Raw genomic sequence first — 57,671 nt, 5'->3', positions numbered from 1 at the left:
AAGATATATTGTGTCGCTTTATTCTGAAATTCGACACGTTGCTGAAGAGAGCCAATATAATGACCAAGATGTAAAGGTCCAGTGATCCGATCCCCTGTTAAAACTATCGATTTATTTTCAGTGAGATATTTGTTCATTGCATTTCCTTAGTTGGGATAAATACCGCCAGAGAAATGCCATAAACAACATCACCGCGCTCTGGCGGCAATAGTGTTATTTATATAAATCAAAGATAAATAGGACTAGGTGCCGCTTAAATAAAGCGCCACCAATTTTGAATTGATCTTAATGAGCGAGGTCTTGTATTCACAATCTTTCCTTATTAACTTATTTAGTTGTATAGCAGTTTTATCTATAAGTCAATCAAGGAAAATTATCCTAAGATCATCATTATCCCAACAAGTGGAGATAAGAAAAAACCCGTTACCTCTTACGAGATAACGGGTTCTTATATGGTGCCGGCTACCGGAGTCGAACTGGTGACCTACTGATTACAAGTCAGTTGCTCTACCAACTGAGCTAAGCCGGCGAATTCTGGCGGAAGGATAGAGATTCGAACTCTAGGATGGTTTCCCATCGGCGGTTTTCAAGACCGCTGCCTTCAGCCACTCGGCCATCCTTCCATGGCGCGCAATTATGCCTATCTCTGAGCTTGCTGTCTAGTCCTGATGATAAAAAAAATGTTTTTTTTATTTGTTTGCTTAAACTTCAGTCGAATTTTGCCTAAAAAACGATAACTTATTAATTTAGTGGTTAAATTTTGTGAGTTTTTGCTTTGTGATGATGGTGCTTTACAGATAAAAGCGATGAATAAAGGCGAGAAAAAGATAAGAAAAAACCCGCTATCTCTTACGAGATAACGGGCTCTTATATGGTGCCGGCTACCGGAGTCGAACTGGTGACCTACTGATTACAAGTCAGTTGCTCTACCAACTGAGCTAAGCCGGCGAATTCTGGCGGAAGGATAGAGATTCGAACTCTAGGATGGTTTCCCATCGGCGGTTTTCAAGACCGCTGCCTTCAGCCACTCGGCCATCCTTCCATAGCGCGAAATTATGCCTATCTCTGAGCTTGCTGTCTAGCATTCAGCGTAAAAAAAATGACTTTTTTTGTTTATTTGCTCAAACTTCACCCGAATATCCCTTTTAAAGTAATAACCTGTTAATATAATGACTTAATACTGATGGTTGTTTAGCCAATTTTTTCTTTTTTATTGACTTCATTTCTTAAAGGCTCGCAAACTGAATGCGTACACTGACCCAATTAAAGCCAAATACATTAACTCGCTTATATGCTCTGTTTCTTCTGTTTATGGCCATATCCCTTTTTCTATATGCTTATAGCTATTTTGATACTTGGCTAGAAAGTAAAAAAAATGCCATTAACAACACGACTAATAAGTTTGCATCTCAAGTTGAAGATTACCGCTATCACGCTAACCAACTATTCCAGTTATCAAACAAAATTAATGATCCAACCCTCTTTCTGCCTTTAAAAATCAATCCGGTCAAACTACGCTCTGATGTTTATTGGCTTGAAGGACGCGATCAGACCGTTGACGCAATTGTTTTTGGTAAATCGAATGAACAAACCTTTCAGTTAGCCGGTTATTTTGCAAACGCGTTAGAAATTATTTGGGGGGTACGTAATAACTATAGCTCTCTCTATTATCTTAATGGTAAAGGCAATGATCTTATCCTTATTACTACCCACTCAATACTAAAACCAGAATTGCGCTATAAAGAAAGCTATTTAACACTAACGGCTGAAAACAAACGTTCTGAGCTATTAATGCAATCAACGGCATTAGATGAAAAAGAGAGCCTTTCTCCCATTAGGAAAATGCCGACAGAAAATATTTATTACTATACCTACCGCACCATGTTTAATGTGCCAGGGCAACTGACCAGTGTTATTGCCTTTGATTTACCCATAAATAATTTTCTACCTGCTGAGCTATCACCTCAATATTTAAGATTATTACCCACAGGACAGCAGAGTGTTTATGATAAAAACAATATTGAGGTATCAACGGATGGGACTTCACTCATCTTCTCACAGCCCATCGCAGGAATACCCTACTCGTTATCTTATGAGTATCCACTAAAATCGATTTTCAATGAGATTGTGTATAAAAATATCTGGTTACTTATCAGCCTACTCATTTTTATCTCGATTTCAGTGTTTGGCCATATCTATATTCGTAATAAATATGTATTCCCTTATATTTCGATGACGCGTAACCTTCGCATCAAAGAAGAGATGACTAACGATATCATTTCTAATCTTCCGATTGGTCTATTGGTGTATAATTTTTCATCAAACCACAAAATTATTAGTAATAGCCACGCAGAGAAACTATTACCTCATATCGATTTATCTAAGATCCGCCAGATGGCGATTGAACATAATGGTTTAATCCAAACGGCCATTGATAACGAAATTTATGAGATCCGCACCAGTAGCAACAGCAATATCGATAATACTGCTCTATTCATTTTTCTGAATAAAGACAACGAAGCATTAATCAATAAGAAATTGCAGCTAGCACAACAAGAATATGAAAAAAACACGATTGCACGCCGCAAGATCTTATCCAATATGTCATTGGAACTCATACGACCAATTAAAGATATTAATGAGATGGTATATCAATTTAAAGATCTACTTCCTAACGATACTCACCAACAATTACTGAGTCTGCTATTAGAAAAAACGAATTATATTTCTGAGTGGATAGAAAACATTACGCTAATTAATAAGTTAGAAAATCAAGAATGGAAAATACATCAAGATGAATTTGAACTTTCAACGCTAGTTGAATCTATTCTAATAACCGCATCACCATTTATGATAAGAAAGGGATTAACACTTTATTTCCATAATAATATTAAACCTAGTTTACTTTTATTTAATGATGGCCCAGCATTAAGTAAGATTATTTTATCATTGATTAATTATGCCATTAGTACGACTAATTATGGAAAAATAACCGTCAATCTAAATTTAGAAAAAAATAATGATAAAGAAGAAATAGTAATTGATATTATTGATAGTGGCAATGGGTTAACAGCTCAAGATCTGGCTAATATTAAATATCCATTTTTAGGTCAAGCTATGGGTGATAAATATTATTCCAACTCGGGTATTATTTTTTATTTATGTCATTTGTTGTGTAACAAAATACAAGGCACTTTGACCATTACAAGCCAAGAAAGTATTGGCTCTCATTTCCGTATCGTACTTCCATACCAGCATATAGATACAGAAGAGCGCTCTTTTGACATATTATTAGAGGGTATAACTGCAAAACTCGCCATAAAAAACCCTGAAATAGAAAAAATAATCTGCCAACAGCTTGATAAATATGGCGCTACATACTTTGATAAAAATAAAGAGAATCTTTACTCAGAATACGATATCATACTTAGAGACACTCCGGATAATAATCCTGAATCAGCAACAGTATTATTAGTTAGCTCTATTACCGGATTTGAAAAAATAGCAAGAAATTTAATAAAGTGTAACTATAACTTCGGTGATCCATTAATTGAGGCTATTACTTATTTGATTGAAGAAAATGAACAACTTTCTCTCGAAACAACTCAAACGAGTATTCGTAATGAGAATAATAACCTTGATCATCACGAAGTAATTCTTAATAATTATAGGAAGAAGTTGAATGATAGTGATTATAAGGAACTATTTATCAATACTGTTCCCATTGATGTTGAAAAACTACACTTAGAAGCAACTAATAAAGACTTTCATTCTCTAGCTCAGACAGCTCATCGTCTGAAAGGGGTTTTTGCTATGTTAGATTTAGAATATCTCAGAGAGAACTGCGAATATTTAGAAGATGACATAAAAAATCATAATGAATTAGAGATAAAAGAACGTATCAATCAACTGGATAAATGGATCCGACAGTTGCTGTAGCAAGGTAACAATTAAACATGAATAACCTTAATATTATTATTGCCGATGATCATCCAATTGTTTTATTCGGCATTCGTAAATCTTTAGAACAAATTGAATGGGTTAATGTTGTTGGTGAATTTGAAGATTCCACTTCACTTATCAATAACTTATCTAAATTAAATGCAGATGCTCTTATCACCGACCTATCTATGCCTGGTGATAAATATGGTGATGGTATTACGTTGATAAAGTACATCAAAAGACATTATCCTAATTTGTCTATTATTGTACTCACTATGAACAATAACCCAGCTATCTTAAGTGCTGTTCTTGACCTTGAAATCGAAGGTATTGTATTAAAACAAGGTGCGCCTGCTGATCTACCTAAAGCACTTGCAGCATTGCAAAAAGGCAAGAAATTTATGCCTGAAAGCGTGGCTAAACTGTTAGAAAAAGTGAATGCCAATGGTTATGGTGATAAACGCTTATCTCCCAAAGAAAGTGAAGTGTTGCGCTTATTTGCCGAAGGTTTCCTTGTCACTGAGATTGCTAAAAAACTCAATCGTAGTATCAAGACTATCAGTAGTCAGAAAAAATCAGCCATGATGAAGCTCGGTGTCGACAATGATATCGCTCTGCTTAACTACCTATCATCAGTCACTATTGATAAGGAAATTAACGGAGAAAGCTAACCCGTTAACTTTTCTTCTCTATGCTGTATAGATAAAATCAGGAAGCTCATACCCATTGTGGGAGCTTCTCTGCTTTTTTATTACTTTTTATCCGCCATCACATCGTTGGCAACAAAAAAATGTTTTCCTCTCTTCCCCTATCATCCTGAGCCGGCAACCTAGCAACAATATTTATCACTGTAATATCGAAATTTTTCAATCAAATCTACCATGAAAAAACATCGCTTTTCCGAGATTAACCGTTGGATTATGCCACATAGGTGAGTAATACGTCTTTTAATACAGTAAGAGAGACTGGCTTGGAAACACAATCATTCATTCCCGCATCAATACAACGTTGTTTTTCTTCGGCAATCGCATTTGCTGTAACACCAATAATAGGAATAGTGCGACTCAATTCACGCACTGTTGTCGCTAATTGATAACCATTCATATTTGGCATATTGACATCGGTTAAAATAATATCGACATGATTTTCTTGCATAAAGGCTAAAGCATCACAGCCATCTTCTGCCGTTGCGGTATTAAAACCAATTTTTTTCAGTTGATCGGTCAACAATAAACGATTGATAGGGTGATCATCAACAATGAGTACTGTCAATAATTGTAGATCGTGATCCGTCATTAACGCATTATTCTCTGAGTCATCAGACTCTAATTTTGTTTGTGGTAATTGTAGGATAATCTTAATTAATTCATTTAATTTATATACTACATAACCAATTATTCTCAGAGATTTTCTTTGCAGGCTCAAAATAGTGTTCATAAATACGGATAAATTGGCAAGAGTTATCTAAACATTCATCATGATCGGTGATAATAAAATCATTCTCAGAGACCTGAGTCACTTCCGTGAATAATTGACAATGTAAGCCCACATAACTTAAATATCGTTCAACAAAGCTTTCTAGATAAAGATTTTTAATACTGATAAAGCAGCGAATAGTACTCTCTTTATAGAGATTATATTTGGTTTGTCCATCACTCGAATTTAGTGCCCCATATAAAGGGATCCGCACAGTAAAACGACTACCTACATTTTCTTGAGAAACAACACTGATATCACCATCCATCAAGTTAATCAGTTTTTCACAAATCGCTAATCCTAATCCTGTACCTTCTGAAGCACTTTCTGTATTTTGCGAGACCTGAAAGAAGGGTTCAAAAAGCTGATGAAGCATTTTTTCATTTATCCCTCTGCCGGTATCATGAATATCGAAATAGAGATAATATTCATCTCGATACAGGTGCAAAGTAATACATCCTGTCGTAGTAAATTTAATACTATTATTTAGTAGATTAGAGATAACTTGTTGGACACGAACCGGATCGTTATTAACGATTTTAGGTACATCCGGCTCAATAAAGCAGTAAATAGCTAAATCTTTTTTAGCAATTAACGGCAAATAGTTAGAGATAACAAAAGAGACAACTTGGCGACAATTGAATGGCTTAACGTCAATTTTTAATTGTTTCGATTCTATCTTCGAGAAATCGAGGATATCGCTGATAATTTTGAGTAGCAGCGATGAAGAGTTATCCATTGTTTTTAATAATCTGGCAGTCTCTTCATTTTGCGTCAATGATTGTAATAATTCTAAGTTACCAATAATGCCATACAGTGGTGTACGCAATTCATGGCTGACTGTCGCTAAGAACATTGATTTAGCTTGGTTTGCTTGTTCTGCGGCCGTTGCCATATTTTGTAGAGAGCGTTCCATTTTAACACGAGCGCTGATATCTACTAATACGCAAATCGCCACATCTTCATTCTGATAACGTGAATTCACAAAACTAATTTGCAAATGATTATGATTATTAGTGACCACATCCACTATATTGCTACTTTTTTCAGCAATAATAGAGAGAATATTTTGTTTATCACTATGGCTTAATAAGCGAAAATAATTATGGGCGAGCTCATTACTTAAAATAATCATGCCATCGCGTATTCTTAAGATACTTATTCCTACTGGGGCTGACGCGACTATTTTATGATTAAACTGCTCATGCTCCTCTAAGCGTGAAGCATTATTTTCTGCAGGTGAAAATATTTTTCGCTCAAAAATCCAAACGAAAATAAAGATAACAATCGCCGAAATGATATTTAAAATAATGGCATTAAAAATAGTAAACTTAAATTCATTTAAAATTTGTTTTAATGGTAGTGAATAAACCACACTAAAAGAAGAAGGAAGTAGCTTACGTTTTGCAACTAAATCACTAAAATCATCATCAAAGCCAAAGTAAGGAGCACTAACATCCGGTACATCCCTTACACTGCGATAATTATTCTCTTCAGGATAACTTAAGACTGGATTATTTTTATTGTTTAAAAGATGAATAGAGATAACGCGATCTTTCGTAGGTGAAAAATACTCCAATCGGATCGCCCTTTCGATACCAATGAGTGCAATAAATTTCCCTGACGCATAAACTGGCGACATGACATAGAGGATACCGCTATCCCCCTTGGCATCAGGTACTATCCAGTATTGATTACTCTCTTTCCCTTGAGCTCGTTGATTAATGTAATTACGTGTATTTTCATAAACCATTTTTTTCAACAGTTCAGTATCAATAGGTGATGCACGCAATGGGAAATTAATCATACACATACTATGAGAGCCAACCATAAATACTTGGTTGATACCTTGTAAAGCAGGGGTATTATCTTTCCAGTAATACAGAATACTATTAAATGATCGAAAATAATTGTTTGTTTGCCCTTTGAATAATTCACAATCGGCACTTTCACTTAATTTATGAAGTGAAAAAGGCCCTTCATAAAAAAAAGAATTATTCATCTTAGGGTTTAAATTGAGTTGCTCTTGATGCCGCTCTGCTAAATATTGCAAATCGCGGATAGTACTCGAGGTTTGGCGAAAGAAGCCCAATAAATCGGTATAGTTATTACTATATTCTTGTCGGATATCTGATTTAGTATCATTAAAGATGTTGATGAGATAAAACATGGTTAATAATGCGCCCATTGCCCACAACATGATACCCAGTGCACGAAAAAGGTAGCGGGAAATTTTTAATGACGTTTTAAATGACGAAAGATATCGCAAATAACCACCCTAATCGGTAATACAGATAATCAACTTTCTCATTCTAACAGAAGTTACTCTAGGTCTGAATGAGATGATCTTTATCATCAGGATAATTTTTTCTGATGACTGATAAAATTTATTGGCTAATAAATGCTTATAATATAAAAAAGCAGGCATTCCGCCTGCTTTTTTTGCTTTAAGTTACTGAAAAATAGCTATTATTCTTCTTCACTATCCGCATCATCTGTTGGTTCAGACTCTGGAACATCAGAGATATTGTCGCTGATCATTTCATCAACTTCATCATCATCTAATGCATCATCTTCATCTTCAACACGTTGTAAGCCAACGACTAGCTCGTCTTCTGTAGTACGGATCAAGGTAACACCTTGTGTATTACGTCCCACAATGCTGACTTCTGATACTCGGGTACGCACTAACGTTCCGGCATTGGTGATCATCATAATCTGGTCAGTTTCTTCAACTTGAATAGCGCCTACCACTTTACCATTACGCTCACTCACTTTAATCGAGATAACGCCTTGTGTTGCACGGTTTTTGGTTGGGTATTCACTTTGAACGGTACGTTTACCATAACCGTTTTCAGTCACTGTTAAGATATCACCTTCGCCACGAGGAATGATCAGTGAAACCACTTTATCATCATCAACCAGTTTCATACCACGAACACCTGTCGCAGTACGACCCATTGGGCGAACACACTCTTCTGCGAAACGAACCACTTTACCATCTGCTGAGAACAGCATGGCTTCATTACTACCGTCGGTTAAATCAACACCGATAAGCTCATCGCCATCATTTAAATTAACCGCGATAATACCGGCACTACGAGGACGACTGAAGTCTTGTAATGGTGTCTTTTTAACCGTACCGCTCGCCGTTGCCATAAAGACAAATTTACCTTCTTCATACTCTCTTACTGGAAGAATAGCGGTGATCCGCTCATCTTGTTCTAGAGGTAATAAATTGATAATTGGGCGACCACGAGCACCGCGGCTCGCTTCTGGTAACTGATAAACTTTCATCCAGTACAGGCGACCACGACTTGAGAAACACAAAATAGTATCGTGTGTATTAGCCACCAGTAGGCGATCGATAAAGTCTTCTTCTTTGATCCTTGCGGCTGACTTACCTTTTCCTCCACGACGTTGCGCTTCATAATCAGTCAATGGCTGATATTTAACGTAACCTTGGTGAGATAGTGTCACAACCACATTTTCTTCATTAATCAGATCTTCGATATTAATATCAGCGGTATTTTCCGTGATTTCAGTACGACGAGGATCGTTATATTGTGTTTTAATTGCTGTTAGCTCTTCACGAATAACGTCCATTAAACGTTCAGGGCTTCTCAAAATATGCAATAACTCAGCAATTTGTAGCAGTAACTCACGATATTCATCTAGCAGTTTTTCATGCTCAAGTCCGGTCAGTTTCTGCAAACGCAGATCTAAAATGGCTTGTGCTTGTTGTTCTGTTAGATAGTATTTACCGTCATGCACACCAAATTGTGGCTCTAACCACTCAGGGCGAGCAACATTGCTATCACCAGCACGCTCTAACATCGCAGACACGCTACCGAGATCCCAAGGTTGGGCAATTAATGCCGCTTTCGCTTCTGCTGGGGTTGGTGCTTGACGAATTAATTCAATAACAGGATCGATATTGGCCAAAGCGACCGCAAGTGCTTCTAAGATATGAGCACGATCACGCGCTTTACGTAATTCAAAAATGGTACGACGAGTCACCACTTCACGACGATGGCGAATAAAGGCTGCGATAATTTCTTTTAGGTTCAATAATTTTGGTTGGCCTTGATGAAGCGCAACCATATTAATACCAAAAGAGACTTGCATTTGAGTTTGTGAAAAGAGGTGATTTAATACTACTTCACCGACTGCATCACGTTTGATCTCAACAACAATACGCATACCGTCTTTATCAGACTCGTCACGTAATCCGCTGATACCTTCAATACGTTTATCTTTTACAAGCTCCGCAATTTTTTCAATTAAACGGGCTTTATTCACCTGATAAGGAATTTCTGTCACGATAATGGTTTCGCGACCCGTTTTCTCATCAGTTTCAATATCAGCCTGAGCACGGATATAAATCTTTCCACGCCCTGTACGATAAGCATCTAATATTCCTCTGCGACCATTAATAATCGCAGCAGTCGGAAAATCAGGCCCGGTAATATATTCCATTAATTCTTCTATGGTGATGTCTTCATTATCAACATAGGCAAGACAACCGTCGATAACTTCACCGAGGTTATGCGGAGGGATATTCGTTGCCATCCCAACGGCAATACCTGAAGAGCCATTAACTAACAAGTTTGGAATACGGGTTGGCATAACAGCCGGTATATTTTCTGTTCCATCATAGTTAGGAACAAAGTCGACCGTCTCTTTTTCCAAATCCGCCAGCAGTTCATGGGCGATCTTCGCCATACGAACTTCGGTATAACGCATAGCCGCCGCGGAGTCACCATCAACTGACCCGAAGTTACCCTGACCGTCAACCAACATGTAGCGCATAGAAAAAGGCTGTGCTAAACGAACAATCGTTTCATAGACAGCACTGTCACCGTGCGGGTGATATTTACCGATTACATCCCCAACAACACGGGCTGATTTTTTATAAGGTTTATTCCAATCGTTTCCCAGTACATTCATCGCAAATAGCACTCGGCGGTGTACTGGCTTCAGTCCGTCTCGAACATCGGGTAATGCGCGTCCTACAATAACGGACATCGCATAATCCAAATATGAGCTTTTCAGCTCTTCTTCGATATTAACTGGTGTGATTTCTCTGGCAATGTCGCTCATGGAGCCACTGTCCCTCATACTACGGATTCAAAGGTGTAGAACTATACCACAAATCGCCAATTTTAGGAAAACTGAAACAATGAAATTAATCACTCTTTCGCGATTCTCTTCGATTTAGCTTCGATTTCGCTCTCTAACATTGGTAGAATCATCGGTAATATGAAAATAGGAGTAATACTTTCTGATGAATGATAAAACAACCTCTTTGCATGCTAACGTAGATCAGCATGAAATCGACAAATTTGAGAGTGTCGCATCAAGATGGTGGGATCTTGAAGGTGAATTTAAACCCCTACATCGCATCAATCCACTAAGACTTAATTATATCCAAGAACGTGCTGATGGCTTATTTGGTAAAAAAGTACTCGATGTTGGGTGTGGTGGCGGTATTTTATCTGAAAGTATGGCCCGTGTTGGTGCAGAAGTCACCGGACTCGATATGGGTAAAGAGCCATTAGAGGTCGCACGTCTCCACTCACTGGAAACCGGTATCCCTGTCACCTATATACAAGATACCGTTGAAAACCATGCCGCAGAATATCCACAACGCTATGATGTGGTCACTTGTATGGAAATGTTAGAACACGTTCCAGACCCTTCCTCCATTGTAAGATCATGTGCCAAACTGGTGAAACCAGGTGGACATGTATTCTTTTCTACCATCAACCGTAATAAAAAAGCGTGGTTTATGCTGGTGGTAGGCGCGGAGTATATTCTGAATATGGTTCCTAAAGGCACCCATGATGCGAATAAATTTATTCGTCCTTCAGAATTATTAAGCTGGGTCGATGAAACCAATTTACGTAGCAAAAATATGATTGGGTTACATTACAATCCTATTACAGACAAATTCCGATTAGCGCCAAATGTTGATGTTAATTACATGGTGCACACTCAAGCGACCGATAATTCGGATTTGTGAAATAGAGAGATTGATTTGGTTTAATAAAACATCAAACGATCACATTTTTAAAAATTGACTTTGCCTCTTTTTAGCGTCGTTTTAAGTTTCTGACTGCCTGTATTTATGCAGGGTACAGGCAGTTGTTAAAAAAATTATCCCCTATTTATCCACAGAAACATTCGGATTTGTACACTTGATCAATCCCTCAATTACCATTATCTTGTTATCACCATTTGAACAAACCCCTATATATTGTGTTTCCTTAAATTTCACACCACAAGACTCCTTGGCAATGTTTGTCATCGGGAGCGCTTTTTTGCGGTATAAAATTTCAGGTTGCCCATTTATAGGTCATTAAAGCCAGAAAGGTGCATCGCTCATGAATCACAGCCTGCTCGTCACAAAACGTGATGGTCATAAAGAACGCATTGACTTAGACAAAATTCACCGTGTTATTACTTGGGCCGCTGAAGGTCTAGAAAATGTCTCTGTTTCTCAAGTTGAGTTACGTTCTCAGATTCAGTTTTATGATGGTATCAAAACTGCCGATATCCATGAAACACTGGTTAAAGCTGCTGCAGACTTAATATCTGGTGAAACACCTGATTATCAGTATCTTGCTGCTCGTCTTGCTGTCTTTAATTTACGTAAAAAAGCCTATGGTCAATTTGAGCCACCGGCATTGTATGATCACGTTAAACATTTAGTTGAACTCGGTAAATATGACCGTCATCTTCTCGAAGATTACACCAAAGAAGAGTTCGAACAGATGGATAAGTTTATTGTTCATCAACGTGATATGAATTTCTCTTATGCAGCAGTGAAACAGCTAGAAGGTAAATATTTTGTTCAAAACCGTATTACTGGTGATATTTACGAAAGTGCACAATTTCTCTATGTGTTAGTTGCCGCTTGCCTATTTTCGCGTTATCCAAAAGAGACGCGTATGGATTATATTGAGCGCTTTTATAACGCGGTATCCACATTTAAAATTTCACTCCCAACACCTATTATGGCGGGTGTAAGAACTCCGACACGTCAATTTAGCTCCTGTGTTCTAATTGAGTGTGATGATAGCCTTGATTCTATCAATGCGACCTCAAGTGCTATTGTTAAATATGTATCTCAACGTGCAGGCATTGGGATTAATGCCGGTCGTATTCGTGCATTAGGTAGTGCTATTCGTAATGGTGAAGCATTTCACACGGGTTGTATCCCATTCTATAAGCACTTCCAAACGGCGGTAAAATCTTGTTCACAAGGTGGGGTACGTGGTGGTGCAGCAACGCTATTTTATCCTTTATGGCATTTAGAAGTTGAAAGCCTACTGGTATTAAAAAATAACCGTGGTGTTGAAGATAACCGTGTACGCCATCTCGATTATGGTGTGCAGTTAAACAAATTAATGTATGAACGTTTAATCAAAGGTCAGGATATTACATTATTTAGCCCGTCTGATGTGCCGGGTCTCTATGATGCATTCTTTGCTGATCAAGACGAATTTGAACGTTTATATGTACAATATGAGAAAGATAAGAGTATCCGCCAAAAACAAGTTAAAGCGGTTGAATTATTCTCACTCATGATGCAAGAGCGTGCCTCTACAGGTCGTATCTATATTCAAAACGTTGACCACTGTAATACACACAGTCCGTTTGATCCGGCGATTGCACCTATCCGTCAATCAAACTTATGTTTAGAAATAGCACTACCAACCAAACCATTAAATGATATTAAAGATCCAAATGGTGAAATTGCCCTGTGTACACTTTCGGCCTTTAATCTTGGAGCGATTGAAAATCTAGACGATTTAGAAGAGCTAGCACGTTTAGCCGTTCGCGCGTTAGATGCTTTGTTAGATTACCAAGATTATCCAATTTTAGCAGCTAAACAAGGTGCTATGGGTCGTCGTACACTGGGTATTGGTGTGATCAACTTTGCTTATTATCTGGCTAAACACGGTGTTCGCTACTCAGATGGTAGTGCAAACAACTTAACACACCGTGCCTTTGAAGCTATTCAATACTATTTATTAAAAGCATCAAATGAATTAGCAAAAGAGCAAGGGGCATGCCCATGGTTTAATGAAACCACCTATGCAGAAGGTATCTTACCTATTGATACTTATAAAAAATCATTAGATGTACTGACTAATGAACCTCTGCATTATGACTGGGAAAGCTTACGCAAAGAGATCAAACAATACGGTTTACGTAACTCAACGCTCTCTGCATTGATGCCATCAGAAACATCATCACAAATATCAAATGCAACCAATGGTATCGAACCACCTCGTGGTTATATCAGTATTAAAGCTTCTAAAGATGGCATCTTACGTCAAGTGGTTCCAGAGTATGAGCGCCTAAAAGGGGCTTATGAATTACTGTGGCAAATGCCAAGTATCGAAGGTTATTTGCAGTTAGTCGGTATTATGCAAAAGTTTGTCGACCAAGCGATTTCTGCCAACACTAACTACGATCCTACTCGTTTCCCTAGTGGTAAGGTTCCTATGAACCAGCTGCTAAAAGATTTGCTGCTCGCCTATAAATATGGTGTAAAAACACTCTATTATCACAATACCCGTGATGGTGCAGAAGATGTACAAGGTGATCTGGAAGAAGTCGTTGAAACGGCAGATTCAGATTGTGAAGGCGGCGCGTGTAAAATTTAATTGAGGAAGCTATGTCTTATACCACTTTTTCACAAGTTAGAAATGATCAGCTTCAGGAGCCCATGTTTTTTGGGCAACCTGTTAACGTAGCGCGTTATGATCAGCAAAAGTACCCTATTTTTGAAAAACTAATTGAAAAGCAACTCTCTTTCTTCTGGCGTCCAGAAGAAGTTGATGTTTCTCGTGATCGTATTGACTACAATGCGCTTCCCGATCACGAAAAACACATTTTTATTAGTAATTTAAAATATCAAACTCTGCTTGATTCGATCCAAGGTAGAAGCCCTAACGTGGCATTTTTACCTTTAATTTCGATTCCAGAATTAGAAACTTGGGTAGAAACATGGTCGTTCTCTGAAACCATCCATTCACGCTCTTATACCCATATTATTCGTAATATCGTCAACGATCCGTCGGTCGTTTTTGATGATATTGTTGAAAATGAAGAGATTTTAAAACGTGCTCGTGATATCTCATCTTATTATGATGAGTTAATCAATTTAACTAACCTTTACCATATGTTTGGTGAAGGTACGCATCAAATAAAGGGTAAAACTGTTGAAGTTACTTTACGTAAGCTCAAAAAACAGCTTTACCTATGCTTAATGAGTGTTAATGCTTTAGAAGCGATTCGTTTCTATGTCAGCTTTGCCTGTTCATTTGCCTTTGCTGAGCGCGAACTGATGGAAGGTAACGCTAAAATCATTAAATTGATTGCCCGTGATGAAGCATTACACTTAACAGGCACACAGCATATGCTCAATTTACTGCGTTCAGGTCAAGATGATCCTGAAATGGCCGAAATTGCCGCAGAATGCGAACAAGAATGTTATGACCTATTTGTTGAAGCAGCAGAGCAAGAAAAAGAGTGGGCAGAATACCTATTCTCAGAAGGCTCTATGATCGGTTTAAATAAAGAGATCCTTTGCCAATATGTTGAATATATTACTAATATTCGTATGCAGGCAGTAGGACTTAAATTGCCGTTTAAAGCACGTTCAAACCCTATTCCATGGATTAATGCTTGGTTAGTATCTGATAATGTGCAAGTTGCACCACAAGAAGTTGAAGTAAGCTCATATCTAGTAGGTCAAATCGACTCACAAGTAGATACTGATGATTTAAGTAACTTCGAACTGTAAAACAGAGAACTAGCGCTATACATTATGGCATCTCATAAAGTGACCCTGCACCAGCAGGGTCTATCAACCGCATTAGAATTTAGCTCTGAAACGCACCCTTCCTTATTGGATACGTTAGAGCGCAGCAAAATTCAAATCGAATATCAATGCCGAGAAGGTTATTGTGGCTCTTGCCGATTACGCTTAGTAAAAGGCAAAGTATGTTATCGCAATGAGCCATTGGCATTTATTCAAGCTGATGAAATTTTACCTTGTAGCTGTCACCCTGTGAGTGATATCGAAATCGAGATCTGCACAAAGTAAAACCATTGACTATAATGATCACTGTTTTCTTATATTGTTCTTTTTCTAACACAAATGCGTATTTTTAACTAAAGTTAAATAACAGAGTTATAAAAAGGATCGTTACTATGAAACTAAAAACTATTTTACCGATTTGTGCCGCCTCTTTCTCTTTACTGCTATTAGCAGGTTGTTCATCGCCACAAAAAATTGAAACCGTCGATGGGCAAACTATTTTGACCACAGATAAACCTCAAGAAGATGAGTCTACCGGATTAATTATTTATAAAGATGCTGAAACCGGTGCAATCAAACAAATTAATCGTGATCAAATAAGAAGAATGGTTGAGCTTGATGATTAATTAATCTTTTTTTGTCATTCAACAACCAAAGACATGTTAAATAGCGCCAACATTTTGTTGGCGTTTTTTTATATCCCCTTTATTTTGTAAACAAAACATTACACCAATCGTAATTAAAATTTGACAGAAATTTACCATTCTTATACCCTACTTTTAACTAGGTAAAATAGTTTGGAAAAACGAGGACTTTGTGAAAAATCGCACTATAGGCAGTGTATTTATTGTTGCAGGAACAACAATTGGTGCAGGAATGTTGGCAATGCCACTTGCTGCTGTGGGTATTGGCTTTAGTACCATGGTGTTATTGCTGGTGGGCTTATGGCTATTAATGAGTTACACCGCGCTTTTATTAGTAGAAGTCTATCAATACAACGATCCCCATACAGGCCTTGGCTCTATTGCGAAACGTTATCTGGGTATTGGAGGACAAGTCGTTACAGGTTTAGCTTTGCTACTTCTTATGTATGCTTTAACAACGGCTTATATCAGTGGTGCGGGTGAATTATTAGCTTCGACTTTATCTTCTTGGATTGGTCATAAGATAACCATCACACAAGGTATCATTATCTTTACAGTTATTGGTGGTGCGGTAGTCGGTATTGGTACCACTTCTGTGGATATGATTAACCGCTTACTCTTTACAGCAAAAGTTATTTTCTTAATTTTTATGCTGGTAGTCATGTTACCCCATGTGGAAAAAGTCAACTTAACCTCTATGCCTATCGCTCAGGGACTCGTTCTTTCTGCAATCCCGGTTATTTTTACCTCTTTTGGTTTCCACGGTAGTGTACCCAGTATTGTCAGTTACATGGATGGCAATATCAAAAAACTACGCCTCATATTTATCGTAGGTAGCGCAATCCCTCTTATTGCTTATATTTTATGGCAATTAGCAACATTAGGAGCTATTCCCACCACCACCTTTATGGGGATTTTAGCCCAAGAATCTGGCTTAAATGGCCTACTCACCGCCATCCGTGATGTGGTTGCTACACCGCGAGTCAATATTGCTGTCAACCTTTTCGCAGCCCTTGCACTCGCCACCTCTTTCTTAGGCGTAGCATTAGGATTATTTGATTATCTAGCTGATTTGTTTAAACGCAGTAATCGCGCATCTGGTCGTTTTCAATCTGGTTTATTAACCTTTGTTCCCCCGCTATTCTGTGCGTTATTTTTCCCTAACTTTGTGCAAGCCTTAGCCTATGCAGCAATTGCTTTATCTATTCTCGCACTATTATTACCAGCACTTCTGGTATGGAAAGTAAGACAGCAAAAGCAGACTACAGAGCATTATAAAGTTAAAGGCGGTAAGCCAGCCTTAGCCATCGTATTTATCTGCGGGTTAGTAGTGATTGGTATTCAAATTGCGATTACCTTTAATATATTGCCACAAGTGGGTTAATCACCATTAGCTGATAAAAATCAAATAAAAAGCAGGTGTTAATTGTAACACCTGCTAAAAATAAATAACTAAACGGGAAAAACCTAATGTTCCCGTTATTGATATTAGAAACTTAAACCAGCTCCTACATAGAAACCATCAGCAAGTTTATTGTTATTGTGATTATGCGCGTTTTCAATTTCAATCACCCGATAACCCGCATTAACATGAAGTGGTTTAAATACCGTGTATTTAGCACCAACATCAGCTTCATAATAGGATTTACTTCCTGACGTTAATCCTTCCGGCGAAGCGTAAGCTTCACCATAAACACTCAGTGAAGGTAAAACACGCCAATTAAGTCCAACACCACCAGCTAATGCCGCGCCGTCATCACCATTTTTGGGGGAGAGGTAAAGTGCTTTACCACCAACGCTTGCTGAGAATGGGCCAAGAGGTAACGCAAATTTTGCACCTAAACTACCTAATTGACCATCGTGATCACTACGTGCCCAGTTACCGTTAAAAGAAAGTCCAGAATCGGCATCTCCTAAACCTGCTTGTACATCAGTATAATGTTTACCCGCTTGCACATTCATCGATATGGCATTGGCATTAGCAGAAATAAGTAATGCGCTCATTGCTCCTAATAATAAAAACTTTTTCATTATGATTACCCCAGCAAATAATTTTCCCAACTTATAATTATACAGCAAATTTATTAAACAATTTTACTGAGAATTGAAAGTCAATGTTTAGATTTTTCAATCTATGTAAATAAGTTACATCTATCAATACTATCGGTCTAATGGGTTTTATTAATAATTTTAATCTTGCTAAAGTGGAATTACAGTAAAAATTAACCATAATAAATATAAGGCTGTTCGCTTCGTTTTATTCACCCATGCTATTTTTTAATGTTCACTATTCCACAAATTGGAGAAGATGTGATGGAAAAGAAAAAGCTCACAACGGCGGCTGGTGCACCAGTTGTAGATAATAATAATGTAATAACAGCAGGACCTCGTGGTCCAATGTTACTACAAGATGTCTGGTTTTTAGAAAAACTTGCCCATTTTGATCGTGAAGTTATTCCTGAAAGACGTATGCACGCAAAAGGCTCTGGTGCCTTTGGTACATTTACGGTCACTCACGATATTACGAAATATACTCGAGCTAAAATTTTCTCTGAAGTGGGTAAAAAAACAGAAATGTTTGCTCGTTTTTCAACAGTGGCGGGTGAACGTGGTGCAGCTGATGCTGAGCGCGATATTCGTGGATTTGCCTTAAAATTTTATACAGAAGAAGGTAACTGGGATATGGTGGGTAATAATACTCCTGTATTCTATCTACGTGATCCCCTTAAATTCCCTGATCTTAACCATATCGTAAAACGTGACCCTCGCACTAATATGCGTAATATGGCTTATAAATGGGATTTCTTTTCTCATTTACCAGAATCTCTACACCAATTAACTATCGATATGAGCGATCGTGGTTTACCTTTAAGCTATCGCTTTGTGCATGGTTTTGGTAGCCATACTTATAGCTTTATCAATAAAGATAATGAACGTTTCTGGGTTAAATTCCATTTCCGTTGCCAACAAGGCATCAAAAACTTAATGGATGATGAAGCGGAAGCTCTAGTAGGTAAAGATAGAGAAAGCTCTCAGCGTGATCTTTTTGAAGCCATTGAACGTGGTGATTATCCGCGTTGGAAGTTACAAATTCAGATCATGCCAGAAAAAGAGGCATCAACTGTGCCTTATAACCCATTTGATTTAACCAAAGTTTGGCCACATGCTGATTATCCACTCATGGATGTCGGTTACTTTGAGTTAAACCGTAATCCAGATAACTACTTCTCTGATGTTGAACAAGCTGCATTTAGCCCTGCGAATATTGTTCCAGGTATTAGTTTCTCACCAGATAAGATGTTACAAGGTCGTCTATTCTCTTATGGTGATGCACATCGTTACCGTTTAGGCGTTAACCATCATCAAATCCCTGTTAATGCCCCAAAATGCCCATTCCATAATTATCATCGTGATGGTGCTATGCGTGTTGATGGTAATAGTGGTAATGGTATTACTTATGAGCCAAATAGTGGCGGTGTGTTCCAAGAGCAACCTGACTTTAAAGAGCCACCACTTTCTATTGAAGGTGCAGCCGATCACTGGAACCATCGTGAAGATGAAGATTATTTCAGCCAACCTCGTGCACTGTATGAGCTATTAAGCGATGACGAGCATCAACGTATGTTTGCGCGTATTGCGGGCGAATTATCACAAGCAAGTAAAGAAACACAACAACGTCAAATCGACTTATTTACCAAAGTTCATCCTGAATATGGCGCTGGCGTTGAAAAAGCGATTAAAGTGTTAGAAGGGAAAGACGCTAAATAACCTGATAACAAGAAGCCCTGTGAGCAACTCGGCAAAATAATAAGGCGCCTGTAGTTTGGGCGCCTTTCTTAAAGTCGTTCGATAAAATCGCAATATCAATTTACTTGTTGCCCTTTCACCCACTGTTGCACTTGTTTACGAGAGATTTTGATCCCTCCATTCTTTAGCTGTTCTGGTAATAGTAAACAAGCGATGGGACGTTGAAAGCCTGCTAAACGCGTATGATACCATTGTGGTAATTGATTAATTGTCTCAATATCAGTATCAACAACAGCAACGGGACGTTGACCAAATTCAATATCGTCAATCGGGACAATAAATGTTTGGCGAACATTCGGGTGACTATTTAGCACCTTTTCAATATCTTCTGGCTGTATACCTTCACCCGCACTAAAAAACAGATTATCTAATCGCCCTAAAATGCACCATTCCCCCTCTTTAAAACAACCTCTATCCCGTGTTGCATACCAATCATCCTGGGTGTGTGATAACGGCTTTAATTGACCATCAAACCAATATCCTAATGCAACACTATCAGATTTGATCTGGATTTCATTATCCACTAATCTGACCGCTTTACCCTTTAATGGCGTACCAACTCCCGCTTTACCATCTGCGCGTTTTGCACAAACAGTAGAGGCCATTTCAGTCATGCCATAACCACACCAACACTGAATACCTTTACTTTCCGCACATTGGGTTAATTCAGTTGGGATCATCGCTCCCCCTAATAAAACCGCTTTTAATGTGATGGGCTGCGAACTATCCTGTTGTGTATTTTGTAATAAACGCCAAAGTTGCGTTGGCACTAAAGAAGCATGAGTACAGCCTTGCAAAGCAGCAATAAAGGGGTGCATATTACGCACTACCAAGGTAGCGCCTCGTAATAACCAACGCCAAAGAATTCCTTGCCCAGATACATGAAAGAGAGGTAAAGACAATAACCAACTGTCGCTTTTTTCAAAGGGTATCAATTCAAGAACACCTTCTGCACTACAAAGATGAGCTTGAAAAGTATGCACAGCGGCTTTAGGTAGACCTGATGATCCAGAGGTTAAGATCAGTGTTGCCATACGAGAAGATGCCCATGCGACACCTGCCATGTTATTTTTATCTTGATGTGATTTATTATTGAATTCGACACCAGAAAGATCGAGTAACCTCGCATCTAACTCAAGTGTTGATCCACTTAAATCAGCATAAAAATCGATGTTTAAATGGGGTAATAAATCATCAAGTAGAGACTTAGGGAGCTGAGGATCTAACGGTAATACTTTTGCACCGCATTGAAAAACAGCAAGTAGCGTAAAAACAACATGGATATGATTTTTACCACGTAGCAACACGGTACTTTTAGTATTAACACCCTGTTTCGCTAAATGGTTCGCCAATTGATTAATATGACAACTTAATTGTTGCCATGTTATAGGTGAATCACCGAATATGATGGCCGTTTCATTTGGGTTAAGCTGCGCCCAGTGATGCCACGGCCATTGTGTAAAATTAACTACTGTTGCCATACTGTCTTAAGCTGTTCAAGCGTGATAAGCGGAATATCTACATCTGGCCAACAACGAATAAGTTGTTGTTTGATAAGATCAACGGTATCTAAACCGGGAATAGAATCTGGTGTTAACCACTGAGCCACTCTTGCCAGTTGTGTCAATCCAAAGCTACTTTCAATACTCGAGCTAATAATCGCCTCTAGACCTAAAGCATGTGCTTGTTCAACGATAGATTGGCAACGAGCAAGACTTCCTACTAGCGTAGGCTTGATAACAATCGCCGTAACACCCTCTTGAGCTTTCACTTCAAAACCTTCATCACGCACAGTCTCATCCCAAGCAATATTGATACCTGTTGCTTGTGAAAAGGCGAGTGACTCTTCTGGGGTTTTGCATGGCTCTTCTAAAAATGCAATGCGGTCGCGCCATTGTGGGTTCACGTACTTGGCAAAACCTTCTGCTTTAGCTGGCGTCCAACTGCGATTGGCATCAAGCCTTAGTTTTAAGTCGGGGATCGCCTCTAGTAATAAGTTGACGACAATACCATCTCGTACCGCTTCATACAGACCGACCTTAACTTTAGCAACTTTCTCCCCGCTCATTTCATTAAGACTTAAAATTAAGTCATCAGGATCACCGTTGCATAAAGGTGCGGCACGATAATTGGCTTCTTCTGGTAAAGTGCCTTCAAGCTCTGCTAATGCGCAACTAATACCAAAAGCGACACTTGGCAATTCACTGTCAGTAGGATTTTCACCTAGACACCAAGCTGCTAGCCAAGATTGTGCGGCATCTTGTGCTTGTTCTAACGTTTCATGGCTAAACTCAGGAAGAGGTGAAATTTCACCCCAACCTTGTTTGCCATTTTGCTCTAAACAGACAAGAAAACCATCACGCGTTTTTAATCTTTGGTAGCGCAGAACAACACCTGCCTCCATTGGCAGGCTGAATGAATAGAGTTTGGCGTTTCGCATTATGGGTTACGTTTAAATTTAGTGAAATCAGGATGACGTTTTTCATTAAAAGCATTACGTCCTTCTTGACCTTCATCTGTCATATAAAACAGCATGGTTGCATTACCAGCCAATTCTTGCAGACCCGCTTGACCATCACAGTCAGCATTTAATGCTGCTTTCAAGCAACGTAGCGCCATTGGGCTATTTTCTAGCATTTCACGACACCAACGTACCGTTTCTTTTTCAAGAGAAGCATAAGGAACAACGGTATTTACCAATCCCATATCTAATGCTTCTTGCGCATTATATTGGCGGCATAAGAACCAGATTTCGCGAGCTTTCTTCTGCCCGACAATACGTGCCATATAAGAAGCACCCCATCCACCATCAAATGAGCCTACTTTAGGACCAGTTTGACCAAAAATGGCATTGTCTGCAGCAATGGTTAAATCACACATCATATGTAAGACATGACCACCACCAATGGAGTAGCCAGCCACCATAGCAACAACAGGTTTAGGACAAGTACGAATTTGGCGTTGGAAATCTAATACGTTTAAGTGGTGAGTGCCACTTTCATCACGGTATCCACCGTAGTCACCACGGATCTTTTGGTCACCACCGGCACAAAACGCTTTTTCGCCAGCACCAGTAAGAATAATAGTCCCAATTGAGTCATCGTAACGTGCATCGGCTAATGCTTGGATCATCTCTTTCACAGTCAAAGGACGGAAAGCATTACGCACTTGCGGGCGGTTAATCGTAATTTTGGCAATGCCATCGACAGATTTGTGGTAGAGGATATCTTCAAAACCTTCAGAACAATCCTGCCATTCAATCGGTGCATATAGCTTTTCTTCGCTCGGGTAAAGCATAATTAGGTTCCTTTAACCAAAGAGGGATAATACATGGTTTATCACCGCAGCATAAGCATCAGGCTGTGCCTGATGGGCATTATGACCAGCTTGCGGGATAGTCGTTAATGGCAGCGAATATTGCTGCGCTATTGATTGAAATTTTTTATCTTGCTCACCACACAACCAAATAAAGGGTAAGGTGAGTTGTTGTAATTCTGCAACTAACCAAGGCTGATGGCCTAAAGAGAGTGTTTCTAAACTTTCCGCAATACAAAAACCTGCATTACTACTGCGTTTTTCAACTAACAACTGACGCATTTCATCGCTTAAATCAGCAAATATAGGCTGTTGATACCATTGCGTTAATACATCATTAATAGGTTCATTGCGAAAACGCGCGGCCCAACGTTTATCATGTGCAATACGGTTTTGTCTTTCTATTGCATCATATAAACCTGGGTTTCCCCCTTCAACAATCAATCCCATTAATCCCGATGTTTCACCAAAACATGCGTGATACATCGCAATTCTGCCACCTAAAGAGTAACCAATCAGCCAGTAATGATTAATATCGTATTCTTTTAAAGTGTCATGGAGTAATGCACTCATCTCGACAAAATTATTTACCCCAATAGAGGCAGAGTTACCATGACGGGGCAAATCAATCACGAGTGAGGGATATTCATGGCAAGCCTTAATGACGGTCTCCCACTCATGACTGTCTCCTAATAGTCCATGCAACCAAACTAACCATGGCCCTTCGTTATGCGTGTTATATTGCCTACAAGCTAAAGTCATAAGCGGTTACCTGTTTTACCAACTGATTTAAGGTTTCAGCACCCTCAGTTTCATTGACAATCAATTCAATTAATGTTGTTTTGGCTTCCCCCTGCCAACATGCAGTCACTGTAGTAAACAGATCATCCCAACAGTTTGGTGCAACATAATCTAAACCAAACATGGCAGCAGCATGTTTAAAATTTAAAGCATGGGGCATACAGTAAAAACGCTCCCGCTCTGCCATAGGCGTCGGTAACATAGAGAATATCTGCCCACCATTGTTATTGACGATAATCACCACATTTGGGGCATAGACTTGTTGATGTAGTGCCAAACTATTTAAATCATATAATGCCGATAAATCACCCAAGATAGTTAACGTCGGTTTTTGAGTGGCTCGATGAACACCTGCTGAGGTTGAAAGTAATCCATCAATGCCACTAGCACCACGATTACTCATAACAGGATAGCCCTGTGGCAATTGTGCAAAAGCATCAATTAAGCGCACAATTAAACTATTGCCAACAAAAAGCTGCCCATTGTGAGGAAGTAAATGATCTAACTGATGAGCAACTTGTGCTTCACCAAAATAGTCTGTTACTTCAGTAACATGTTGATAAGTTTGTGTAGCAATATGACTTAATGACAACGCCCAAGGTAAATTATCAATAGCAGGATGTGCCGTTAACCATTGACTCGGGGATAAGGTAAACTTCTCCCCTTGATGATGCCCCGGATCTAAACGTCCCGGAATAGCATCAATCACCCAATACATTTGCGGTGAGCAATTCGCTTGCCATTGTAATAAGCGTTTGCCTGTTAAACTGGAGCCAAATTGGATCACTATTTCTGCTTGGTTTAATTCAGCCTTCACTTGTGGATTATTTAGCCATAAGTCAGCACAAGGTAGTGGTTGTCCAGTTTGTGATAACACATCACCTAACAGAGGCCATCCCAATTGTGAGGCCCATTTGGCAACGGCAATCCCCTCTTTCGCACTAATACGTCCAGCAATAACGACCCCTTTTTTCTGACGTAGTCGATCCCATTGAGGGTGTGTAGTCACAGAGGGAGAAAGCGTTTCTTGTAACCAAGGTTTATCACTTTGCCACCACTTTCCTAATGCTTGTGTCCATGGTGTGTCATGCTCTATATCATCACCATATAATGGCTCTGCAAAAGGGCAGTTTACATGCAAAGCACCATGCACAAGATTATTCATGGCATTATCTAATGTAGAAACCAGCCAACGTGCAGAAATATCTGCTGTAGGGCGTGGTAAAGAGAGTGTTTCTGAGGGATGACTGGCAAAAATACCTTGTTGGCGTATAGCCTGATTGGCGCCACAATTAATCAGTTCAGGCGGTCTATCTGCCGTAAGAAAAATCACCCGTTCACCAGTAAGTCCCGCTTCAATTAAAGCGGGGTATAAGTTTGCCACTGCGGTACCTGAGGTGACAATCACTGCAACAGGCTGTTGAGTGGCTTTTGCCAAACCTAATGCTAAGTGACCTAAACCACGCTCATCGAAATGCGTATGACAAATAAGTTTATGATTGGCGGCTGCCGCAAGCGTTAAAGGTGTTGAACGTGATCCGGGTGCGATACAGATATGACGTAAACCATGACGAGTCAAAGTTTCCAGTATAACTTTAGCCCATTGGCGATTAAACGAACTATTAGACATTGATCATCCCAATAACGAAAACCTGCAATGACTATTATAATATCTGTTCCTAAATACTTTTCCTTAGCCTAGTTCAATGAACAGAAGTTTTCGTTAAATAAATCGTGAAAAAGAACTCTGATAAGAGTGTATTATTTAAGCTAAAGTACTTATCTTTTTAGGCTTAATTTTTATCGTTAACAAAAAGATAGCAATAACACTAGCTAGCACAAGAATAACATTAATTTATTAACAAGATGCAGTGACGAGTTGAAAGTAGCACTAAATGGCATCCTAATCAGTACTACTTATCAACACCTAGTTTATATATTATGAGAGCCATTGGATAAACTGCAAAGAATTCAACACTCTTTTTCTAATAAAGTGCGTAAACCTGCTGCTTTATTTTCAATTTCAGCCCACTCTTGCAAAGGATCAGATCCCGCAACCACCCCTGCGCCCGCATAAAGCGTTAATGCATCATCATGCAATTCACCGCAACGCAGGCTAACCGCAAATTCGGCATGAGGCAAAGACAAATAGCCCGCAGAGCCAGCATACCAACGGCGTTCAAAAGGTTCATGTTGACGAATAAAAGTGCGCGCAATAGAGCGCGGTAAGCCACAAACAGCCGCGGTAGGTTGTAAACGCTGTAAACAATCCACATCATCAGCATGGATAAGTTTACCGTGGATATAGCGACGCAGATGTTGCACTTTACGTAAGCGGATCACATCTGCTGACGACACATCAATCCCTTCTATCCCACCTTGTAATCGCTGACAAATATCATCAACTACCACCAGATTTTCATGTTGATTTTTTTTATCGTTCATTAGCCAATCAGCAAATGCTCTGGCCTGTTGTTCATTATCAGAACTTGCCACAGTGCCCGCTAACGCTTCGGTATAAAGCACAAATTCATCGCGTTTATACAATCTTTCTGGTGATGAGCCCATAAAAGCATCAGTAGGTGAAAAAGCCAGCATATAATGATAGCAATGATGATTAACATCTCGACTTGCTTTCATAAATTGAATAGCTTTTAACGGATTATCTAAGCTTAAGCAGGTTGCCCGTGCAGGTACTACTTTTTCAAATACACCTTGATTGATTTCATCTAAAGCAATATTAAGATAGTCAGTCCATTGCTGTTGCGTTAACGAGTGCTCTACAGATGTTACTTTGACAGATAAAGGTGCAATATTCAGTGCATTTTTAAGTGAGCGAATAAAAGCAAGCGCACTTTGCTTATCTTCTTCTGCCAATAAATTAATATGGATCGACAGTTGTTGCTGACGTCTTATTTCAATACGAGGTAAAAAAAGGTAAGCATCATCCCCCTTTTCTTTATCAATACGCCCTGGAATAATGGTATCCCACGCGTTTAATCCCCAAATACGCACATCATCAGCATGCAATGAATGCCGATATGTTGCTAAAAATCGATGAGCATCACGGATATGATTAAAGCACTTAACTTGTCCACAAGCGGCTACTTCTTCGCTTTCATCACGATGTTGCCAATAAAATTGCGGGTAATACGTTTGTGCTGCTAGCCATGAAAGTAAGGAAAATGACACCTCTGATGGCAAGATAACTTTCAAATGTAAAAGATCATCTTGTGCTGTCAGATTTATATTTTTAACTTTTTCGTACAGTGTCGAAAACACAGGATTAACCTTTTCCACTCTAAATACCTACTACTAATGAAAAGAAAGATTATACGTCTCTATAAGAATTATCAAAGTGCTGATTAATTATAACCTTTGTCATTTATCAAACTTTTGTTGTTTTCATGTTACAAAGGAGAAGCATTGACCAGATAATCGCAAATGGAAAACAGATCACTTCTAAATTATGCCTTAATCATAACAAATAATTATACATAAGAGAGGTTATATGGATACAACCACCCTTGATCATATAGATAAAGTGATTGAACAATACCAACTTCCCGAAGTCACTCTTAGCTTAATTCTAGGTAAAAATATCGATCATGGACGTAGTGCGGGTATTTTTACACCTTATGATCTTAATAAAATCAAATCTTATATTGATAAAGTATTAAAATTACCTTATCAAAAAGACACTATTATTGAATTATTAGGCTACGAAGATATTAACATTTCCCAAATATCAGCTGAAACTATTCAAACCCTCTTCTTAAATATGAGAACACATGCCTTTGAATGGCAAAAAATTGAATACTCAGTAAAACAGCAAGCTATTGATTTAGAGATCACCGGTAGAGAAATCACGAGTACAGGTGAGCAACTATTGGCATTTATTAATAAAATGCCAATTATAAAAAAAATAAATAGGAAAATTGAAGATATCACACCAGAAGAACTCAGTTCAATAAAATATTCAACACAAGATAAAAAAGTGTCTAAGCAACTTGTTGCCATTTTAGAAAGCATGAAAAATGATATTAATGAGCAATATAATAATACCTTAAAAATAAAAAACATGATTTATGATTTTAGAATAGAAATTGTGGGAGGTGAAAATAGTAAAGGTAATATATGTCATTCAATTTATTATGATATCATTAATAAAAAGAAATATATTAATGATTTTTTTGATAATAGTGATGACTCACTAAATGAACAGAGAATTTTATTAGAAAATGAAATTGAAATATTAAAAAAAGAGTATCAACACTTCGTGAAACTCGCCTTTACGGGGTTAGCATTCGGTATTATTGGTGTGATCATTACTGGAGGGATCTTTGGTTCAAAAGCTGAAAAAATCCGTAAAAAAAGAAATGAAACAATAGAGAAACTACATAATATCAATAAAGGAATAAAACAACAATCAACTATTTCTGAGTGTTTACAACGTTTTCAAGTCGATTTAGACGAAATAGAACAATATATTGAAGATGCTGATATGTCTGTGGAGCATCTTCTTTATATGTGGCAAACAATTTTAACTGAAATTAATGCTTCATTAATTAATTTAAAAAAAATTGATAATGCAATGGAGTTAATTAGATTTAGTATTTATTTAGAAAAAATCATTGCACCTTGGTATATGGTGGTCGGTTACTCAAAGGAAATGATGGCGGTATTTGATGAAGCTTTATCCTCTTTTTATTCATCTAAATAACAAAAGGAAATGTTATGAATAGCGTAACTTCGCAATTACAGGAATTTGATTGCAATCAATTTTTCCATACTATTAAATCAATTAGAAAAATAACTTCTGAACTATTTGAACATGATAATATCTTAAATCATAATCTTATTACCATATCAATAAACAATAATAAAATTTATGATGAAATAATTATTTTCTCTATTCTGCTAAAAAGCCGGCTAAACCAGAAATTGTTAACAGGGATATTTAAAAATATTAATGAAATTAATCATGCAATGGCTGATAGAGAGTTGACACAGCAATTATCAGAAAAACTGCACCAAGAGAAAAAGTTTATTGAACAGTTATTTAAAGATGAATTAACTGAATCTATAGAAATTATAGAAAAGCACATCCGTTTTATTAATGATAAAAAACAGCTCTTAACAACCACCACTATTATTAGTGAAATAGATAAATTAATTAGAAATAAAGAAGAAATATCTATTGAAATCAATGAGAAAATTGCCAAGCAAAAGTTATCGATTAATGAAATTAAAGAACAACTCGATATAATTACTAAAAGTGAAGATATTATTTATAATAAAAATATCCTCGATTTTTTTACCTCTCACCTGCCAAGTAAACAGACAATTTCTAAACTGCAGTTGGCTTCTTCAGAAAAAGATATTCTCTCTGTTTTTATCGATCTGCTAAAGCAATTTTTTACCCATCTGGAGAAAGGGTTTTCTTACCAAAAACTGGTAGAGACACGTCATACTCTTATTGATAACTATTTGATACAGATAAAAAATCTAACCAAACTAGAACAGAAAAAACAAGCTCTCTTATTTACACTAAGTCGTTATTATGCAGTCACAGAAATCAATCAATATATTGATATGTTAAATCAACAATTATCGCTATTAGAGCAGTATTGGCATACATTAATAGAGCAACTGATACAATTAAAACGCAATCTTTCCGAGGCAAAAACCGTGCTCTCACCTCATCTTGTATTCCTTAATCACTTTTCACACCATTATCAATAATATTTTCACTAGCCAGACATCATAACCCCCTTAAAACAGGGGGTATGATTGGTATAGTAGATATAGAGCCGTTCAATATAATCTGGTGCATTCACTTTTTTATTTTAAAACGGAAAGTGTAATCCAGTATATATGCAATGATAGGAATAATAAAAATGAAGTGTATGACATAGGATATAAATAAAAAATCAGTAACCATTACTGAAGTATATTTATAATTAATAACTTGATATCCATTAAAATACCAAACAATCATATTGATTATATAGGGAATTAATAAATATATGATAAAACGGAATTTTTTATCAAAATTAATTTTTTTAATGAAAAATAGTGTGATTAAAGCAAGAGCTATCAGATAAGAAAAAAAACGAATATGATAATATTTTCTGTATTTCAATAACTATTTTAGAGTTTACAGAATAGGGATAAAGTTTAAAGAAAAACTCATGAACTGTTTCTAAGTAAAAAACAACAATACTTATAAATAGTGATATTAATGTGATAAAAAAACTAGATTTAATAAGCACCAGATATCCCTCTTCCCTCCACGTTTAGAGTAGTATAGATCAATTCTGTTCATAAATTAGTTCTATTATTTTTCCGCTTGAGCTCTAAGTACTACAAATTCAATTATCTGAATGTTGGGATCATTCCACAATTGAAACAACAGTGAATAAGGTCATCTTCAGGAACAAGTTTATCAAGGGGGATTGCTGCGAACAAAAATTGCTGGGGGAGGTATTCTTTTAACATATCGGTTAGCTCACTATTTGTACTAACCTGAGTAGATCAAAGTTCTAACTAAAAAACGGGGACTTTGTCAGTCATTTGAAGAGCCTGATAAAATATCAGGCTCTTTATCATAACAACGGGCAGATAAAAATTAATTTATCGCAGGTGCAATAATTGCAAAACGTGTCAGCTCAATCAATGGTTGTGGCCATACACCTAATACAACCACGATAATGGCGCAAACTAAAGTAATTAATGTTGCCATATTTTGTGATGTGGTCGTAACCGCTGGTGCATTATCGTTATCTGGTTTGCGTAAGAAAACGATAGCTGCAGCACGTAGATAGTAGAATAAACCTATCGCACTACCTAACACCACCATGCCTGTTAACCACCACAAACTTGAATCAATACCAGCAAGAATAACATACAGTTTACCAATAAAGCCTAATGTTATTGGTACCCCTGCCAGTGATAGCATCATTAATGACATCACGATGGCAGCAACAGGACGACGCCAGAAAAGCCCACGATAATCTTCAAGAGACTCTAATTCACCTTTATTGTACGGGCTAGAAGCCACAGCAATCGCACCAAATGCACCTAAACTTGCAAAGAGATAACCTGCTAAATAAATCTCAGCGGTTTCTTGTGCCAGTATAGGGCTATATTGCAAGACAATTAATGCAACCAGTAAATAACCAAGGTGAGAGACAGAAGAGTAACCGAGTAAACGTTTTACGTTCTTCTGAGTCAGCGCCATGATATTACCAAACAGGATAGAGGCAATAGCCATAAAGCCTAAGATCATGCGTAATGTTTCGCTATCCGCCGCCGGTGCTTCAAGGAATAAGCGCATCACTACCGCAAATATACCAATCTTGCTCGCTGTCGCTAAAAATGCACCTGTTGGTGCTGGTGCACCTTGGTATACATCCGGTGTCCATAATTGGAATGGGAATAAAGAGAGCTTAAAACCAATTCCCACTAACATCATGCCTAACCCAGCAAGTACTAATGGTTTATGGATATTGCTATCACTTAAACTTTGCCCCATCGCCGTAAAGGAGAGATTTCCTGCTTCAGCATAAAGTAGTGCCATACCAAATAACAAGAAAGAAGAGGCCGCCGCAGAAAGCAGCATATATTTAATGCTCGCTTCCAGTGAAGGACGTTGTTGGAAAGCATAACCAATCAGACCAAATAACGGCAATGTTAGTAACTCAATACCAATAAACATTGACGCCAAGTGGTGTGCAGAAGAGAGTAAAATACCGCCAATGACAGCAATCGCCACCAGCATATAAAACTCTTCTTTATTATCTTGATAGCCTTCCAACCAAGGATAAGCAAAAGCAACCGTGCCTAAACCAGCAATAATAGTTAATGCCGTGAAAAAGCTGGAATAACCATCTACATGGTAGAGGGTGGTCACATCAACTACGCCTAATGCATTAACGTAGTAAAGTGATCCGAGAGCGATGATAAAACCAGTTGCTGTCAAGGTGGCAATAGTAAAGTGATCGCGTCGCCACGCAATGGACAGCATCACAACCACCACCGTCAAGATGACGACTAACAGCGGTAGCATTGCGATCAATTGTTCAGGAGTTATTGTCATGGCGAATTACAGCCTTACTGTTGAAAGAGAAGCGGAATACCAAGTCTGGAGATTTTCCATTGCTGATATCGAAGTATCTAATACTGGTTGTGGGAAGAAGCCCAAAATAACCAATAAAACCACCAAGATAAACAGGATCAAAAATTCTCTCAGATTTAACCCTTTATAGGTTCTTTCTGCTGTTTTCGGTGAACCATAGTAAGCCTGTTGCATCATCCACAAAGCGTAGACAGAAGCAAAAACTAACCCAAAGACCGAAATAATAGTGATCAGCTTAAAGTGGCCATAAGTACCAAATAGGATCATAAACTCACCAACAAAGTTACCTGTTCCTGGCATACCTAAAGAGGCAACCGCAAAGAACAGTGAAAATGCTGGTAAGAAACGGATGCTTTTCCACAATCCACCCATTTGATTCATATCACGCGTACCTAAACGCTCATACAGCATGCCACACATGATAAACAGACCGGCAGCAGACAAACCATTGGTGATCATTTGAATAATCGCACCTTGGTAAGCCAAAACAGAGCCAGCATAAATCGCAATTACGATAAAGCCCATGTGAGAAATACTACTGTAAGCGGCCAGACGTTTAATATCCGTTTGACGGAATGCTAACAGTGCAGCGTAGAATACGGTGATTAAGCCTAGCCACATCGCAACAGGTGCCAGTAATGCAGACGCTTCTGGGAATAACGGTAAGTTAAAACGTAATAAACCGTAAGCGGCTGTTTTTAGCAAAATACCTGATAAGTCAACAGAGCCCGCCGTTGGTGCTTCTGCATGTGCATCAGCTAGCCAGCCATGAACGGGGACAATTGGCATTTTTACTGCGAATGCAGCAAAGAAGCCAAGCATCAGAATAAATTGCAGTTCACTACCTAATAAGGTGTGCGCTTGTAGTAAGGTGTCATAATTAAACGTCCAAATACCTGTTTTGCTGTAAAAAGCGACAGCTAAACCGATAATGGCCAGCAACATTAACAAGCCACTCGCCTGTGTATAAATAAAGAACTTAGTTGCTGCACTAACATGTTTTTCATCGCTACTTCCTTTATGTCCCCAAAGAGAGATAAGGAAATACATTGGGATCAACATCATTTCCCAAAAGAAGAAGAATAAGAACAAGTCAGTCGCTAAGAATACCCCCATAACACCTGCTAAGATCCACAGCAGGTTGAAATGGAAAGCCCCTTGAGATGGTTGATTTTCGCTCCATGAAGAGAGCACCGCTAAAATACCTAAAATAGCAGTTAATACCACCATCAATAATGACATGCCATCAAGTGCAAACTGAATATTAATCCCCAAAGCAGGGATCCACGGTACAAAGTAAAACTCTGTCCAGCGAGGTGCACCATCAACACTAATCAGTTGATAGTCACCTTGCAACCACAGTTGCACAGAAATAACGAGTGTTAATCCCATCGTCAGCAACGCAACCCAGCGAGGAACTTGCGAGCCGATTCGTTCAGCCTGCCAACTTAGCAGGCCACCGATGAAGGGAATAAGTATTAGCCAGGGTAATAACATGGCGCAATGTGTCCCTTAATTAAACCAGAAGCAGCAGAGCGATAACCAGCACTGCACCTAAACCGAGAGAAGCCGCATACCAACGCGCTAATCCGTTTTCACTGAAACTCAAGCCTTTATTGGCGCCTTTAAAGAGACAACCAAAGAGATTAAAGAATTGGTTAACAGGATCATTTTGGATAAGCCATGCCGCACCTTTATAAGGTTTGACAAACAGCACCTCATACAGTGCATCAAATCCCCATGCGTGGAACCACCATGTTGAGAAGAAACGCCCTGTTTTGGTATTTGCCACCTGAGAAACAAGTTGACGCTGTTTCAGGTATAACCATGCTGCAATGGCAACGCCTACAATCGCTACCACACCAGAAAGGATTTCTAATACATACTTACCTTCATGAGTAACGGTGCTTTCTGGGAAAACATCGCCTAACGGTTGGGTAATTAACGCCCCAATAAAGGTTGATAACAACGCTAATACCGCTAATGGGAAAGTATGAGTGAAGCCTTTAACTTGGTGTGCTTCGGTTTTGGTTTCACCATGGAATACGATGAAAATTAAACGGAAGGTATAAAGTGACGTAAAGAATGCGCCAATTAAACCTGCTAACATTAAATTGAAATGTCCGTTTGCGTACGTACCCCATAAGATTTCATCTTTACTGAAGAACCCTGCTGTTAACAGTGGTAATGCCGCTAAGGCACCTCCGCCAATTAAAAAGCATGCATAAACAAATGGGATCTTCTTACGTAACCCGCCCATCTTAAAGATATTCTGTTCATGATGGCAGGCAATAATCACTGAACCTGCAGATAAGAACAGTAATGCTTTAAAGAACGCGTGAGTCATTAAGTGGAAAATTGCGCCATCCCATGCTTGAGCACCCAACGCCAAGAACATATAACCAATTTGACTCATGGTTGAGTAAGCAAGAATACGCTTGATATCGGTTTGTACTAAAGCCGCAAAACCCGCTAATACTAATGTCACTGCACCAACGATACCGACTAATTCTAAGATATCAGGTGCCATTAAGAATAGCGCATTACTACGGGCAACTAAGTACACACCAGCGGTAACCATGGTGGCGGCGTGGATCAACGCAGAAACAGGTGTTGGACCGGCCATCGCATCCGCTAACCAAGTTTGTAATGGCAGTTGTGCTGATTTACCTACCGCACCCCCTAAGACCATTAACATTGCCCAGTTAATGATGCTTGATCCTGCGGTCAGTTGTTCAGGAGCCAATACCGCCATTTCGCGGAAACTTAGCGTACCTAATTGATCAAACAGGATAAACATACCGATAGCTAAGAAGACATCACCAATACGGGTAACAATAAATGCTTTCATTGCTGCCGCGCCATTAGCTGGGTTGTTATAGTAGAAACCAATTAATAAGTAACTACATAAACCAACCCCTTCCCAACCCATATACATCAGCATCATATTATCAGCCAATACTAAAACAACCATACTCGCGATAAATAAGTTGGTATAAGCAAAGAAGCGAGAATATCCTTCTTCACCACGCATATACCAAGATGCATACATATGAATAAGAAAACCAACGCCAGTGATAACACCTAGCATGGTTAATGATAGGCCATCAAGCACCAACGTAAATGGGATAGTAAAGTTCCCCGCTGACATCCAAGTCCAGAGTGTTAAGGCTTCTGTTTCTTGTCCGTGAGCAAAGAAATCTATCCCCACCCAAAGTGTCACTAAAGCTGATAAACCAACAGCGCCCGTGCCAATCCATGCTGATACATTTTCAGACCAACGACCACCTGAGAATGCGAGCAGTAAAAATCCCAGCAGTGGTAGCACAAAGGTTAAATAGAGTATATTCATCCGCGCATCTCACTGACTGTATCAATATTGAGGTTTTGGCGATGACGATGAAGTTGTAATAACAATGCCAAGCCAATACTTGCCTCTGCCGCTGCCAAACTGATTGCCAGAATATACATAATCTGACCATCTGTTTGACCCCAATAGCTACCACCAACCACAAAGGCTAGCGCAGCTGAATTAATCATAATTTCGAGTCCGATCAACATAAATAACAGGTTGCGGCGAAGTACTAAGCAAGTAAAACCTAACACAAATAGTACCGCAGCCAAGATCAAACCATGTTGAAGAGGTATCATTTTGGCTCCCCTACTTTTTCGTTTTCGACGAGATCGTCATGGCTCTGATCACGACCGATGTGATAAGCAACAATTAATCCTGACAATAAGAGAACGGAGGCTAACTCAACAGCCAGAATATAAGGCCCAAATAAGCTAATACCGACTTCTTTCGCCCCAATAATCTCGCCACTAATCTCACCATGAGTGACACTACTAATTGCATAAACCAATACAATTAACAGTACCAGAGACAAAATCGCCGGCCCTATCCAAAATCTAGGCTGTAACCATTTTCTCTCTTGCTCAACGACCGATTTTCCTAAGTTAAGCATCATCACAACGAATACGAATAGCACCATAATCGCGCCGGCGTAAACGATGATCTCTAAAGCACCTGCAAAATAGGCACCTAACGAGAAGAACACCACTGAAAGGCCAATTAATGAAACAATCAGATACAGCAGCGCGTGTACCGGATTGGTATGCGTTATTACTCTCAAAGTGGCAAGGATTGAAATCAGTCCTGCAATATAAAATGCAAATTCCATGAATATCGCTCCTTACGGTAACAGGCTTTTGACATCGATAGGTTTCGCTTCATCATCTGCTTCACCTTTATCTTTGCCATTAATCGCCATACCTGTTTTACGGTAAAAGTTATATTCAGGATATTTACCAGGCCCTGAAATTAATAAATCGTCTTTTTCATAAACCAGATCTTGACGCTTAAATTCACCCATTTCGAAATCAGGGGTTAATTGTAGAGCCGTTGTTGGACATGCTTCTTCACATAAGCCACAAAAGATACAACGCGAAAAGTTGATACGGAAAAACTCAGGATACCAACGACCATCTTCATGTTCTGCTTTTTGTAATGAGATACAACCAACAGGGCACACCGCTGCGCACAAGTTACAAGCAACACAACGCTCTTCACCATCAGGATCACGGGTCAATACAATACGTCCACGATAACGCGGTGCAACATTGACAGGTTCTTCCGGGTACATCTGCGTTTCGCGTTTGGCAAAGGCGTGTAAGCCAATCATCCAAATGCTGCGTACCTGGGTGCCGAAACCAGTCACTAACTCTTTTAAAGTCATGGTTCAATCACCCCTTATTGAGCGTTGTAGAGGATCACTGCAGCAGTGACCAACAGATTGATTAAAGTTAACGGTAAGCAGATCTTCCAACCAAAAGCCATCACTTGGTCATAACGCGGACGCGGTAATGATGCACGGATCAGAATAAACATCATCATGAAGAATCCTGTTTTCAGTGCAAACCAAACGAATGACGGTAAGAAAGGACCTTGCCAACCACCGAAGAATAACGTCACTATTAAGCCAGAAACGGCAACGATACCGATATATTCACCGACAAAGAACAGACCGAATTTCATACCGGAATATTCAATGTGATAACCATCAGCCAACTCTTGCTCTGCTTCGGGTTGGTCAAAAGGATGACGGTGACAAACGGCAACGCCAGCAATCGCAAAGGTAATAAAGCCAAAGAATTGTGGGATAATGTTCCACATATGGGCTTGCGAATTGACAATATCCGTTAAGTTAAACGAACCCGCTTGTGCCACAACACCTAAAATAGAAAGTCCTAAGAAAACCTCATAACTAACTGTTTGTGCTGAAGCACGCATTGCACCTAATAACGAATATTTATTGTTACTTGACCAGCCAGCAAATAAAACGGCATACACCGCTAAACCCGCTACCATCAAGAAAAATAAAATACCAATGTTTAAATCAGCCACAACCCAGGTTGAGCTAACTGGCACAATAGCAAATGACAATAATAAGGAAGAAAAGGCAATCACTGGTGCTATGGTAAAGATAAAGCGATCAGCAAATTTTGGGATCCAGTCCTCTTTAAAGAACATTTTGATCATATCCGCAATTAACTGTGCTGAACCTGCATAACCTACACGGTTAGGCCCATAACGGTTTTGGAATAACCCCAGTAGACGACGCTCCCCCATACTCATAAAAGCACCACAAGTGACAACCACCAGCAAGATCACCACGGCTTTTAAAACAGTGAGTAAAATCTCTGTAACTTCAGGAGATAACCAGCTCATTATGCAATACCCCGCAGTTGACGAACCGATACACCCACCAGTGATGGCGAAATGCCAGCCATCCCTAACGGAAGGCCAATTTGACCTCGAGTTAAGTGAGCACTGATTTTCACAGGTAAGGTGAATTCACGACCTTCGCAAGTAAACATCGCTTGTTGACCTTGAGATAATGCTAATGCGATGGCATCAGATTCACTCACGGTTAAATAAGCGTTGTCCATACGTTGTTGGATCACTTGTGAACGTTGCGATAACTCTTCGCTACCAAACAGACGATAGTAAGGAGCTACAACCCATTGATTTTCAACTAGGTTAAAGGCTGGTGGAATATCAGTGAAATAACCTAATGTGTTATCACTACATTCGATTAAGCGTACACCCGGATCACCAAAACGTAAGCTTCCCCCTACTTCAGACTGGAACTTATTCCATGCTTGTGGTGAGTTCCAACCCGGTGCCCATGCAAATGGAATTTGCTGGCGAGGAGCCGTTGGACTGTTGTTTCCTTCCATAGAGAAAGCAAATGGGCTATCGATATCTTTCGGTTGACGCTGTTCATGTACTGAAACATTTGCCAACATGGAAGTACGACCACTATAACGATGCGGTTCACGGGCTAATTTTTGACCACGAATACGGAATGATGCATTAGGTGCCGCATTCACAATACCGGCAAATTGCGGTAGACGCGTTGCACATAGCTCAATCACATGATCTAACTGCGTCCAGTCAAGATTACCTTCATGCCATTGTGAATCAACAGCACTTAGCCAACGCCAACTTTCATGCATCACCACTTCTTTGTTATAGAAAGAAGGTTCAAACACTTGGAAGTAACGTTGCGCTCTGCCCTCTTGACTCACCATAGTGCCATCACTTTCAGCAAAGGAGGAAGCAGGTAACACAAGGTGTGCTTTTTCCATGATCTCAGTTTGCTGATGGTCAATCACAATTAGGTGATCCACTTTAGCAATCGCGTCATCAATGACGTCGGCGGCAAAATGGCGATACAAGTCGTTTTCCATCACAATAGCGCTATCTGCTTGACCACTACGCATCACTTTCAATGCGTCATCCAGTGGTTTCGCTTTCATCATCGCCAGCCCCATGCTATTGGCATCATCTGCCACATAAGAGAGACCAACTTCGCTCCCCTTGGCTTTTAAGGCAAAAGCGATATTAGCAGCCGCTTTGATAACCTCTTCGCTACCCGCATGACTACCACTAATGATTAACGGTTTTTTCGCTTGCGATAAGGCTTGAACAATCATGTCAATCTGTTTATTCAACGCTTCATCTAAGCCATCAACCGCAGGGGCTTCACCATTAATATGATGAGCAATGGCAAAACCTAAACGCGCTTGTTCAACCACCGGCGCACGATAACTCCAAGCGGCAACATCATCCAGACGAGTTTCATCAACATGGGTGACAAACAGTGGATATTTCGCCCGTTGACCGATATTCATGATGGCGGCAATTTGCCAATCAGCCACTTTTTGTGCAGCAGCCATCTCACGTGCTTTACCTTTTACGGCTTGACGTACTGACAGTGCCATACGAGCACCTGTCTGTGTTAAGTCTTCACCTAACACCAGTACTGCGTCATAGTCTTCAATCTCACGGAGAGATGGAGTATAAACGCCACCTTTTTGTAAAATATCCAGCATTAAGGTCAAGCGAGCCTGCTCGGCAGCCGAAATACCACTATAGAAATTTTCAGCACCAACCACTTCACGTAAAGCAAAGTTGCTTTCAATACTGGCTCGTGGTGAGCCGATACCGACAACACGTTGCCCTTTCTTCAGCATTTCTGCAGCGGCTTGCGTTGCTTGTGCTGCACTGATTTCAAGCCAGTTACTGCCTAAACGTTTTTTAGGTTGACGAGGTCTACTCGCTAAATTGACATAACCGTAGCCAAAACGACCACGATCACAAAGGAAGTAACGGTTTACTGTACCGTTATAACGGTTTTCAATACGACGCAATTCACCATAGCGCTCACCTGGGCTGATATTGCAACCCATGCTACAACCTTGGCAAATACTAGGGGCAAACTGCATATCCCACTTACGGTTATAACGTGATGAGTGAGTTTTGTCAGTAAAGACACCCGTTGGACAAATCTCAACTAAGTTACCTGAGAATTCGCTCTCTAATGTGCCATCTTCAACCCGTCCAAAGAACACGTTGTTATGTGCACCAAAGACACCCAGATCAGTGCCATCAGCATAATCTTTGTAGTAACGAACACAGCGGTAACAAGCAATACAGCGGTTCATTTCATGAGAAATAAACGGCCCTAACTCTTGGTTTCTATGTGTACGCTTAGTAAAGCGATAGCGACGCATAGTATGACCTGTCATAACGGTCATATCTTGAAGGTGGCAGTTCCCCCCTTCTTCACAAACAGGACAATCGTGAGGATGGTTAGTCATATACCATTCAACAACGCTTTCGCGGAATTTTTTCGCTTCTTCGTCATCAATGGAGATAAACGTGCCATCAGCCGCAGGTGTCATACAAGACATTACCAAACGACCGCGGGTATCCTCAGCATTTTGATACTGCTTAACCGCACACTGGCGGCAAGCGCCAACGCTTCCCAGCGCTGGGTGCCAGCAAAAATAAGGAATATCTAAGCCTAAATTAAGACAGGCTTCTAACAGGTTATCAGCCCCGTTAACTTCATATTCTTTGCCGTCTACATGAATCGTAGCCATAGTCAGCATGCTTCCCAAAGGCCTGCATTGCAGGCGTTAAACCTAGAATGTATCGTGAAAAACTACCAGCGGCTTTTCAGCAAGTTAGGCTGAATACCACGGATAAGATTGGCATTGGTATAGTCTTCTTGAATAATGCCAGCCTCAAATTCTTCACGGAAATATTTGATTGCGCTTTGTAAAGGCTCTACTGCCCCTGGTGCGTGAGCACAGAATGTGTGCCCTGGGCTTAAAGAGCGGCAGAGGTGCTCAAGAGTCTCAATATCACCAGGACGACCTTGACCTTTTTCTATCGCGCGTAAGATTTCGACACTCCATGGCAAGCCATCACGACAAGGTGTACACCAGCCACAAGATTCGCGCGCAAAGAACTCTTCCAAGTTACGGGTTAATGAAACCATGTTAATTTCATTATCTACCGCCATCGCCAACGCAGTACCTAAACGGCTACCAGCTTTGGCGATCGTGCCAAAATCCATAGGGAGATCGAGATGATCTTCTGTTAAGAAATCCGTTCCTGCACCACCGGGTTGCCAAGCTTTTAATTTCAGCCCATCACGCACCCCCCCCGCATAATCTTCTAAGATTTCACGAGCTGTAGTACCAAAAGGTAATTCCCATAAGCCTGGATATTTCACGCGACCAGAGAATCCCATTAATTTGGTACCTGCATCTGGACTTTTACCGGCGCTTAAACCGATATACCAATCTTTGCCATGCTCAATAATCGCGGGTACGTTACACAGCGTTTCAACGTTATTCACGCAGGTAGGTTTTCCCCAAGCACCGGAGGTTGCAGGGAATGGCGGTTTCGAGCGAGGGTTAGCACGACGACCTTCCAGTGAGTTGATTAGTGCTGTTTCTTCACCACAGATATAACGACCTGCTCCTGTGTGAACAAATAGCTCAAAATCGATACCAGAGCCGAAGATATTTTTGCCTAAAAAACCTGCTGCTTTGGCTTCTTCAATAGCATGACGCAGGTGCTTAGCCGCTTCAATATATTCACCACGTAGGAAAATATAACCACGATAAGCTTTCAGTGCATGCGCACCGATAATCATCCCTTCGATTAACAGATGTGGCAGTTCTTCCATTAACAGGCGGTCTTTATAGGTTCCCGGCTCCATTTCATCTGCATTACAAAGGATGTAACGGATATTCATACTTTCATCTTTTGGCATCAGGCTCCATTTCAAGCCTGTTGAGAATCCAGCACCACCACGTCCTTTTAAGCCTGCATCTTTAACTTCAGAGGTCACCTCATCAGGTGCCATGCTTTTTAATGCTTTTTCTGCCGCTTTATAACCGTTTTTTGCACGGTATTCATCCAGCCATACTGGCTGACGATCATCACGTAAGCGCCACGTTAGCGGATGCGTTTCTGCGCTACGAATAATCGGTTTTGCTCCTGAAATTGCTGTCATGGATACTGCTCCAGTAACGTTTCAATCTCTTCAGGTTTAACAAAACTGTGAGTATCGTCATCTACCATCATAGTAGGACCTTTGTCACAGTTACCTAAACAACAGGTTGGCAGTAAGGTAAAACGACCATCTGGTGTTGTTTGGCCAGGAAGGATATTGAGGTGCTTCTCAATAGCTGCCTGAATGCCTTGATAACCTGTAATATGGCAAACCACACTGTCACAAAAACGAATAATGTGACGGCCGACGGGTTGGCGGAAAATTTGACTATAAAAGGTTGCTACCCCTTCTACATCGCTAGCCGGTATACCAAGCACATCGGCAATAGCATAGATAGCACCGTCTTCAACCCAACCTCGATTTTTTTGCACTATTTTCAGCGCTTCAATCGATGCAGCACGGGGATCTTCATAGTGATGTTTTTCTTGTTCAATTTCAGCACGCTCTTCTTGCGTTAAAACAAACGTGTTTTTCTTTGAATGAGTTACATCAACGATTTCAATCTTCGCGGCATCCTCTTTATGGTTTAATTCATTTTGCATGATTAACGATCCACATCCGACATTACAAAATCGATACTTCCCAGATAGACAATCAAGTCAGAAACCAGACTACCGCGGATAACCGCTGGGATTTGTTGCAGGTGAGCAAAACTTGGCGTACGAATACGCGTACGATAGCTCATCGTGCTGCCATCACTGGTTAAATAATAGCTGTTGATCCCTTTAGTGGCTTCCACCATCTGGAATGATTCATTCGCAGGCATAACAGGGCCCCATGAAACCTGTAAGAAGTGGTTAATCATGGTTTCAATATGCTGTAATGTGCGCTCTTTTGGTGGCGGAGTCGTCAGTGGATGGTCGGCTTTAAATGGCCCTGCTGGCATATTTTTATAGCACTGCTCGAGAATACGTAAGCTTTGACGTAATTCTTCGACTTTCAGCATGACACGATCGTAACAGTCACCATTGCTTGCCACTGGAATTTCAAACTCAAAGTTTTCATACCCTGAGTATGGACGCCATTTACGCACGTCAAACTCAACCCCTGTAGCACGAAGCCCGGCACCCGTTACCCCCCAATCTAACGCTTCTTTAGCGTTATAAGAGGCAACACCAATGGTACGGCCTTTTAAAATGCTGTTTTGCAAGGCGGCTTTAACGTAAGAATCAAGACGTTTTGGCATCCAATCTAAGAATTCACGTAGTAAGCGTTCCCATCCTTTTGGTAAATCGTGGGCAACACCACCGATACGGAACCATGCCGGATGCATACGGAAACCGGTGATTGCTTCCACAATATCGTAAACTTTTTGACGATCAGTAAAGGCAAAGAATACCGGTGTCATCGCACCAACATCTTGGATAAAGGTACTGATATACAGTAAATGGCTATTAATACGAAATAGCTCAGACAGCATGACACGAATGACTTTAACGCGCTCAGGTACTTCAATACCGGCAAGCTTTTCCACCGCCAGTACATAAGGCATTTCGTTAACACAACCACCAAGGTATTCAATTCGGTCGGTATAAGGAATATAACTATGCCATGATTGACGCTCGCCCATTTTCTCTGCACCACGATGGTGATAACCAACATCAGGTACACAGTTGACGATTTCTTCGCCATCAAGTTGCAAAATAATACGGAATGCACCGTGAGAAGATGGGTGATTAGGACCAAGGTTTAAGAACATAAAGTCCTCATTCTCAGTACCGCGTTTCATTCCCCACTCTTCTGGTTTAAAGGTCAGTGATTCCATTTCCAGATCCTCTTTCTGCTTAGTCAGCACATAAGGATCAAATTCTGTCGCACGAGCGGGATAATCTTTACGCAGTGGATGACCTTCCCAATTCGGCAACATCATAATACGGCGTAGATTAGGGTGTCCGTTAAAGACGATCCCAAACATATCCCACACTTCACGCTCATACCAATTCGAGTTCGGAAAGATAGAAGTGAGAGTCGGTAGATTAAGATCTTTTTCACTTAATGCGACTTTCAGCATGATATCTTTATTACGATCGAGTGATATCAGATGATAGAAAACGGAAAAATCAGCTGCCGGCAAGCCTTGACGATGCGTGCGTACACGCTCATCAACGCCATGCAAGTCGTACAGCATGACATATGGTTTTGGTAAAGATTTGAGGTATTGCATAACCTCAATAAGTTGTTCCCGCTTAACCCATACCACTGGCATGCCGGTACGAGTCGGCTGGAATGTAAACGCATCTGGCCCAAATTTCTGACGCAGTTCGTTAACCACCTGATCATCAATATGATCGCTGGTTTCCCACGCTGGCCGTGCGCTATTTTGCGCTATCTGATCGGTCATTTCTATTCACCACAACTTTGATCAGGGTTACTATGATCGCAACACATTGCTCTGGTTACGTCTTAGGCAAAAGCCTTTAAATTTCGTCTGGAGTACGCAGATTTTTTACTGCGATCCGCTCACCGTGTTTTCTTTCTCGTTCTGACTGCATATTGGCACGGTAAACGCCTTGGTCGCCCACCACCCAAGATAATGGGCGACGTTCTTTACCAATGGACTCTTGTAATAACATCAATGCTTGCATATAAGCTTCTGGACGAGGTGGGCATCCTGGGATATACACATCAACAGGAATGAATTTATCAACACCTTGCACTACCGAATAGATGTCATACATACCACCAGAGTTAGCGCAAGCTCCCATGGAAATAACCCACTTAGGCTCTAGCATCTGATCGTATAAACGCTGAATAACGGGCGCCATCTTTGTAAAGCAGGTTCCTGCAACCACCATAAAGTCAGCTTGACGAGGGGAAGCACGTAATACTTCAGAACCAAAACGCGCTACGTCATGGACCGCAGTAAATGACGTCACCATTTCAACGTAACAACAGGAAAGACCAAAATTATATGGCCATAAAGAGTTTTTTCTGCCCCAGTTCACAACGTCATGTAACGCATGTTCCAGTTTTCCCATATACACGCTGCGATGAACGTGAGCATCTAACGGGTCACTGACAATTTCCTGTGATTGCAGGGGATAACGGTCATTCTCACCGTTCGGATCTATGCGGGTGAGCGTATAATCCATTTTTAATGCCTCGCTTATTACTGCTGCGGATGTTTGCCGCTGGTTAATCTGACATGGCTTTTACCCGCGGTTTCACGGCGAGAGCGAACTGGTGTCCAATTTAATGCACCAATACGAACCAAATAGAATAATCCAGCTAATAAAATTGCGATAAAGACAGCTGCTTCAATAAAGCCTAACCAGCCCACTTCACGTACGGAAACGGCCCAAGCATAAAGAAACAGTGCTTCAACATCGAAAATTACGAAAAACATGGCAACTAAATAGAATTTAGCTGACATGCGCAGACGAGCGCTGCCAACGGAATCAAGGCCAGATTCATAAGGAACATGTTTAGCCCTTGCTTGTGCACGGCCGCCTAAATAGCGGGCACCCAGCAACATGAGCGAACATAACCCCAATGCGCCTATTAAGAAGACAGCAAATGCCCAATAGTGGGCGATAACCTCGGTGGTCGTAGACATACTCATTGCTTACTCATCAAAGGTGGTGTCAATTAACCAACTCTTATCCGGCGGTTTACACCACATTTATTAATACGAAAAAAAAGGTAAAACAACAGACTTGCTAATTAAATAAATGATAACAATCTATTTAAACCTTTCTTCTTTTAAGGAAAACATTGTGATAACTCACTCAGTTTTCCGTCGCTTCTTAACAAATTTAACACTCATTTTTAACACCCAATTACTGGCCAATGCTAAAACGTGTCAGTCAACCTACAAATTTTCTGCTAACACGCTTAGTCTAACCGATAATTCGATTTTACTACACCAGTATCTCAGGAAAAACCTGACTCTATATAGGCAAATGTGCCTTATTTTTTTGATCAAACTCACAAAATAGTCGAAAAAATACATAATCAGTTTAAATTTTATCCAAATTTTAACAAATTAACTTTCCAATAATGTGGAGAAGGTCAAATATCCGTTTTCATTTGACTATTTATTCCCTGAAAACCTAGACAAACCTTTTATTTGTTAACAATTTCTACAAGCGTGTAACCCATCACACCTGCATACAATTTTTTAACAAAGCGACTGAGCGGGAAAAGAGAGGTGGATCACACTGTGATATACATTAATCTCTATAAATATTAAACCAATGTGACTATTTAAAAATAAAGCATAAAAAAACGGAAACAAATGCGTTTATAGCACCTGTTTCCGTTGATTGTGATATATCACTTTATTGTTTCGTTTGACTATTTTTAACCGTTAATATGGGTTATCCAAATAATCATGATAACAATATCACTCTGCGCCTTACTCTAAATCTAAAGAATGCGCTTCTTCAACTGAAGTGACAGTATAAGGCGTTTTCTTATTTTCGATGGCATTGAATACCGTTAATACAGCTTCGTTTTGCTCATCAAAATTACGATATAACCAGTACTGAGTCTCAGGCAAACGAGGTAACCCTTCGCTTTCGCCTAATATACGTAAATCAGCATTTTGCATTTCTAATGGACGAGCTGTGATCCCCACTTCGGCATTTACAGCAGCACGAACCGCAGATAAAGAAGTCGCTTCATACGCAATACGCCATTGAATACCTGCGTCATCTAGTGTATTTGTTGCCAACTGACGGAATGGGTTAGTTTCGTCCATGACCACTAAAGGAATAGGCTCATTCATTTGTAATTGGAAATCAGGGGCACAATGCCACAAAACAGGCGCTGTACGTAACGCTGTGCGTGGATGATGTCCAATACGTGCAGTGGTTAATGCTAAGTCGATTTCGTGGTTATCAAGCATAGTCTCAATAAATTGAGAACGCTTAATACGCACATCAACCGCTAAACGTGGATATACTGATGCGATACGATTTAACAAAAATGGTAGTAGTGTATCGACGGAATCATCAGATGCACCAATACGTAACTCACCTTCAGCATCACTATATGTTAATGAAGCAGTTGCATCATCATTAGCACGGAGAATTTGACGTGCATAGCCTAATAATTGTAAGCCATGCTCTGTTAACAGTTTATTACGACCATGACGGGCAAAGAGTTCTCTGCCGACTAATTGCTCTAAACGTTGCATCTGCTGACTGACTGCAGATTGAGTTCGACATACAGCGGCCGCAGCGGCTGCAAAAGTATTCAAATCTGCTACAGCAACAAACGTTCTAAGCAGATCGAGGTCGAGATTCATTATCGGACGATTTGCATTAATCATTGTTTATTCTTCACTTATTTTTGATTTTTAAATTACATATACCTGGTGTTTTTTATCAAAAGTCTAAATTGGACTTCCGATTCAGACAGTACCTTACTCTGAAAAAGAGAGCAAAGACATACTGAATACTTTACATTTGTTTGTTGTCGTTTACACCTCCTAGTTCGCAAGCAACTGCATTTTTTTGTAACAAATTAAATTTTATTATCATTCTAAGGATCTACAAGAAAGAACTGTATACCATCATTACAAGTTAGATGTAGATCATACAATGCTCTCTAGGAATACATAAATTTTAACATTTTTAAAATAATTTAAATTACCTTAACTGTGTATGCTATTTTAAGTATCCACCCTTATAAAATATATTTAAGATTTCAATTTAATTTATATAAAAACTATTTGATTGATATGAATAAAAATAGATTTAACCATATTATTTGAAAATTTAATATATTAAGTAAGATAATACAAATCCGATAAAATTATTCAATAATTGATTATGCAACATCTTATCAACGTCCCTCTCACATCTGGTTATTGTTAAAAAACGCACTAAAAACCCTCTCTTCACCAGCATAATGTTTTTGATTTTTATTCAAAATAAGAACATACCACCAGATTAAGTGATACTTTCAGTCATCAAAATAAGTTCTTTAGAATAAACTGACCTTTTACACCAAAAATTATCTAGCATCTTCAAAAGTTTGTAGTGTAAGAGTAGAGTGATAGAACAGTTAATTTGCTGGGACAGCCTTTTCATTTATATCTTCCCGAGATGTGTATGAGAAATATAAATGTCGCTATGTAGATAAAGTCATACCCGATTAGGTAAACGTGCTATGAATCAAATAAAAAAATCAAGTAAACTCGACCATGTTTGTTATGACATTCGAGGACCGGTTTTGCAAGAAGCAAAACGTCTGGAAGAAGAAGGTAATAAAGTATTAAAACTCAATATTGGTAACCCAGCACCTTTCGGTTTTGAAGCGCCAGATGAAATCTTAGTAGATGTTATTCGTAACCTACCTAGCTCTCAAGGCTATAGCGACTCTAAAGGGCTTTTTTCAGCACGTAAAGCCATCATGCAACATTACCAAGCCCGTGATATGCGTGATGTAACTGTTGAAGATATCTATATTGGTAACGGTGTTTCAGAGCTTATCGTACAAGCTATGCAAGCATTATTAAATGATGGCGATGAAATGCTAGTTCCTGCGCCTGATTACCCATTATGGACCGCTGCGGTTTCTCTTTCTGGGGGTAATGCTGTTCATTACATGTGTGATGAGCAACAAGGTTGGTTTCCTGGTTTAGATGATATCCGTCGTAAAATCTCCCCCAGAACGCGCGGTATTGTGATTATAAACCCTAACAATCCAACCGGCGCGGTATATAGCAAAGAGATTTTGCTGGAAATTGTTGAAATTGCCCGTCAACACAATTTGATTATTTTTGCTGACGAAATTTATGACAAAATTCTTTATGATGATGCCCAACATCACTCTATCGCCGCAATGGCACCTGATTTATTAACTGTTACCTTTAACGGTTTATCGAAAACCTATCGTGTTGCAGGATTCCGCCAAGGTTGGATGGTACTTAATGGCCCGAAAAAACAAGCAAAAGGCTATATTGAAGGCTTAAATATGCTGGCATCTATGCGCTTATGTGCCAACGTGCCGATGCAACACGCGATCCAAACAGCATTGGGTGGCTATCAAAGTATCAGTGAATTTATTCTACCCGGAGGCCGTTTATACGAGCAACGCAACCGCGCATGGGAGCTTATCAATCAAATTCCAGGGGTTTCTTGCGTTAAACCAATGGGAGCGTTGTATATGTTCCCTAAAATAGACTTAAATCGTTATAGTATTAAAGATGACCAAAAAATGATCCTCGATTTACTATTACAAGAAAAAGTCTTATTAGTGCAAGGTACTGCATTTAACTGGCCCCACCCTGATCATTTCCGTATTGTGACACTCCCCCGTGAGAATGATTTAGAGATGGCGATTCAAAAATTTGGTCGTTTTATTGTCGGCTACCATCAATAGTTATTATTAATAAAGATAAAACGCAATATCACTGAGGTTATATTGCGTTTTTTTATTTTCTTACTGATCACCGTTTACATCTAGTGTCTATCCACTCACAATAATCTCTTCAATCACGCTATTGGGAGATATTATGAGTTACTTTTTTGCCCACCTTTCTCGTTTAAAGCTAATTACACGCTGGCCTCTGATGCGTAATATTCGCCAAGAAAATGTCTCTGAGCATAGTTTACAAGTGGCTTTTGTTGCCCATGCATTAGCGGTGATTAAAAATCGTAAATTTGATGGCAATGTCAACGCCGAGCGTATTGCACTACAAGCAATGTATCATGATGCCAATGAGGTTATCACCGGTGATATGCCAACTCCTATTAAATACCACAATCCACAAATTGCTCATGAATATAAAAAAATAGAAAAATATGCTCAGCAAAAATTGATTGAAATGTTACCCGAAGAGTTACAAGAAGATTTTCGCCCTCTTATCGATGAGCAATTACATAGTGAGGAAGAAACTTTTATTGTCAAACAAGCTGATAGTTTATGTGCCTATTTAAAATGCCTTGAAGAGTTAGCTGCGGGTAATAGCGAATTTAATTTGGCCAAAAATCGTTTAGAAAAAACGTTAGCAGAAAGACATAGCCCTGAGATGGACTATTTTATGAAAGTATTTGTACCAGGCTTTAGTTTATCCCTAGATGAGATCAGTGAGTAAGTCGCAAAAACGCCGTTTATAATAAATGAAACTAAACGGCGTTTTTGCAAAAGATAACCGATTAAAATGGGAATAATAGCGGTATTAAGAAAACGCTAATCAACATCACAATGATGGTAAAAGGCACCCCTATTTTAATAAAATCAGCAAATTTATAACCACCAGGCTCAAGGATCAGGGTATTAACCGGGGATGATACAGGTGTCATAAACGCCGCCGATGCAGCAACACCAATAACCATTGCAAAAGGTAACGGAGAGACATTCATTTGATGAGCTGCTGCTATTGCAATCGGTGCCATTAACACCGCCGTTGCCGTATTAGAGATAAATAAACCAATAGTGGCACAAAGTACAAATAAACAGACTAACATAACCTGTGGCCCAGCATTCCCTGCTACATCCATAAGTCCATTAACGATAAGCTCGATACCCCCAGTTTTTTGCAATGCAGCCGCAAAAGGCATCATCCCGACAATCAAGATAATACTTGGCCAATGAATAGAACGATAAGCACTTTCCATATCTATACAGCGAAATTTTCCCATCAATAAGCAAGCAATTAACGCGGCAATAAAGTTAGGTACTTCATTGGTCACCATTAATGCAACCATTAATGCTAATGAAAAAAGTGCATGTGGTGCTTGCGATGAGGCCGGTGCAACAGTATCAATTTCAGCCGCTAAATTTAATACAATAAAATTACGCGGTTTTGTCGAAAGTATACGAATTAATTTCCAATCACCAATAACCAGTAACACATCTCCCAGACGTAATGGCTCATCAACAATTTTCCCCGGTAAAGCACTCCCTTCACGGCGAATAGCCACAACGTTTAGCCCATAACGTGTACGGAATTTGATTTCTCTTAATGATTTTCCTAATAATTCTGAATCAGGGTTCATAGAGACTTCCGCTAATCCCACATCACGAGATTGCTCAGAAAAATACTCTCCACGTAACACCATCGGCTCTAACATTTGTTCACGACAGAACTCTCGTAAATCTACCTCACTTGCTGACATATCCACTAATAGGACATCTCGCTCTCTTAATTCAGTGCCTCCCGTCGCACTGACCATAACACGCCGAAAACGCCTCCAGCGTTCAATACCGACAACGTTTGCTCCATAGCGAGAGCGTAAATGTAATTCATCTAGAGAGTGACCAATCAGTGGTGAACCTTTACGTATGGCTAAGCGACGTGCACGCCCTGCTAATTGGTAATCACGGATAAGATCACGAAAAGTACGACGATAAACCTCTTTTTGCTTACCCCCTTCACTTGAACCTAACCAACGACGTACCACCAGCATATATAACACACCCGCAACTAATACAGCGATCCCTATTGGGGTAATAGAGAAAAACTGAAAACTGGGTAGCCCTTCCCTAACTAATTCACTATTAACCACCATATTAGGCGGTGTCGCAACTAGGGTCATTAAACCACTAATTAACCCCGCAAAGCCAAGAGGCATCATTAATCGACTGGGAGAAGTTTTCATCCGTGCCGCCACACTGAGCACCACAGGAATAAAAATAGCCACCACCCCTGTCGAGCTCATAAAAGCCCCTAAACTTGCAACACAGATCATTAATAGCACCAGCATTTTTACTTCGCTACTACCCGCAACTCGTACTAGCCAATCTCCCATTTGATATGCCACACCTGTTCTTACTAATCCTTCCCCAATAACAAAAAGGGCCGCAATCAGTAATACGTTCGGATCGCTAAATCCTACCGTGGCTTCATTTAATGAGAGTGTGCCGCTAAGAACAAAAGCGACGATGACAAGTAAAGCGACCACATCCATGCGGATTTTGTTGGTCGTAAAAAGGACAATAGCTATCAATAGCAGGCTTAAAACCCATAATAATTCGCTATTCAAAATGGCCTCGATCAGCAATAAGTGAAAACAGATTAATACGTCAATTCACTGCATTGATAAGTAGACCATTTTTACCAATATAAATCTCGTTATATGATCAAATAAATGATTAACATTTATGCTTAATAACGACTTGCTGATTTTCTTTGTCAATTTGTAAATCATTTAATGAATCAATGATTAAATCAATTTCATTACGACGAGGAAGGGAAATCGGAGCATGTACGGCAATAACCTGACACCCGGCATCTAAACCAGCATAAATACCTGCAGCAGCATCTTCAAAAACCACACACTCTTCGGGAGCCAAGCCTAATTTTTTTGCCCCTAAAAGGTAAGGCTCAGGGTTGGGTTTCCCTTGAGTGATACATTCTGCCGTCACCCAATGTTTAGGCTCAGGAATACCAGTAACTGACTGACGAGTAGAGGCAATTGGTACTGTGCCTGAGGTGACAATTGCCCAAGGGATCGCTAAGTCGTTTAAGCGATTAATGAGTTCGATAGCCCCCGGAAGAGGGGCTAATCCTTCTGTTTGTGTCGCTTCTAACTTTTCTAGCCAACGAAAAGTCTCTTCAATCTGTGCTTGCGTGGCATTAGGCATAAAATGACGAATCGACTCAATGGCCGGCTTTCCATGGATATAGTTATTAATTTCTTGTGCTGATACCCCTACTCGCTCACCAAATAGTGCCCAACAGTATTCAACAACAGGCAATGAATCCACTAATGTACCATCTAAATCAAAAAGAAAGCCTTTACAGGTGATTGTCATATTTTATGCCTACCTTATCGTGATGCGTTAATAATTACGCATTCAGTATTTGTTGGATCTCAACACTGCTTAGGTGATATTGACGTGGACAGGCTAACCAAACAGCCAGCATTCTTTGGTATTTCTCCCACATAGGCGTTTGAGAGTTAAAACCATGACTACCACTATCAAAATGCGTATATCGCCCTTCAGTATTGACCATAAAGCGTACATAGCTAAGATAACGAGATTCTGTTGCTGCATCAAAGCCCATAAATGCCACTCGACGAGCATCCGGCATTTCTGGTGATTTTAAATTTTCTCGAGAAACTTGCAATGCATGGTACATTTCCATGATGTTAATAATGGTTCGGCAGGTCTCTTCTGACATCTCATCAAAATCGCGGTCTAATTCACGTAATTGTAATCCATAACCACGTTCAATAATTGTCTGATAGCGACGATAACGTTCAGCGTTATCAGGATCCATCATAGTCATCATTTTATATTGATTAGAGAGGATCAAGCGTTGTGCGTGTGTCATTTCCATCATTAATTCTCCAAAGAAATTATTGGAGAGAGCATGGCATTAATCAAAACACTTGAGTAGTGCTAACAACACGTTTTTTGATCTAAACAGGGGTAATTTTAATCCATTAAATAACCCATGAAGAAGGTAGAACAAATGTTCTACACATCATCAAGAAAAGAGCGATCAAGTTGCTTAAAAGCACGTTTAAGCAAATGCGCTAATGAGAGATAGGTTGGCGTCTTTTCTACTGGGGCTAATGCAATACCCGCTTGCTCAAATTTTTCACGAATTTCATAAAACCAATTGAGTAACACAGCGGGTAATGGCGTTGCAGCGCGTTTTCCTAACCACCATAATCCTTGCATTGGCAGGCTACAGGCAAAAAGTGCAGTAGTGATCGCCGGCCCCAAATCGCCACCTAATGCAATTTGCCAGGTTAATGTAAAAATAGCGATAGGAGGCATATAACGTATGCCAAAACGCGTTGCTTTTATCATTCTATTTTCAGGAAAAACTGGGGCTAATTGCTTCTCAACCGGCCAGGTTTTTAGATACTCGTTCCCTAGGCGTAACTTTTTGAAGAAACCTGGGGGAGTCACTGTCGGTTCGTTCATAATGACCTCAATCAATTTTTTCTATAACTTTTAAAAAACATCTATAAAGAATAAAAATCTTTTAGTAGAATTAAGTATATTTTGTCTTTGTTGCCTTTACTCTGTATCCTGTGCTCATTCTAAAGGTTTGTGGCAATAAAGCGCTATATTTTGTTTGCCGGCGTGATTTTCAACCCTTTTCGCCGATTTTCGGGCAAAAATTTTGGGGTGAATAAAAATCGTCCAATTGATGATTGGCAACTATAATTAGCATCAAGTTTTTTACCCTAAGCATGATGCGTATCATTAATGTCATCATAGTAATGCGATAGGCTTTTATGAGTGACGTTTTATTAACCATCGTCTTTATAATATAAAAGACACTACGACAACAAGATAAATAGGTAATTCCATGTCAAGTAAGCTGGTGCTGGTACTGAACTGCGGTAGTTCTTCTCTTAAGTTTGCAATTATTAACCCAGAAAATGGTGAAGAATTCCTTTCAGGCTTGGCTGAGTGCTTCAACCTTCCTGAAGCCCGCCTGAAGTGGAAAATGGATGGTCAGAAACATGAAGCGGCTTTAGGCGCTGGTGCTGCCCACAGCGAAGCATTAAACTTTATTGTTAATACTATTCTGGCTGAAAAACCAGAACTTTCACAACAAATCGCAGCAATTGGTCATCGTATTGTTCACGGTGGCGAGAAATTTACTAAATCTGTCGTCATTACTGACGAAGTCATCAAAGGTATTGAGGCGGCTATTCCATTTGCCCCATTACATAACCCAGCTCACCTTATTGGTATTGAAGAAGCGCGTAAAGCCTTCCCTCATTTAATTAATAAAATGGTGGCAGTATTTGACACTGCATTCCACCAAACAATGCCAGAAGAAGCTTATCTGTATGCTCTGCCATACAGCTTATATAAAGATCACAGCATCCGCCGTTACGGTGCTCACGGAACTAGCCATTTCTTTGTTTCCCGTGAAGCAGCTAAAATGTTAAATAAACCTGTTGATGAACTGAACGTAATCACTTGCCATTTAGGTAATGGTGGTTCTGTTTCTGCTATTGTTAACGGTAAATGTGTTGATACTTCTATGGGTTTAACACCATTAGAAGGTTTAGTCATGGGTACTCGTAGTGGTGATATCGATCCTGCTATCGTGTTCCATTTACATGACACTTTAGGTATGAGCGTTGAAGATATTAATAAACTGCTCACTAAAGAATCTGGTTTATTAGGTTTAACGGAAGTTACTAGTGACTGCCGTTATGTTGAAGATAACTACGAAACAAAAGCTGATGCTAAACGTGCAATGGACGTTTACTGCCATCGCTTAGCAAAATATATCGGTTCTTATTGTGCACTGATGGAAGGTCGTTTAGATGCCATTATCTTCACTGGGGGTATCGGTGAAAATGCAGCAATGGTTCGTGAATTATCACTGAAAAAACTCGCTCTATTAGGTTTTGAAGTTGATCATCAGCGTAACTTAGATGCACGTTTCGGTAAATCAGGCACCATCACTACCGATAACAGCCGTCTTGCTGTTGTTATCCCAACTAACGAAGAGTTAGTTATCGCTCAGGATGCTAGCCGCCTGACAGCTTAAGTTTTTTGATGTACTGCCAGTGTTATGCTGGCAGTACTGTTTCACATAACGAGCAACCGATATTTAAAGAGGTTTCCGTGTCCCGTACAATTATGCTAGTCCCAACTGATACACGTGTAGGTTTAACCAGCGTCAGCTTGGGTGTAATCCGTTCTATGGAACAAAAAGGCGTTCTCCTTAGTGTATTCAAACCTATCGCACAGCCTCGTGTTAAAGGCGCATTAGATCAAACCACTGCGATTATCCGCTCTCACTCCACAATTCAATCCGCAGAACCTTTAAATATGGATTACGTTGAGTCATTACTCAGCTCCAATAAAAAAGATGTTCTGATGGAAGAAATTGTTGCTAGATATCACGAAAATACTGCTGATGCAGAAGTTGTACTGATTGAAGGCTTAGTGCCAATGCGTAAGCACCCTTTTGCACAATCTTTAAACTATGAGATTGCCAAAACATTAGGTGCTGAAATTGTTTTCGTTACTGCATTAGGCAACAACACCGCTGAGCAGTTAAAAGAGCGCATTGAATTTGCTCGTGCTGAATTTGGTGGTGTAAAAAATCAAAATATCACAGGTGTGATTGTTAATAAATTAAATGCCCCTGTGGATGATCAAGGTCGTACTCGCCCTGATTTATCAGAAATTTTTGATGACTCAAGCAAAGCGATTATCTCTAATATCGATTTAAATACCATCGAAAAAAATAGCCCACTTCCTTTATTGGGTTGCATTCCATGGAACTTCGATTTAATCGCTACTCGTGCTACAGATATGGCAAAACACTTAAATGCGACTATCGTCAATAAAGGTGATATTGAAACTCGTCGTATTAAGTCTGTGACTTTCTGTGCTCGTAGTATTCCACATATGTTAGAGCATTTCCGCCCAGGTTCATTGCTTGTCACTTCTGCCGATCGCCCAGATGTGTTAGTTTCAGCATGTCTTGCTGCAATGAATGGCGTTGAAATCGGTGCTATCTTACTCACAGGTGGTTACCAAATCGATGCACCAATTAAACAATTGTGTGAGCGTGCATTTGAAACTGGTCTACCTATCTTTATGGTTAATTCAAACACTTGGCAGACTTCATTAAATCTGCAAAGCTTTAGCTTAGAAGTGCCAGCAGATGACCATGAGCGTATCGAAAAAATTCAGAACTATGTTGCTCAACATATCAATAACCAATGGATTGATTCACTGACAGCAAACTCTGAACGTCCTAATCGTTTATCACCACCAGCATTCCGTTATCAATTAACGGAATTAGCTCGTAAGGCGAAAAAACGCATCGTATTACCTGAAGGTGATGAACCTCGTACCGTTAAAGCCGCGTCTATTTGTGCTGAACGTGGTATCGCAACCTGTGTACTGTTAGGTGATCCTGAAGAAATTCGTCGTGTTGCTGCAGCACAAGGTGTTGAATTAGGTACAGGTATTGAACTCGTCAATCCTAAAGAAGTACGTGAAATTTATGTACCTCGCTTAGTTGAACTGCGTAAAAACAAAGGTATGACAGAAGTTGTTGCTCGTGAACAGTTAGAAGATAACGTTGTTCTCGGTACCTTAATGTTAGAAAAAGGCGTCGTTGATGGTCTTGTTTCTGGCGCTGTTCATACAACCGCTAACACTATTCGCCCACCACTACAGTTAATTAAAACTGCACCCGGTAGCTCATTAGTGTCTTCTGTGTTCTTTATGCTATTACCAGAACAAGTCTATGTTTATGGTGACTGCGCAATTAACCCAGATCCAACCGCAGAACAACTGGCTGAAATCGCTATTCAATCTGCAGACTCAGCAAAAGCGTTTGGTATCGACCCACGCGTTGCGATGATCTCTTACTCTACAGGTAACTCAGGTGCTGGCAGTGACGTTGAAAAAGTGCGAGAAGCAACTCGTTTAGCACAAGAAAAACGTCCAGATCTGATTATTGATGGTCCTTTACAATACGATGCGGCTGTAATGGCTGACGTTGCTAAATCTAAAGCACCAAACTCACCTGTTGCGGGTAAAGCAACTGTGTTTATCTTCCCTGATCTAAACACCGGTAACACTACCTATAAAGCAGTACAACGTTCAGCAGACTTGGTTTCCATTGGACCAATGTTACAAGGTATGCGTAAACCTGTTAACGACCTTTCTCGTGGCGCGTTAGTCGATGATATCGTCTACACTGTTGCATTAACTGCAATTCAAGCAAGCCAACAAGAAAATGCCTAATTATTGAATTCACTTCAATAAATTATAAAAACGCCAGATTATCACTGGCGTTTTTTTATAATGGTTGATAAATCAAAGAACGCATTACAAACCCCACTTATAAAACAAAATAACCCATTGATTTAATAAATCTTTTTAGCTTTGTTTTGCCAAAATAAACAGAGACACACGGCTATTTT

42 protein-coding genes, 4 tRNA genes and 1 pseudogene (1 of these 47 running past the window's edge) are annotated in these 57,671 nt (G+C 39.7%); 15 read left to right on the top strand and 32 right to left on the bottom strand.

Going from position 1 to position 57,671, the window contains the following annotated elements:
- The 5 genes from trpS to ACYUCW_RS05845 form a co-directional block, all read right to left on the bottom strand.
- Window positions 1-137 carry the start of a tryptophan--tRNA ligase gene (gene trpS, locus ACYUCW_RS05865; RefSeq protein WP_036907807.1) on the bottom strand. 883 nt of this gene lie to the left of the window's left edge, so only the first 137 of its 1,020 coding nucleotides appear in the window; the start codon lies at window positions 135-137; its stop codon lies off the left edge, out of view.
- 316 nt (window positions 138-453) lie between these two features.
- Window positions 454-529 (bottom strand) — tRNA-Thr (locus ACYUCW_RS05860).
- 6 nt (window positions 530-535) lie between these two features.
- Window positions 536-623, bottom strand: a tRNA-Ser gene (locus tag ACYUCW_RS05855).
- 249 nt (window positions 624-872) lie between these two features.
- Window positions 873-948 (bottom strand) — tRNA-Thr (locus tag ACYUCW_RS05850).
- Window positions 949-954: 6 nt separating this feature from the next.
- Window positions 955-1,042 (bottom strand) — tRNA-Ser (locus ACYUCW_RS05845).
- Window positions 1,043-1,245: 203 nt separating this feature from the next.
- Here ACYUCW_RS05845 and rcsD point away from each other — a divergent pair.
- On the top strand, window positions 1,246-3,939 hold the full coding sequence (gene rcsD, locus ACYUCW_RS05840; RefSeq protein ID WP_460408270.1) for a phosphotransferase RcsD: 2,694 nt from the start codon (window positions 1,246-1,248) through the stop codon (window positions 3,937-3,939).
- Between the two features lie 17 nt (window positions 3,940-3,956).
- Window positions 3,957-4,613 (top strand): response regulator transcription factor RcsB, encoded by a 657-nt coding sequence (gene rcsB, locus ACYUCW_RS05835; RefSeq protein ID WP_004243646.1) that lies wholly within the window; start codon window positions 3,957-3,959, stop codon window positions 4,611-4,613.
- A gap of 247 nt (window positions 4,614-4,860) precedes the next feature.
- Here rcsB and rcsC read toward each other — a convergent pair.
- Window positions 4,861-7,627 (bottom strand): annotated as a pseudogene (gene rcsC, locus ACYUCW_RS05830) (two-component system sensor histidine kinase RcsC).
- A gap of 260 nt (window positions 7,628-7,887) precedes the next feature.
- Entirely contained in the window at window positions 7,888-10,521 is a 2,634-nt protein-coding gene (gene gyrA / locus ACYUCW_RS05825; RefSeq protein ID WP_004248375.1) for a DNA topoisomerase (ATP-hydrolyzing) subunit A, read from the bottom strand.
- A gap of 184 nt (window positions 10,522-10,705) precedes the next feature.
- Between gyrA and ubiG the strand changes: the two genes are divergently transcribed.
- The 6 genes from ubiG to tyrP all read left to right on the top strand — a co-directional run bounded on the left by ubiG (window position 10,706) and on the right by tyrP (window position 17,284).
- Entirely contained in the window at window positions 10,706-11,443 is a 738-nt protein-coding gene (ubiG, locus tag ACYUCW_RS05820) for a bifunctional 2-polyprenyl-6-hydroxyphenol methylase/3-demethylubiquinol 3-O-methyltransferase UbiG (RefSeq protein WP_004243650.1), read from the top strand.
- 361 nt (window positions 11,444-11,804) lie between these two features.
- On the top strand, window positions 11,805-14,096 hold the full coding sequence (nrdA, locus tag ACYUCW_RS05815) for a class 1a ribonucleoside-diphosphate reductase subunit alpha (RefSeq protein ID WP_004243653.1): 2,292 nt from the start codon (window positions 11,805-11,807) through the stop codon (window positions 14,094-14,096).
- A gap of 11 nt (window positions 14,097-14,107) precedes the next feature.
- A complete protein-coding gene (gene nrdB / locus ACYUCW_RS05810) occupies window positions 14,108-15,238 on the top strand; it encodes a class Ia ribonucleoside-diphosphate reductase subunit beta (RefSeq protein WP_004248376.1) in 1,131 nt (376 codons plus the stop codon).
- 24 nt (window positions 15,239-15,262) lie between these two features.
- Window positions 15,263-15,541 carry a class I ribonucleotide reductase maintenance protein YfaE gene (gene yfaE, locus ACYUCW_RS05805; RefSeq protein ID WP_004248377.1) on the top strand — a complete coding sequence of 93 codons (279 nt, stop codon included), beginning with the start codon at window positions 15,263-15,265 and terminating at the stop codon, window positions 15,539-15,541.
- A gap of 107 nt (window positions 15,542-15,648) precedes the next feature.
- Window positions 15,649-15,882: a YgdI/YgdR family lipoprotein gene (locus ACYUCW_RS05800; protein ID WP_004243656.1), complete on the top strand. Its 234-nt coding sequence runs from the start codon at window positions 15,649-15,651 to the stop codon at window positions 15,880-15,882.
- 190 nt (window positions 15,883-16,072) lie between these two features.
- Window positions 16,073-17,284 (top strand): tyrosine transporter TyrP, encoded by a 1,212-nt coding sequence (gene tyrP, locus ACYUCW_RS05795; RefSeq protein ID WP_004248379.1) that lies wholly within the window; start codon window positions 16,073-16,075, stop codon window positions 17,282-17,284.
- 104 nt (window positions 17,285-17,388) lie between these two features.
- Here tyrP and ACYUCW_RS05790 read toward each other — a convergent pair whose 3' ends face one another.
- Complete coding sequence (locus tag ACYUCW_RS05790) at window positions 17,389-17,931, bottom strand: YfaZ family outer membrane protein (protein ID WP_460408269.1); 543 nt, start codon at window positions 17,929-17,931, stop codon at window positions 17,389-17,391.
- Window positions 17,932-18,213: 282 nt separating this feature from the next.
- Here ACYUCW_RS05790 and ACYUCW_RS05785 point away from each other — a divergent pair, with 282 nt between their 5' ends.
- Window positions 18,214-19,668, top strand: a complete 1,455-nt coding sequence (locus ACYUCW_RS05785; RefSeq protein WP_004248382.1) for a catalase — start codon at window positions 18,214-18,216, stop codon at window positions 19,666-19,668.
- 95 nt (window positions 19,669-19,763) lie between these two features.
- Here the strand turns inward: ACYUCW_RS05785 and menE are convergent, their stop codons facing one another.
- The 6 genes from menE to ACYUCW_RS05755 form a co-directional block, all read right to left on the bottom strand.
- Window positions 19,764-21,188 carry an o-succinylbenzoate--CoA ligase gene (menE, locus tag ACYUCW_RS05780; RefSeq protein WP_036895262.1) on the bottom strand — a complete coding sequence of 475 codons (1,425 nt, stop codon included), beginning with the start codon at window positions 21,186-21,188 and terminating at the stop codon, window positions 19,764-19,766.
- Window positions 21,176-22,147 (bottom strand): o-succinylbenzoate synthase, encoded by a 972-nt coding sequence (gene menC, locus ACYUCW_RS05775; RefSeq protein ID WP_004243667.1) that lies wholly within the window; start codon window positions 22,145-22,147, stop codon window positions 21,176-21,178. Before menC ends, menE begins: the two co-directional genes overlap by 13 nt.
- Complete coding sequence (menB, locus tag ACYUCW_RS05770) at window positions 22,147-23,004, bottom strand: 1,4-dihydroxy-2-naphthoyl-CoA synthase (RefSeq protein ID WP_004243669.1); 858 nt, start codon at window positions 23,002-23,004, stop codon at window positions 22,147-22,149. Before menB ends, menC begins: the two co-directional genes overlap by 1 nt.
- A gap of 12 nt (window positions 23,005-23,016) precedes the next feature.
- Window positions 23,017-23,784 (bottom strand): 2-succinyl-6-hydroxy-2,4-cyclohexadiene-1-carboxylate synthase, encoded by a 768-nt coding sequence (gene menH / locus ACYUCW_RS05765; protein WP_163748506.1) that lies wholly within the window; start codon window positions 23,782-23,784, stop codon window positions 23,017-23,019.
- Window positions 23,768-25,453, bottom strand: a complete 1,686-nt coding sequence (gene menD / locus ACYUCW_RS05760) for a 2-succinyl-5-enolpyruvyl-6-hydroxy-3-cyclohexene-1-carboxylic-acid synthase (protein ID WP_049236226.1) — start codon at window positions 25,451-25,453, stop codon at window positions 23,768-23,770. The genes menH and menD overlap by 17 nt, the downstream gene beginning before the upstream one ends.
- Before the next feature lie 341 nt (window positions 25,454-25,794).
- A complete protein-coding gene (locus ACYUCW_RS05755; RefSeq protein ID WP_049257173.1) occupies window positions 25,795-27,123 on the bottom strand; it encodes an isochorismate synthase in 1,329 nt (442 codons plus the stop codon).
- Between the two features lie 211 nt (window positions 27,124-27,334).
- On the opposite strand from ACYUCW_RS05755, the gene ACYUCW_RS05750 reads away from it, so the two are divergent.
- Both ACYUCW_RS05750 and ACYUCW_RS05745 read left to right on the top strand, forming a co-directional pair.
- On the top strand, window positions 27,335-28,546 hold the full coding sequence (locus ACYUCW_RS05750; protein ID WP_460408268.1) for an alpha-xenorhabdolysin family binary toxin subunit A: 1,212 nt from the start codon (window positions 27,335-27,337) through the stop codon (window positions 28,544-28,546).
- A gap of 14 nt (window positions 28,547-28,560) precedes the next feature.
- Complete coding sequence (locus ACYUCW_RS05745; protein WP_049257177.1) at window positions 28,561-29,568, top strand: alpha-xenorhabdolysin family binary toxin subunit B; 1,008 nt, start codon at window positions 28,561-28,563, stop codon at window positions 29,566-29,568.
- An 886-nt stretch (window positions 29,569-30,454) separates the two neighbouring features.
- Here the strand turns inward: ACYUCW_RS05745 and nuoN are convergent.
- From nuoN to hexA, 14 genes are all read right to left on the bottom strand, one after another.
- Window positions 30,455-31,924 carry an NADH-quinone oxidoreductase subunit NuoN gene (gene nuoN, locus ACYUCW_RS05740; RefSeq protein WP_049257179.1) on the bottom strand — a complete coding sequence of 490 codons (1,470 nt, stop codon included), beginning with the start codon at window positions 31,922-31,924 and terminating at the stop codon, window positions 30,455-30,457.
- Window positions 31,925-31,930: 6 nt separating this feature from the next.
- Window positions 31,931-33,460: an NADH-quinone oxidoreductase subunit M gene (gene nuoM / locus ACYUCW_RS05735; RefSeq protein ID WP_004243685.1), complete on the bottom strand. Its 1,530-nt coding sequence runs from the start codon at window positions 33,458-33,460 to the stop codon at window positions 31,931-31,933.
- A gap of 19 nt (window positions 33,461-33,479) precedes the next feature.
- Window positions 33,480-35,315 carry an NADH-quinone oxidoreductase subunit L gene (gene nuoL / locus ACYUCW_RS05730; RefSeq protein WP_163748477.1) on the bottom strand — a complete coding sequence of 612 codons (1,836 nt, stop codon included), beginning with the start codon at window positions 35,313-35,315 and terminating at the stop codon, window positions 33,480-33,482.
- Entirely contained in the window at window positions 35,312-35,614 is a 303-nt protein-coding gene (gene nuoK, locus ACYUCW_RS05725; RefSeq protein ID WP_004243687.1) for an NADH-quinone oxidoreductase subunit NuoK, read from the bottom strand. Before nuoK ends, nuoL begins: the two co-directional genes overlap by 4 nt.
- Window positions 35,611-36,144: an NADH-quinone oxidoreductase subunit J gene (nuoJ, locus tag ACYUCW_RS05720; RefSeq protein WP_004243688.1), complete on the bottom strand. Its 534-nt coding sequence runs from the start codon at window positions 36,142-36,144 to the stop codon at window positions 35,611-35,613. The genes nuoK and nuoJ overlap by 4 nt, the downstream gene beginning before the upstream one ends.
- 12 nt (window positions 36,145-36,156) lie before the next feature.
- Window positions 36,157-36,699: an NADH-quinone oxidoreductase subunit NuoI gene (nuoI, locus tag ACYUCW_RS05715; protein ID WP_004243689.1), complete on the bottom strand. Its 543-nt coding sequence runs from the start codon at window positions 36,697-36,699 to the stop codon at window positions 36,157-36,159.
- 14 nt (window positions 36,700-36,713) lie between these two features.
- Window positions 36,714-37,691: an NADH-quinone oxidoreductase subunit NuoH gene (gene nuoH, locus ACYUCW_RS05710; RefSeq protein ID WP_004243690.1), complete on the bottom strand. Its 978-nt coding sequence runs from the start codon at window positions 37,689-37,691 to the stop codon at window positions 36,714-36,716.
- Window positions 37,691-40,414 carry an NADH-quinone oxidoreductase subunit NuoG gene (gene nuoG / locus ACYUCW_RS05705; RefSeq protein WP_460408267.1) on the bottom strand — a complete coding sequence of 908 codons (2,724 nt, stop codon included), beginning with the start codon at window positions 40,412-40,414 and terminating at the stop codon, window positions 37,691-37,693. The genes nuoH and nuoG overlap by 1 nt, the downstream gene beginning before the upstream one ends.
- Window positions 40,415-40,476: 62 nt before the next feature.
- Window positions 40,477-41,841, bottom strand: coding sequence for an NADH-quinone oxidoreductase subunit NuoF (gene nuoF, locus ACYUCW_RS05700; protein ID WP_460408266.1), 1,365 nt, complete (start codon window positions 41,839-41,841; stop codon window positions 40,477-40,479).
- Window positions 41,838-42,383 (bottom strand): NADH-quinone oxidoreductase subunit NuoE, encoded by a 546-nt coding sequence (gene nuoE / locus ACYUCW_RS05695; protein ID WP_004243693.1) that lies wholly within the window; start codon window positions 42,381-42,383, stop codon window positions 41,838-41,840. The genes nuoF and nuoE overlap by 4 nt, the downstream gene beginning before the upstream one ends.
- Window positions 42,384-42,385: 2 nt before the next feature.
- Window positions 42,386-44,182: an NADH-quinone oxidoreductase subunit C/D gene (gene nuoC, locus ACYUCW_RS05690; RefSeq protein WP_004243696.1), complete on the bottom strand. Its 1,797-nt coding sequence runs from the start codon at window positions 44,180-44,182 to the stop codon at window positions 42,386-42,388.
- A gap of 76 nt (window positions 44,183-44,258) precedes the next feature.
- Window positions 44,259-44,933 (bottom strand): NuoB/complex I 20 kDa subunit family protein, encoded by a 675-nt coding sequence (locus tag ACYUCW_RS05685; protein WP_004243697.1) that lies wholly within the window; start codon window positions 44,931-44,933, stop codon window positions 44,259-44,261.
- A 17-nt stretch (window positions 44,934-44,950) separates the two neighbouring features.
- Window positions 44,951-45,403, bottom strand: coding sequence for an NADH-quinone oxidoreductase subunit A (locus ACYUCW_RS05680; RefSeq protein ID WP_004243698.1), 453 nt, complete (start codon window positions 45,401-45,403; stop codon window positions 44,951-44,953).
- 795 nt (window positions 45,404-46,198) lie between these two features.
- The gene (gene hexA, locus ACYUCW_RS05675; protein ID WP_460408265.1) at window positions 46,199-47,116 is read right to left on the bottom strand and encodes a transcriptional regulator HexA; all 918 of its coding nucleotides are present in this window, start codon (window positions 47,114-47,116) and stop codon (window positions 46,199-46,201) included.
- Between the two features lie 842 nt (window positions 47,117-47,958).
- Between hexA and ACYUCW_RS05670 the strand changes: the two genes are divergently transcribed.
- Entirely contained in the window at window positions 47,959-49,173 is a 1,215-nt protein-coding gene (locus ACYUCW_RS05670; protein WP_460408264.1) for a pyridoxal phosphate-dependent aminotransferase, read from the top strand.
- Between the two features lie 133 nt (window positions 49,174-49,306).
- A complete protein-coding gene (gene yfbR, locus ACYUCW_RS05665; RefSeq protein WP_163748475.1) occupies window positions 49,307-49,888 on the top strand; it encodes a 5'-deoxynucleotidase in 582 nt (193 codons plus the stop codon).
- A gap of 61 nt (window positions 49,889-49,949) precedes the next feature.
- On the opposite strand, the gene ACYUCW_RS05660 is transcribed toward yfbR, so the two are convergent.
- The 4 genes from ACYUCW_RS05660 to yfbV form a co-directional block, all read right to left on the bottom strand.
- Entirely contained in the window at window positions 49,950-51,779 is a 1,830-nt protein-coding gene (locus ACYUCW_RS05660) for an SLC13 family permease (RefSeq protein WP_012368104.1), read from the bottom strand.
- A 109-nt stretch (window positions 51,780-51,888) separates the two neighbouring features.
- Window positions 51,889-52,551, bottom strand: a complete 663-nt coding sequence (locus ACYUCW_RS05655; protein WP_460408263.1) for a sugar phosphatase — start codon at window positions 52,549-52,551, stop codon at window positions 51,889-51,891.
- A 34-nt stretch (window positions 52,552-52,585) separates the two neighbouring features.
- Window positions 52,586-53,080: a YfbU family protein gene (locus ACYUCW_RS05650; protein ID WP_023843594.1), complete on the bottom strand. Its 495-nt coding sequence runs from the start codon at window positions 53,078-53,080 to the stop codon at window positions 52,586-52,588.
- A 140-nt stretch (window positions 53,081-53,220) separates the two neighbouring features.
- Window positions 53,221-53,676, bottom strand: coding sequence for a terminus macrodomain insulation protein YfbV (gene yfbV / locus ACYUCW_RS05645; protein WP_004243712.1), 456 nt, complete (start codon window positions 53,674-53,676; stop codon window positions 53,221-53,223).
- A 391-nt stretch (window positions 53,677-54,067) separates the two neighbouring features.
- Between yfbV and ackA the strand changes: the two genes are divergently transcribed.
- Together ackA and pta are read left to right on the top strand one after the other, a co-directional pair.
- Window positions 54,068-55,270, top strand: coding sequence for an acetate kinase (gene ackA, locus ACYUCW_RS05640; protein ID WP_004243716.1), 1,203 nt, complete (start codon window positions 54,068-54,070; stop codon window positions 55,268-55,270).
- Window positions 55,271-55,347: 77 nt separating this feature from the next.
- Window positions 55,348-57,492: a phosphate acetyltransferase gene (pta, locus tag ACYUCW_RS05635; protein WP_163748473.1), complete on the top strand. Its 2,145-nt coding sequence runs from the start codon at window positions 55,348-55,350 to the stop codon at window positions 57,490-57,492.
- The last annotated feature ends 179 nt before the right edge of the window (window positions 57,493-57,671 follow it).

Source organism: Proteus sp. MB838, assembly GCF_054767435.1.
The sequence above is the reverse complement of the archived record's forward strand: the minus strand, read 5'-3'. Positions and strand labels throughout refer to the sequence as shown.

What these genes read in the sequence shown, in the direction of transcription:
- ACYUCW_RS05680 (WP_004243698.1), bottom strand. Translation starts at nt 45,403, where the DNA reads ATGAGTATGTCTACGACCACCGAGGTTATCGCCCACTATTGGGCATTT.
- nuoJ (WP_004243688.1), bottom strand. Translation starts at nt 36,144, where the DNA reads ATGGAATTTGCATTTTATATTGCAGGACTGATTTCAATCCTTGCCACT.
- menE (WP_036895262.1), bottom strand. Translation starts at nt 21,188, where the DNA reads ATGGCAACAGTAGTTAATTTTACACAATGGCCGTGGCATCACTGGGCG.
- ACYUCW_RS05670 (WP_460408264.1), top strand. Translation starts at nt 47,959, where the DNA reads ATGAATCAAATAAAAAAATCAAGTAAACTCGACCATGTTTGTTATGAC.
- ACYUCW_RS05685 (WP_004243697.1), bottom strand. Translation starts at nt 44,933, where the DNA reads ATGGATTATACGCTCACCCGCATAGATCCGAACGGTGAGAATGACCGT.
- nuoL (WP_163748477.1), bottom strand. Translation starts at nt 35,315, where the DNA reads ATGAATATACTCTATTTAACCTTTGTGCTACCACTGCTGGGATTTTTA.
- ACYUCW_RS05790 (WP_460408269.1), bottom strand. Translation starts at nt 17,931, where the DNA reads ATGAAAAAGTTTTTATTATTAGGAGCAATGAGCGCATTACTTATTTCT.
- ACYUCW_RS05750 (WP_460408268.1), top strand. Translation starts at nt 27,335, where the DNA reads ATGGATACAACCACCCTTGATCATATAGATAAAGTGATTGAACAATAC.
- nuoN (WP_049257179.1), bottom strand. Translation starts at nt 31,924, where the DNA reads ATGACAATAACTCCTGAACAATTGATCGCAATGCTACCGCTGTTAGTC.
- ACYUCW_RS05745 (WP_049257177.1), top strand. Translation starts at nt 28,561, where the DNA reads ATGAATAGCGTAACTTCGCAATTACAGGAATTTGATTGCAATCAATTT.
- menC (WP_004243667.1), bottom strand. Translation starts at nt 22,147, where the DNA reads ATGCGAAACGCCAAACTCTATTCATTCAGCCTGCCAATGGAGGCAGGT.
- ubiG (WP_004243650.1), top strand. Translation starts at nt 10,706, where the DNA reads ATGAATGATAAAACAACCTCTTTGCATGCTAACGTAGATCAGCATGAA.
- nuoI (WP_004243689.1), bottom strand. Translation starts at nt 36,699, where the DNA reads ATGACTTTAAAAGAGTTAGTGACTGGTTTCGGCACCCAGGTACGCAGC.
- nrdA (WP_004243653.1), top strand. Translation starts at nt 11,805, where the DNA reads ATGAATCACAGCCTGCTCGTCACAAAACGTGATGGTCATAAAGAACGC.
- ACYUCW_RS05655 (WP_460408263.1), bottom strand. Translation starts at nt 52,551, where the DNA reads ATGACAATCACCTGTAAAGGCTTTCTTTTTGATTTAGATGGTACATTA.
- rcsD (WP_460408270.1), top strand. Translation starts at nt 1,246, where the DNA reads ATGCGTACACTGACCCAATTAAAGCCAAATACATTAACTCGCTTATAT.
- yfbV (WP_004243712.1), bottom strand. Translation starts at nt 53,676, where the DNA reads ATGAACGAACCGACAGTGACTCCCCCAGGTTTCTTCAAAAAGTTACGC.
- nuoF (WP_460408266.1), bottom strand. Translation starts at nt 41,841, where the DNA reads ATGACAGCAATTTCAGGAGCAAAACCGATTATTCGTAGCGCAGAAACG.
- ACYUCW_RS05800 (WP_004243656.1), top strand. Translation starts at nt 15,649, where the DNA reads ATGAAACTAAAAACTATTTTACCGATTTGTGCCGCCTCTTTCTCTTTA.
- ACYUCW_RS05785 (WP_004248382.1), top strand. Translation starts at nt 18,214, where the DNA reads ATGGAAAAGAAAAAGCTCACAACGGCGGCTGGTGCACCAGTTGTAGAT.
- nuoK (WP_004243687.1), bottom strand. Translation starts at nt 35,614, where the DNA reads ATGATACCTCTTCAACATGGTTTGATCTTGGCTGCGGTACTATTTGTG.
- ACYUCW_RS05650 (WP_023843594.1), bottom strand. Translation starts at nt 53,080, where the DNA reads ATGGAAATGACACACGCACAACGCTTGATCCTCTCTAATCAATATAAA.
- nuoG (WP_460408267.1), bottom strand. Translation starts at nt 40,414, where the DNA reads ATGGCTACGATTCATGTAGACGGCAAAGAATATGAAGTTAACGGGGCT.
- hexA (WP_460408265.1), bottom strand. Translation starts at nt 47,116, where the DNA reads ATGATTAATGCAAATCGTCCGATAATGAATCTCGACCTCGATCTGCTT.
- menB (WP_004243669.1), bottom strand. Translation starts at nt 23,004, where the DNA reads ATGCTTTACCCGAGCGAAGAAAAGCTATATGCACCGATTGAATGGCAG.
- yfaE (WP_004248377.1), top strand. Translation starts at nt 15,263, where the DNA reads ATGGCATCTCATAAAGTGACCCTGCACCAGCAGGGTCTATCAACCGCA.
- menD (WP_049236226.1), bottom strand. Translation starts at nt 25,453, where the DNA reads ATGTCTAATAGTTCGTTTAATCGCCAATGGGCTAAAGTTATACTGGAA.
- rcsB (WP_004243646.1), top strand. Translation starts at nt 3,957, where the DNA reads ATGAATAACCTTAATATTATTATTGCCGATGATCATCCAATTGTTTTA.
- menH (WP_163748506.1), bottom strand. Translation starts at nt 23,784, where the DNA reads ATGACTTTAGCTTGTAGGCAATATAACACGCATAACGAAGGGCCATGG.
- yfbR (WP_163748475.1), top strand. Translation starts at nt 49,307, where the DNA reads ATGAGTTACTTTTTTGCCCACCTTTCTCGTTTAAAGCTAATTACACGC.
- ackA (WP_004243716.1), top strand. Translation starts at nt 54,068, where the DNA reads ATGTCAAGTAAGCTGGTGCTGGTACTGAACTGCGGTAGTTCTTCTCTT.
- nrdB (WP_004248376.1), top strand. Translation starts at nt 14,108, where the DNA reads ATGTCTTATACCACTTTTTCACAAGTTAGAAATGATCAGCTTCAGGAG.
- nuoE (WP_004243693.1), bottom strand. Translation starts at nt 42,383, where the DNA reads ATGCAAAATGAATTAAACCATAAAGAGGATGCCGCGAAGATTGAAATC.
- gyrA (WP_004248375.1), bottom strand. Translation starts at nt 10,521, where the DNA reads ATGAGCGACATTGCCAGAGAAATCACACCAGTTAATATCGAAGAAGAG.
- nuoH (WP_004243690.1), bottom strand. Translation starts at nt 37,691, where the DNA reads ATGAGCTGGTTATCTCCTGAAGTTACAGAGATTTTACTCACTGTTTTA.
- nuoM (WP_004243685.1), bottom strand. Translation starts at nt 33,460, where the DNA reads ATGTTATTACCCTGGCTAATACTTATTCCCTTCATCGGTGGCCTGCTA.
- nuoC (WP_004243696.1), bottom strand. Translation starts at nt 44,182, where the DNA reads ATGACCGATCAGATAGCGCAAAATAGCGCACGGCCAGCGTGGGAAACC.